Below are 57,671 nucleotides of genomic sequence, written 5' to 3'. Positions count from 1 at the left end.
TTGAACAGATGCGATTTCTGGCCGTCAAAGGCGAGCCCGATTCTGTCGCCGACGGCGACGCGGCTGTTGCCGGCATCCGAGCCGACGATCTGCTGGCCATCGCCCAGCCGCGCGTAGATCAGGGTGCGTTCGCCGAGCCGCTCGAGCACATCGACCACGCCGCCGGCATTGCCCTGTCCGGCGGCAACGATGCGCACGTCTTCAGAACGGATGCCGAAAGTGTACTTGCCATCGGTCAGTTGGCTGGAGGCGATCTTGGTCTGCACCGAGACGCCGTCCGCAAACCTGGCCGTGGCGTTCTCGCCGGATCTGTCAAGCGTCGCATCGACGAAGTTCATCGCCGGCGCGCCGACGAAACCCGCGACGAATTTGGTCGCCGGGCGTTCGTAGATCTCCATCGGGGTACCGATCTGGTCGATCTTGCGATTGTTCATGACGACGATGCGGTCGGCCAGCGTCATTGCCTCGACCTGGTCATGGGTGACGAAGATCATCGTCGATTGCAGCCGCTGGTGAAGCTGGGCAAGCTCGATGCGGGTGCGGGTGCGCAACGCCGCATCGAGATTGGAAAGCGGCTCGTCGAACAGAAAGGCCTTCGGCTCCTTGACGATCGCACGGCCGATGGCGACGCGCTGGCGCTGACCACCGGAGAGCTGGCCCGGCTTGCGATCGAGCAGATGCGGCATTTCGAGGATGCGGGCGGCTTCGTTGATGCGCGCCTCGATGACCTTGCCTGGAACGCCGATATTCGCAAGCCCGAAGGCCATGTTGTCGCGCACCGTCATGTGCGGATAAAGCGCATAGGACTGGAACACCATGGCAATGCCGCGCTTGCCCGGTGGCAGATGATCGATGCGCTCGTTGTTGATGGCAATCTCGCCGCTATCGACAGCTTCGAGCCCGGCAATCATTCGAAGAAGCGTCGATTTTCCGCAGCCGGACGGGCCCAGGAACACGATGAATTCGCGTGCCCTTATGGAGAGCGACAGATGATCCAGCACCGTCATGGCACCGAACTGCTTGCTCACGTTCCTGATCTCGATATCGGCCGTCACGTCGACGCTCCTCCTCAGCGTTTGCGCTTTCTCGATGATCCGCCTGAACTCAGAGCCTCAGGCGTATGACCTGGTAGGAATAGGGCGGCAGTGACAGGCTCAGCTTGCCGCTGGCGAGCGAGGCGCCCTCGCCCTTCCTGGGGCCGACATTGCCAGGGTTTTCGGCCGAATTGACGGCTTTCAGATCGGCGTGTGCCATCACCTGGTGATCGACGATCTCCGCCGCGCCGAAGCCGGTGAGGTCGACCACTGTTTCGATTGCCTCGCTCGAATGGCGGTTGACCGCGAAGAAGGTGACGTGGCCGGTTTGCCTGTCGTGCACGCCGGCAACATCGACATAAGCGACATCGCCCGCAACGCTGGATTTGTAGGTCGGGCTTTCCACCTTGAGATCCAGCGCATTGCCGCGACCATAGTTAGAAGCAAACAGATAGGGATAAAAAATCGTCTGCCGCCATGCCGGGCCATTCGGAACGGTCATGATCGGCGCGATGACATTGACCAGTTGTGCCAGGCAGGCGATCTTGACGACATCGGAACGGCGGATGAAGGTGTTGAGGATCAGGCCGACCTGCAGCACATCCTCGAAATTATAGATGTCTTCGAGCAACGGCGGGGCGAACGGCCAGCCGTTGCTGCCGCCGAGTATCTTCCTGTCCTGCTCCTTGGAATGGTACCAGACGTTCCATTCGTCGAACGAGATGTAGACCTGCTTGTTGGAGCGCTTCTTGGCCTTGATATACTCGATGACGCCGGCGACCGAGACAATGTAGTCGTCGAGCTTTTCGCTCATGGCGAGATAGTTCGGAGCGTCGTTGGCTTCGTTGTCGAAATACATGTGCAGCGAGATGTAGTCGACCTCGTTGTAGGTATGGTCGAGAACCGTCGCTTCCCATTCAGGGTAGGTCGGCATCTTGGCATTCGAAGAGCCGCAGACCACCAGCTCAAGTGAGTTGGAGAAGGCACGCATGGCCTTGGCCGTCTCATGCGCCAGCCGGCCATACTCGTCCGCGGTCTTGTGGCCGATCTGCCAGGGGCCATCCATTTCATTGCCGAGGCACCAGAGCTTGACGTCGAACGGCTCCTTGCGGCCGTTGGCGATGCGCTTGTCGCTCCATTTGCTGCCGCCGGGATGGTTGGCGTACTCCAGCAGGTTGCGGGCTTCATCGAGGCCGCGCGAGCCGAGATTGACGGCAAGCATCATCTCGGTGTTGGCGGAGGTGCACCAATCGGCAAATTCATGCAGGCCGACTTCGTTGCTTTCCGACGTGTGCCACGCGAGGTCGAGGCGCACTGGACGCTGTTCCTTGGGGCCAATGCCGTCTTCCCAATTGTAGGCCGAGACGAAATTGCCGCCGGGGTAGCGGACGATCGGAACATTGAGTTCCCTGACGAGATCGATGACGTCCTGACGCATGCCGTTGGCATCCGCTGTCGGATGGCCGGGCTCATAGATGCCAGTGTAAACTGCCCGCCCCAGATGCTCGATGAAGGATCCGTAGAGCCTCGGATCGATTTCCGAGACAACATAGTGCGGATGAGCCGTAACGGCTGCCTTCATGCATTCCTCCCATCGATATCACAAACGATGATTTAAATCATCTTGCCCGATATCAAAGAGGAATTGGCAGCCCTTCGTCAAGCCAAAATAGCCAAATGTAGGACAATTAGACGAACGCTTTGGAACAGCAGAAAGCCAGATAGTTGAAATTGCTGCGTTATCTTCAGAACCCGGTTTCATGATATCAACCAGTTTTGATCCTGAGCAGGATGTCCTGATCGTAATTTCCAAAGCCCTTGCCGAAAATATTGATCCCGCCGGGGCGCTTGGCGTCGTCCTTGACGCCGATACGGACGCGGATTGAATGATGGCTCTTCAGATCGAGTGCGGCGAGCCCGGTTTCGGACATCCTGAGGCCGTCGACATAGGTGCCGTCATTGGCAATTCGCCAGTTCTTCAGCTTACCGTATTGCGAGCCCTTGAGCTTCCACCAGGAGGGCGTGAAGACGCCGCGCTTGTCGCCGAAATCCCCCGGCGACGTCCAGGTGCCGACATCGACGCCATTGATCGTCAGCGTGATGTCCGAGGGCCAATCGGCGCTGGTGCCCGGCACTTCCGAAGACAGTTCTATCGCAACTTCGAGTCCGGTGATTTCGGCATTGGCGAGCTTGGCATTGTTGGGGAACTGGTATTCGACAAAACCGCGCGTGAACCATAGCAGACCGGCTTTCATGCGGTCCGGATCGAGGAAAGTGTTCGGCACATCGAGTAGACCGATGATGCCGTCCGGCGAACAAAGGCCGCAGGGCGCGGTAACCTCGAAGCCGGTATAAAGCCCGATCGGCATCGACACTTCGATCGCGTCGTTCTTGACCGCACGATATTCGCTCTTGAACACGACGAGCACTTCTTCCGCCGTCGGATAACAGATTTTCTGACTGCCTTTCTTCGCTTTCAGGTTCTCGGTGCGGATCAGCCCCGCATCCTCCAGCACCTGGATGTTGGTCGAGACGGTCGACTGCGGAAGCGACAGCACGGCGGCGATTTCGTTGACATTCATCGGCCCCTTCTCATGCAGCAGTTTCAGCATCGAGATCCGCGCCGAGGAGGCAAGCCCCTTGAGCACGGCAATGCCTTCCTCAGGTTCAATCACCAGAAAATTGCGACTCATGAAATTGCCCGGCCCATGTAAAATCCATATCCGAAATTACCCTGTATATCGGGATACCTGATTTAATCAATGTGCAGGCGGAACGCCGGGCAATTTGTTGAATCCGGCAGGGCGAGGGTCGCGCGGGGCCCTGCACAGAATTTGTGCAGGAGCCATATGCAGAGTGGACACCTGAACGCCGATCGCCCAATCTAGTCCGGAGCCGAGCCCGGTGATGGCGGCTTGCACATAAAGCGGTTGGACGGGTCGTGACCAAAGGGTGGAAATTATACGATCAGCGACTGGCCTGGGTCCTCGTCGCGCCTGTGCTTTTACTGCTTACCCTGCTTCTGCTGCTGCCGATCGCGATGATGACGGTCTACACGTTTTTCACCTTCGTCACCGCGGGGGTGGAGTCGGCGGTGCTGACCTTCGACAACTGGAAGGAATTCCTCACCGACAGCTACTATCACGGTTTTCTTTGGAAGACCGTTCGCGTCGGCGCCATCACCGCTGTGATCTGCGCGATCCTTGGCTATTTTCCCGCCTATTTCATCTGGGCCACGACCTTCAGGCACAAATGGCTGTTGTTGCTGCTGCTCATCGTGCCGTTCTGGATCAGCTTCACCATCCGGACATTCTCGTGGATCCATATTCTCGGCGAACAGGGGCTGATCAACGTCGTGCTCATCAGGCTGGGGATTATCAACGAGCCGTTGCCGATGCTCTACACCGAGGGCGCCGTCATCATGGGGCTGCTGCATTTTCTGCTGCCCTATATGATCCTGAACGTCTATGTCAGCCTGGAAAGCATCGACCGCACGCTGATCGCCGCCGCCCGCTCGATGGGCTGTACCAGCGCGCAGGCGTTTCGCGAAGTGACCCTGCCGCTATCGATGCCCGGGCTGGGCGCCGGGCTGCTGCTCTGCTTCGTGCTGGCGGCCGGCTCCTATGTGACGCCGCAGCTGCTCGGTGGCAGCCGCGATGCGCTGTTCGGCAACTTGATCTACGACACCATCATGGGGCAGCTCAATTGGCCGATGGGCGCCACGCTTTCCATCGTCCTGTTCGTCCTGCTCGGCGCGGCCGCGGCCGCCTATAGCCGCTATATGGGCCTATCGCAGATCATGAAGGGCCTCAGTGCATGAGAGCGGACCATCCCGATCGCGAAGGCAGATGGGTGTGGCGGCTGACCGGCGCGATCACGGTGTGCGTCTACGTCTTCATGTTTGCGCCGATCCTCGCCACGGTCGTGCTTTCCTTCAATGCCTCGATGTTCGGCGGCTTTCCCCTCACCGGCTTCAGCCTGCGATGGTACGAAAAGCTGCTCACCAACGAGCCGGTTCTCGACGCCTTCCGGACATCGATGTGGATTGCCCTGGTGACGGCAACGGTGACGACGCTGCTCGGCATCATGGCGGCATTGGCGCTGGTGCGCTTCGAGTTCCGTGGCAAGCAGGCGATCAACACGCTTGTCATTCTTCCCGCGCTGGTCCCCGAAACGATACTCGGCGTCGGCCTGCTGGTCATGATCAAAGCCGTCGACCAGCCGCGCAGCATGACGCTGCTGGTGCTCGGCCACATTATGCTCACGCTCCCCTACGTGGTGCTGATCGTCCAGGCGCGCATGGTCGGCATAAAACGTTCCTATGAGGAGGCGGCGCTTTCGCTCGGGGCGCCGCGCGTGTCGACATTCCGCGAAATCACGCTGCCGCTGCTCATTCCCGCAGTGCTTGCCAGTGTTCTGCTCGCTTTCACCATTTCGTTCGACAACACCTCGGCCAGCCTGTTCTGGCGGCCGGCCGGCGTCGAGACCATGCCGACGCAAATCCTTTCGATGCTGAAGATCTCGATCAGCCCTGAGGTGAACGCGCTCGGAACCGTCATGATCCTTTTGACGGTCGGCATTCCCTTGGCAGGCGGGCTCATCCTGCAAAGCCTCACCTGGTTCAAGGCAGGCAAGTGAAAATGAAAATGGGAGAATGGAAATGAAACTGACAACCACCAAACGACTGGAACGGCTCAACGAACGCTATGCCAATGGCGACATCAGCCGGCGATCATTCCTGACGCTGACGGCCGCCGCTGCTGCCGCCACCGGGCTTTCCATGCCCTGGATGGGACGGGCGCTGGCCGCGGTTTCGGAAGTGCGCTTCGACGGATGGGGCGGCGTGGTGCAGGAGGCGATCGATAAGTACGCGTTCCAGCCTTATACCGCCAAGTCCAAGGTCAAGGTCGTCCAGGGCACCTTTGGCGACGAGAACGAGATCATCACCAAGATCAAGACGTCGAAACCAGGCGACTTCCAGATCGTCCATTCTTCCGGCGTCAACTACTACATCAAATACGTCAATGGCGGTTTCAATTCGGAGATCAACGAGGCAAACATTCCGAACATGGCGAATGTCCTGACCGCCATGATCGAGCCGTTCCGCAAGATCACGCCGAAGCTGTCGGCAGTGCCATATGATTACGGCACCACCGGCATCGCCTACAACAACAAGGTCATCTCGCCGGAGGAAGCCAAGGAAAAGGGCGCCAACCTGCTTACCGACAAGAAATATGCCGGCAAGATCGGCGGCTACGCCGATATGACGACGCGCGTCTGGTATGCGGCGCTGCAGACGAAACAGGACCCCAACAACATCCAGGACATGGACGTCGTCTGGGCCAAGGTTCGCGAGACCCGCGATCTGGCCAAGAAATTCTGGAGTTCCGGCGCGGAACTGATGGACCTCCTGTCGCGCAACGAGATCGTCGTCACCGACGCCTGGTCAGGACGTGTCGCCGCCCTGCAGCAGCAGGGCCAGCCGATCGGCTATCTCGACCCTGCCGGCTCATACGCGTGGATGGAGGACATGCTGGTGCTCAAGGGTTCGCCGATGGCCGAATGCGAGGAACTGATCAACTTCATGCTGGATCCTGCCACCTCGATCGCCGTCGCCGAGGGCCAGAACTATCCGCCATCGCTTGACCCCACCAAGGTGAAGCTGACCGACAAGATCGCGGCGCTTCCGGCCTTCGACCCGACTGGATCGATGAAATCGCTGACCTTCGCCGATCCGCTCTACTGGGCGAAGAACGAAGACGCCTGGACCAAGCAATGGGACAGGGTGTCGAAAGGTGCATGACGACAACAGCCACGACCAGCAGCCCCGGCCGGCTTCGGCCGGGGCTGATGGCGACCCGCTCGCCCAGAGCGAGCGGCAGCCGATAGGAAAGCCTGCGGTCGAGTTTCGCGACATCGATATTTTCTACGGCAAGTTCGCCGCTGTGCGCGATTTTTCACTGGCAATCCGCAAAGGTAGTTTCGTCACCTTGCTGGGGCCGTCCGGGTGCGGCAAAACGACGATCCTGCGCTCGATCGCGGGCCTGGTCGACCTCTCCAGTGGCCAGATCTCGATCGGCGGAAAGCGGGTCGACGACATCCCGATCTATAAGCGCAACATTGGTCTGGTGTTCCAGAACTACGCGCTCTTTCCGCACAAGAACGTCTTCGACAACGTCGCATTCGGCCTGAAATACCGGAACGTGCCGAAACCGGAAATCGTGCGCCGGGTCAAGAAGGCGCTGGATATGGTGCGGCTGCCCGGCAGTGAGACAAAGCTGCCGTCGCAGCTCTCGGGCGGCCAGCAGCAACGCATCGCACTGGCCCGCGCCATCGTCTTCGAGCCGGAAGTGCTGCTGCTGGACGAGCCCTTGTCGGCGCTCGACGCCAATATGCGCGAGGACATGCGCGTCGAGATCAAGAAAATCCAGAGGGAGACGGGCATCACCGCTATCTTCGTGACGCACGACCAGGAAGAAGCCTTGTCGATGTCCGACCACATCGTCGTGATGAACGCCGGCCTGATCGAGCAGATCGGCTCCCCCGCGCAGGTCTATGACCAGCCGGCCACCGCATTCGTCGCCAATTTCCTGGGCAAGGCCAACATGCTGCCCGGCAGCGTGACAGTGATGGACGGCAAGATGGCGACGATCGCGCTGGCCACCGGCCATGTCGTAAAGGCGGCCGCGCCGAAGGCGCTCGCGACCGGCAGCGCGGTCACCGTCGTCGTTCGCCCGCAGAAGCTTACCGTCGGTACCGCCGGTGCTGCCAACAGGCTGGCGGGACGGATCGTCTCGACCTCCTATCTCGGCGGCAATGCGGTCTACGAGATCGACATCGGCGCCGGCACGCTGGTGCGCGCCAACACGTTGATCGACGGACAGCCGCTGCGCGAAGGCGAAACGGTCGATGTCTGCTTCGACCCGCTGGGTTGCGTACTTCTCGACGCGCAAGGTGTACGCATCGCCTAGCGAGGCGGCGCTGACCCGTTCAGTCTTTCGCGTCACCCTTTGGCCCGAGAAATCGCGCATAGATCTCACCGACAATACCGCGCCGGAAAACCAGCACGCAGACCATGAAGGTCAGGCCCGTGGCGATGGTCACTGGAAAATTCGAGGTGGCGAGCGTGTTCTCCAGGCCGACGACCAGACTGGCGCCGATGATCGGCCCGACCATGGTGCCGATGCCGCCGAGGAGCGTCATCAGGATCACCTCGCCGGACATCTGCCAGGTGACGTCGGTGAGTGTGGCAAACTGGAAAACGATCGCCTTGAGCGCGCCGGCCAGCCCGGCCAATGTTGCCGACATGACGAAAGCCGCCAGCTTGTAGTTGGCGACGGAATAGCCAAGCGAAATGGCCCGGCTCTCGTTTTCCCGGATGGAACGCAGGATCATGCCGAAAGGCGAGTTGATGATGCGCCAGATGGCGAACACGCCGATCAGGAAGACCGCCAGCACGAAATAATAGATGTTCATCGAGACGTTCAGGTCGAGCATTCCAAGCAGCCTGCCGCGCGGCACGCCCTGGATGCCGTCCTCACCTCCGGTGAACGGCGCCTGCACGCAGAAGAAGAAGAACATCTGCGACAGCGCCAGCGTGATCATGGCGAAATAGATGCCTTGCCGGCGGATGGCAAAGAAGCCCATCACAAGGCCGAGCAGCGCGGCACCCAGGACACCGAGCAGGATGCCCGCTTCCGGTGGCCAGCCCCAGACCTTGACCGCGTATGCGGTGAAATAGGCCGCCCCGCCGAAGAATGTCGCATGGCCGAAGGACAACAGCCCGGTGTAGCCGAGCAGAAGGTTGAACGCGCAGGCAAACAGCGCAAAGCACAGCATCTTCATCAGGAAGATCGGATAGACGAAGAAAGGCGCCACCAGCAGCGCCAGGATGCCGAGCCCGACCAGCGCCCATTCAAGCCGTGCCGAATTCTTGGCACGCGTCTCGCGAAGTGTCAGTTCGGCCATCTCAGGCATCCCTTCCGAACAGGCCGGCTGGCCGGACCAGAAGCACGATTGCCATGATGACGAAGACCACCAGATTGGAGGCTTCGGGATAGAAGACCTTGGTCAGGCCTTCGGCGAGGCCAAGCATGTAACCGGTGACGATCGCCCCGAGGATCGATCCCATGCCGCCGACCACGACGACGGCGAAGACGACGATGATGAGGTCAGATCCCATCAGCGGGCTCACCTGATAGATCGGCGCGGCGAGAACCCCTGCAAGTCCGGCAAGAGCGGCGCCGAGGCCGTAGGTGAGGGTCAGCAGCAACGGCACGTTGACGCCGAAAGCCTGCACCAGGCCGGGGTTCTCCGTCGCCGCGCGCAGATAGGAGCCCAGCCTGGTCTTCTCGATCAGCGCCCAGGTGCCGAAACAGACGATCATCGAGGCGACCACCACCCAGCCGCGATAATTGGGCAGGAACATGAAGCCGAGATTGGTTCCCCCGGAGAGCAGCGGCGGCACGGAATAAGGACTTCCCGATACGCCATAGTAGTAACGGAACACCCCTTCGAGCACGAGCGCGAGGCCAAAGGTGAAAAGCAGCCCGTAAAGCGGGTCGATGCCGTAAAGCCTCGACAGCGCCAGGCGCTCGACCACGACGCCGAAGCCGCCGACGATCAGCGGCGACAGGATCAGAGCCGGCCAGTAGCCGATGCCGAACCGGGTGAGAAGCAGGTACCCGACGAAGGCGCCGAGCATATAGAGCGCGCCGTGGGCAAAATTGATGACGCGCAACAGGCCGAATATGACAGCCAGGCCCAGGCTCAACATTGCGTAGAACGAGCCGTTGATGAGGCCGACCAGCAATTGGCCGAGGAATGCCTGAACGGGTATCCCGAAGATCATCGTCATGGCGCCATCATACACCCAGCACTTCATGCAGCAGCGTCATGCGATCCGGCAGTTCGCCGACCGGAAAGCCCGCCACGACCTTGCCGTGCTCCATCAGGTAGAAACGGTCGGTGACGCGGCTGGCAAAGCGGAAATTCTGCTCGACCAGCAGGATCGTCATGCCGCGCTTTTTCATCGTCGCCAGCAGATCGCCGATGCGCTGCACAATGACCGGAGCCAGGCCCTCGGTCGGCTCATCGAGAAGCAGCATTTTCACGCCGGTTCTGAGCATGCGCGCGATCGCCAGCATCTGCTGCTCGCCGCCCGACAGCCTGGTGCCCGGGCTGTTGCGGCGCTCCTTCAGATTGGGGAAAAGATCGAATATTTCCTGCACGCTCATGCCGCCCTCGGCGACGATCGGCGGCAGAACCAGATTCTCGTCCACGGTCAGCGTCGCAAAGATGCCGCGTTCCTCCGGCACCAGGCCGATGCCTTGATGCGCGGTCCGGTGCAATGGCAGGCGCATCAGATCCTTGCCGTCGAAAAAAATCTGGCCGGTCCGCTGGCGGATCAGCCCGATAATGGCGCGCAATGTCGTAGTCTTGCCGACGCCGTTGCGGCCCAGCAACGTCACAGTTTCACCTGGAAAGACCTCAAGATCGACGCCGTGCAGCGCATGGCTCTCGCCATACCAGGCGTTGAGGCCGCGGACTGCGAGAAGCGGCGCGGCGTCACTCATCGGCGGTGCCCATATAGGCGATCCTCACCCGCTCGTCGCGGCTGACCGTGGAGTAGTCGCCGGCGGCAAGGATTTCGCCGCGCTGCATGACGGTTATCCAGTCGCAAAGATCGGCTACAACAGTCAGATTGTGCTCGACCATCAGCACCGCACGCTCCCTGGCGACCGAGCGGATGATGTCGGAAACCGTGCGCACATCCTCGTGCCCCATGCCGGCCATCGGCTCGTCGAGCAGCAGCACTTTCGGGTCGAGCGCCAGCGTCGTGGCGATCTCGAGCACGCGTTTCCTGCCATAGGAGAGATCGGCGGCGGGCCTGTTCTTGGCATCGTCGAGGCCGACCGACCGCAAAAGCTCCTCGGCGCGCGGCGTCAATCGATCGAGCGCAGACAGCGAGCGCCAGAACTGAACGCTGAGCCCGCCCGGCCGCTGCAGCGCAACACGCACATTGTCGAGCACGCTGAGATGTGGAAACACCGCCGAGATCTGGAACGAGCGCACCAGGCCCATCCGCGCGACCTTGGCCGGCGAGGTGCGGGTGATGTCGTGGCCGAGCAGTTCGATCCTGCCGCTGGTCGGCGGCAGGAACTTGGTGAGCAGGTTGAAGACGGTGGTCTTGCCGGCGCCGTTGGGTCCGATCAGCGCGTGGATGTTGCCGTGGTAGAGGTCGAGATCGACATTCCTGACCGCAACAAAGCCGGCGAAGTCACGCCGCAGGCCGCGGGCGGAAAGCACCACCCGCGGCCGATCCGGTTCAGGCGGCGCCATCGGTCCGCCAATCACTCGCCTGCCATGGGACAGCCGCTCTCCTTGGGGCTCAGAAACGCCTCGTTACCGGGGATCGTAGCGAGCGGTTTGTAATAGTCCCACTCCTTGGTGCTCTCGCTCGGCGACTTGACCTGATAAAGATACATGTCATGAACCATGTTGCCGTCGGCCCGCACTTTGCCGTTTGCCGTAAAGACATCGTTCACCGGCATCGCATGCAATTCCTTTGCGACCGCCTCGGTTCCATCGGTGCCGGCTTTGTCGATCGCCTTCAAATACTGGGTCACCGCTGAATAGGTGGCGGCCTGGATCATATTCGGCATGCGGTTGGTGCGCTTGAAGAAGCGCTGGGCGAACTCGCGACTCTTGTCGTCGCGATCCCAGTAGAAACCTTCGGTCAGCACCACGCCTTGCGCCGCCTCGAGACCGAGCCCATGCACCTCGGCCAGCGTGAACAGAAGTGCTGCAAGCCGCTGACCACCCTGCACGATACCGAATTCGGCCGCTTGCTTGATCGAGTTGGAGGTGTCGAGGCCGGCATTCGCCAGGCCGATAACCTTGGCGCCCGACGATTGCGCCTGCAGCAGGAAGGATGAATAGTCGGTCGAGCCGAGCGGGTAACGCACCTCGCCAACCACCTTGCCGCCATGGCTCTCGACGAACTTTGCGGTCTGCTCCTTCAGCGAATAGCCGAATGCATAATCGACTGTGACGAAGAACCAGCTGTCGCCGCCTTGCTGGACGAGAGCGCCACCAGTCCCCACTGCCTGCGAATGCGTGTCGTAGGCCCAGTGGAAGCCATAGGGCGAGCACTGTTTACCGGTTAGCTCGGTGGTCGCGGCGCCGGTGACGATGTCAATTTTTTTCTTTTCCTTGGAAATTCCCTGGACGGCGAGCGCCACCGAGGAGGTGGTCAGTTCCATGATGGAATCGACCTGTTCGGTGTCATACCACTGCCGCGCAATGTTGGAGGCGATGTCCGGCTTGTTCTGGTGGTCGGCGCTGACGATCTCGATCGGCGAGCCTTGTACCTTGCCGCCGAAATCCTCGACCGCCATCTTGGCGGCCTCGACCGACCACTTGCCGCCGAAATCGGCATAGACGCCCGACTGGTCGTTGAGAATGCCGATCTTGATCTTGCCGTCGGAAATCTCGGCGGCTGCGGCAGGCATCGCGGTCGCTGCAAGAAGCGCGGCCGAGACCAGGTACGATATCTTCATTGGTGACTTCCTCCCTTATGGTCGACAACCGAGCAACATGTCGGCGGCAGCCTGCTGCAGCACGAAGAGTGGCCTCCCACATTCCGTCCTCGCCGGCGCAAAATCACGCAGCGCTGTACGGCCGCCGTCCTTCAAATCGTAGCATCGCTCGGCAACGCGAGAACAGTTACTTTAGTATTAGGCATCCGCGATGCCCGGCCGCCGAAGCGCAACATAGCGCCGGATCGTGCGGCGTCCAGATCGGCCTCTATTCTCGCCGAAGCAATGATTACGGCTGACGGTCCGGATATCGTTGAACGAGAATTCCCTCGTCAACCGCCGGCTGGATGATGGCAAGCAACCAGGCGGCCCTCGCCAATGCTTTGGAGAAGCGGGCGCTCGCTGCGGCAGATCGGGGTGGCAGCTGGGCAACGGGTGTGGAACCGGCACCCCGAGGGTGGGTTCATCGGGCTGGGCAGATCACCCTTGAGCACCAGCCGGCCGCGCCGCGCCCGGTCGATGCTGGGTATCGGCACGGCGGAACGCAGCGCCGCGGTGTAATGATGTCTGGGCGCCGCAAAGACCTCGTCGGTCGGCCCGCTCTCCACGATTGACCCCAGATACATCACCGCCACACGGCTCGAGATTTGACGCACCACGGAAAGATCGTGGGCGATGAACACATAGGTCAAGTTGAACTCCTCGCGCAGGTCGGCGAGCAGATTGACGATCTGCGCCTGGATCGACACGTCGAGCGCCGAGACCGGCTCGTCGGCCACGATCAGCCGTGGCCGCAGCGCCAGCGCGCGGGCGATGCCGATACGCTGGCGCTGGCCGCCGGAGAATTCGTGCGGGTAGCGCGATGCGTGCTGGGGCGACAAGTCGACCCGGCGCAGGAGCTCGGCCACGCGGTCCGCCATTTCCGATGCCGAGAGGCGTTCATGGATGCGGAACGGATCGGCCAGCAGATCGCCGACCCGCCGGCGCGGATTGAGCGAAGCGCTGGGATCCTGAAAGACCATCTGCATCTGCCGCCGCAACGGACGAAGCTGGCGCTGGGAGGCGTCGCTGATGTCGCGGCCCTCGAATTCCAGCGACCCCGAGCTGATTTCGGTCAGACGCACCAGACACCGGCCAAGCGTGGATTTGCCGCAACCGGACTCGCCGACGATGCCGAGGGTCTCCCCGGGCCAGATGTCTAGCGACACCGTATCAACCGCATGCACGGTCCGGCGCTGCGCCGGGAAGATCGAGCGGCCGACGCTATAGCGCTTCGACAGGTCGCCGGCACGAAGCAGCGGACGTTCGCGTGGCATGGCATTCATCGTTGCATCTCCACCACGCCGCCAGGCCTCTGGGCAGCGAATTGTCTGCGCGTAGGCTCCGGCAACAGGCACGCGGCGCGATGGCTCTCGCCTTGCATGATCGGCAGTTGAACCAGACAGGCGTCGTGGCGAAAGGCGCAGCGGGGGCTGAAGGCGCAGCCTTTCGGCAGGTTGGAGAGCGACGGCGGAATTCCCGGAATGGCAGCGAGCCGGGCTGGACGTGGTCCCTCCATCGGCGGGATCGAGCCGAACAAGCCCCATGTGTAGGGATGCAGCGGCGCCCGGAACACGCTGCTCTTGCCGCCCTCCTCGACAAAGCGTCCGCCATACATAACCAGTACCCGGTCCGCGACTTCGGCGACGACGCCAAGATCATGCGTGACCAGGATCACAGCGGAACCGAACTGGTCGCGCAATCGTCCGATCAGTTCGAGGATCTGCGCCTGCACGGTAACATCGAGGGCTGTAGTCGGTTCATCCGCGACGAGCAGCGCCGGGTTGCACGAGAGCGCCATGGCAATCACCGCGCGCTGGCGCATACCGCCGGAAAGCTGGTGCGGGTAGCTGTCGATGACCCGATCCGGATTTGCGATGCCGACGGCATCCAGCAATTGCACGGCCCTCGCCCGTGCCGCTTTCGCCGACACCTTTTCATGCGCGCGGACCTGCTCGCCGATCTGGTTGCCGATCGTATGCACCGGGGTGAGCGCAGACATCGGATCCTGGAAGATCATCGCGATTTGGCGGCCGCGGATGGCATCGAGCGCACGCCGCTTGAGCCCGATCAGCTCCTGTCCCATGAAACGGATGGAACCGGAGACGATAGCGTTGGGGCTGTCGATCAACCCCATAATGGCGAGCAAGGTCTGGCTTTTGCCCGAACCGGATTCGCCGACCACACCGACGATCTCGCGCTGCTCGACGGAGAACGAAACACCTCCCACCGCCCGCACCAGGCCTTCGTCGCTGCGGAAGGAGACAGTGAGGTCCTTGACCACCAGAAGGGGAGCATCAGCCGACATTGCGCGCCCTCGGGTCGATTATGACGAAGACGACGTCGACGACGAAGTTTGCCATCACCACGAAGAAGGCGGCGTAAATCACCGTGGCCAGGATCATCGGCAGATCGAGGGTCTGCAGCGCCTCATACGTCAGTTTTCCGACACCCTGCAATCCGAAGACCACTTCGGTCAACAGCGCGCCGCCGCCGACCAAGGCACCGAAATCGAGGCCGAACATGGTGACGAATGCGACCAAAGAGGTCCTGAGGCCATGATGCAGCAGCACCCGGCGTTCGCCGATCCCCTTGGCCCGGGCGGTGCGGATGAAATCCTCCTGCATCATTTCGATCAGGCTTGCCCGCAGCACCCGGCCGTAGAGGCCGACATAAAGGGTTGCCAGCGTGAACCACGGAATGACGAGCGCCTTGAACCAGCCCCAGGGATTCTCGGTCAGGGGGATGTAGCCGAGCGGAGGAACCCAGGAAAACAGCCAGTTGTCGTGCCAGCGGCTTTGCGTCAGCAGGTTGGCGACCTCGCCCAGCCAGAAGACCGGGATCGACACACCTACCAGGCTCAGGATCATCAGCGCGCGATCAATGAATGTACCGCGCGTTGCGCCTGCGATCACACCGACGATCAATCCGCCGAGCACCCACAGCACTGCCGCGCCGCCGACCAGCGACAGCGTCACGGGAATGGCGCTTATCACGGTCGGAATGACGCGCTGCCCGCGATTGACGAAGGAGGTGAGATCGCGGCTGACGAAAAGCCGGTTCATCATCAGCCCATATTGCACCGGCAATGGCCGGTCGAGACCGAAATCGTGGCGCACCTGGATCAGCGTCTCTTGCGAAGCATTGCGGCCAGCAATGCGCGCCGATGGATCAGCGCCAGGCGTCGCAAAGAAGATCAGGAAAGCGACGACGCTGATACCGAACATAACCAGCACCATCTGGCCAAGCCGGAAGCCGAGCGCGGCAACCACTAGACGCCCCTCGGCGAGGATTTCGGATCGAGCGCGTCGCGCACGCCGTCGCCCAGAATGTTTAGAGCCAGCACCGTGATCACAATGGCTAGCCCCGGCGCCAGTGCCACGACCGGCCGCGAATAGAGCAGGCCCTGGCCGTCCTGGATGATCGTGCCCCAGCTGGCATCCGGCGGCTGCACGCCGATCGACAGGAACGACAGCGAGGATTCCGTCATCATGTTGAGCGCCAGGATCAACGGCACGAAAACGATGATGCGGGTCACCACATTGGGCATGATGTCGCGCAAAAGGATGCGCCAGGGCGATGCGCCAAGGCCGATCGCAGCGGTGACGAATTCGGCATGCATTAAGGTCAGGACATGGCCGCGGATCGGCCGCGCCACATAGGGCACATAGACGATGCCGATGATGAAGACCGGTAGCCACAGGCTGCCGGAGCGGATTTCGAACGGACCGATCTGGATACTCTGCGCAATCAGCACGATCGACAATGAAATTGCCAACAGGAAAATCGGAAAAGCCCAGAGCACGTCGAGAATGCGCGACAGGCCGATGTCGACGATGCCGCCGAAGAAGCCGGAAACGACCCCAAGGAATGTCGCGAGGACAAGGCACAGCACGGCTGCAGCACCCGAGATCAACAGCGAATCCCGTCCGCCGTAAAGCAGCCGCGCCGCGACGTCACGGCCCTGGTTGTCGGCACCCAGCATATAGGGTCCGATGCGCGAGGTCGGCCCGACCGGCGTCATGCCGAGGCCAAGGCCTTCGGTGGAGGGCTGCAGCACCGGCTGGGTCACCCCATCGACGACGATCTCGCCATTGAGATTGGTCACAAATGGATCGGTGCCGGAGACGTATCGCGCATAAAGCGGCGCCGCGAGCGAGGCGATCACGATGACGACGAGCACGGCGAAGGCAGATATTGCCGAACGATCGCCTTTCAGCTTGCGCCAAGCGGTGCGCCACGGGCCATCGGTGGCCCGGCGAACCGGGATGGCAGGCTGATCCGCAATGACATTGACCATGAACAGGATTGCCTGGGAAAAATCGCGGCCTGGAAGATGCGCTGATCCGCCGGAAAAGGAAATGCGACGGAGAGCCAGCGGCACTCCGTTGCATTGGCTCCGGTCGGCTATTCCACCCAGGACTGGCTGACAATCCAGTAGAATTGCGGGCTGAAGGTGAAGTTCTTCAGCCTGGAAGAGATCATATCGACGCGCTTTGGCGTGAACAGGACAGCGACCGGAGCCTTGTCCGTCACAGCCTTGTCGATGGCGGTCCAGAGTGTCGCGCCCTTGGCCGGATCGGCGATGGTGGCTGCCTCTGCCTCATCCATCGATGCGTCGATCGACTTGTCGCAGAACCCCGAAATATTGACCGAGGCGTCGGAGCCCGGCGTAAACGAGGCACAGCTGAACAAGACCTGCAGGAAATTCGATGGCGCCGGGTAGTCCTGGAACCATTGCGAGATCGAAATCTGCACCTTGTTATTGGTGTTCTGGATGTAGGTGAACTGTATGTTCTGCGAGATCGGCTTGACCGACGTCTTGTAGCCAAGCTGGTTGAGCACATCCTGCAGGTAGACGCCGATCGCTTTGGAGACCGTGGTGTCCTCGGTGATGATCGTCACCTCCTGACCTGCGGTTCCCGATTCAGCGACCAATTGCTTGGCCTTGTCCATATCCGGTGCTGACCACTTCTCGCCTGGATTGGCGGTGAACGGGCAATAGGCCGCAAATGACGGGAAGCCCGGTGGCAGGATCTGGCAGGCCGGCTGCGCCAGATTGCTGCCGCCGAACAGCTTGACGATCGCGGCGCGGTCGATCGCGAAGTTCACTGCCTGGCGAACGCGGATGTCGTTGAACGGCGCCAGATTGGTGTTCATCGGCGCGTACCACATCGCTGTCAGCGGATGAACCGTGACCTGCTTGGCATATTTGGTGCCGAGTTCAGCGAGACGGTCGGACGGCGGCGGGTCGAACATCCAGTCCGCCTGGCCGTTCTCGACAGCGGTCACCGCCGCCTCGTCGGTTAGGCCGAATTCGTAGTCGATCTCGTCCGGATATCCGGCCGGCTGCGCTTCCTTGCTCCATTCCTTGAAATGAGGGTTGCGCACAATCTTCATCAGCTTGTTGGGATCGTAGCTGGCGATCATGTAGGGTCCGGTGCCCGGGATCGGATCGGTGCCGGCGTCCTTCGGCGGCGCGCTCGCCGGCAGGATCGACGCATGCGGAACAGCCAGCTTCTGCAGGAACTCGGCATCCGGCTGGACCAGATTGAAGGTAATGTTTCCGGCGGCGTCGTCGACTGACAGGCCACCTTCGAGGGTACACGTCGCAGGCGTCTTCAAGCACGCATCCGCGCCGACGATGCCTTTGTAGAAGGTCCCGGCCGTCGGCCCGCTGATCTTGAAGATGCGTTGGAACGAAGCCACCACGTCCTTCGTGGTGACATCCGAGCCATCCGCGAATTTGATGCCCTTGCGCAGCTTGAAGACGTAGGTCTTGCCGCCGTTCTCGACCTGCGGGAGGCTTTCCGCCAGGTCCGCGACGACTTCGAAACCGGTCTTGTCCCCGGCCTTCTTGTAGGTCACCAGGCCATCGTAGAGGACATAATTGATCTGGAAATACTGCAGCGTGTAGTTGATGTGCGGATCGGCGGTGCCTGCCGCGGCATTGGCCAGCAGTCGGAGTGTGCCGCCTGGCTTGCCCTCGGTGGCCAGGGCACTGTTTGCCGGCGACATCATGGACACGCCGAGCAGAGCCAGGCAGGGCATCAACGCTGCAAATGCTTTTTGGGGTCGCATATTTGTTCCCTCATGGAGGCGTCTCGGCTTTTGCCGCGCTGAGCCCGGTCGATCGACCATTGCGCGGCTGAAACAGTCTGGGTTTGCGAACGGTGTCCGCTACTTGGCCCAATCGCAAAAGACTACGGCGAGCGAAGCCGGACGGGATAGCTATTAAGATAGATAGGGTCGGACAGGCTTATCCCCGCCTATTTGTTGAGCAGCCGGCCGACATGGCTATTTGACAAGCAATCATCAGCGGGTAAGCTTGCCCGATGCAAAGCCTTCCAGGCGATCTAGAGAGCCGGTTCCAAACCGGAATGAGCATCGACGCTGCCATGGCGGTGGCAACGGAGGTGCTGGAGCCTATCGGTTTCACCGCATTCATCTACGACTATACGCCCGTGCCGGTCAGTCACAAGGGCGAGCTTATCACGCCCTCGTTGATGGCTCTGCGCAACGTGCCGCGCGACATGCAGGATCTCTGGTGCAAGGGCGGATATTATCAGCTTGACCCGGTGCAGGAGGCCGCGCTCACCGTATCGAGACCGTTTCTCTGGTCGCACAGCGGCGTTCAGAGCACCGTCATGCAGCGCGTGCTCCAGTCCAAGCACGATCCTGTGGTCAGCTATTTGCTTGACACCAGGATGACCTGCGGCGTCACCGTACCCATTCGCCTTGCCGGCGGCGATCTCGCCACCTTCACTGCGATCCGTGCCGATCCGGAGGCCGGGTTCGAGCTCGAAGCCAGACCCTTGATCGCCGAGATCGGAGATCTGGGTCATCTGCTGCATGACTCCGCCTACGCCGGTTTCGACGCCGGAATCCGCACCTGCCAACATGTCCATCTGACGTCGCGCGAACGTCAGTGCCTGCGCCTGGCCGCTGCCGGACTGACGGCCAAGCAGGTTGCGCGTGAGATTGGCCGCGCGGTGCCTACCGCAACGCTGCACCTCAACGCGGCGACGCGAAAGCTTGGCGCGCGCAACCGCTTCCATGCCATCGCGCTCGCCGCCCATTACCGGCTGCTCGAACCGGAGCATTGAGGCTCGCGACCTGCGGGCGATCGGCCTTGCCTCGGGCGAACCCATAACCGGCGAACCTATAAATAGTGCTAGCTGTAAATGCGCTGGGCCGCTTAGTACCGTCGGCCGCAAACAAGGCTTGGGAGGGGTGCACCAAAGTGGCTCCTGCCGCGCCATGATGCGGAGCTTGGACTGTGACGGCACATGCGATCACCGAAGGATTTAGCGACTACAAGGGCTATCGCACCTGGTACCGTGTGACCGGGGACATCGGGTCGGGCAAGGTGCCCCTGGTCGTCGCTCATGGTGGACCGGGCTGCACCCACGACTATGTGGACTCATTCAAGGAGCTTGCCGGAACCGGGCGAGCCGTCATCCACTACGATCAGATCGGCAACGGCAAATCGACCCATCTGCCGGACAAGGGCGGCGACTTCTGGACCGTCGATTTCTTCCTGGGCGAACTCGATGCGTTGCTCGCCCATCTCAGCATTGCCGGCCATTATGCCCTGCTCGGCCAGTCCTGGGGCGGCATACTCTCGGCCGAGCACGCCGTGCGCCGCCCTGAGGGGCTGAAGGCATTGATCCTGGCCAATTCGCTGGCCTCGATGGCGCTGTGGGTGGAAGGAGCCCGGCAATTGCGCGCCGAGTTGCCAGCCGATGTGCAAAGTGCGCTCGACCGGCACGAAGCGGCGGGAACCACCGATCAGCCCGAATATGTTGCGGCGACGAAGGCTTTCTACGACCGTCATGTCTGTCGCGTCGTTCCGATGCCGCCAGAGGTCGCCCGGACATTTGCGGCAATCGAGGAAGATCCGACCGTCTATCACACCATGAACGGTCCGAATGAGTTCCACGTCATCGGCACGATGCGGAACTGGACCATCGTTGACCGCCTGCATCGGATCGAGGCGCCGACCCTGGTTTTCCGCGGCTTCTACGACGAAGCGACCGAGGCCTGCGTCCAGCCCTTTCTGGATCTTATCCCGTGCGTTGAAGGCCTGGTCTTCCCGAATTCCAGCCACATGCCGCATGTGGAGGAAAAGCACGACTGCCTCAGCGCCGTCGGGCGCTTCCTGGCCAAATACGATTGACGTTCCAGCACCAGGCCATCTGTTCCAACGGATCGTCGACACGACGCAGTCGTCGTGAGGCAGGTTCAGAAAACCTCGAACCGTCCCATTTCTCCGCCGACGCACATTGCTATGCCTCGGTGATGGCGACGCCACGCTATGTGGATGTCTCGCAAAGGCCTGCAGGGTCGTCCGATGAGGCCAAATCACGGGCAGAATGCCAGATCACGGACAGCATAAAGGAGCCCATTCGAGCGCCTTTTCCATTGCCCGCGGAGGCGAAGGCCTAACGTTGCGGCGCAGATTGGCATGTCGCCGGCATGGCCGCAATCAGCCTGCCATCCCCTGAACTGGCATCCCGTCGCTGAAAAACCTGACGGATACGGAGGACCAAGTTGCCGGTGGGTACGGAAAGTATCGGACCCAAAGTTTCGCCAAGCAGTTGCAACCGAATTCATTAGCCGGCGTTAAAGTGCGGGTGATCTAGCGGGGCATGGGGAGGCTTTCATGCAGACGTATCTCGTCGAGCGTATGGACGGCGACGATGTTATCTCGGTGCGCGTTGTCAACGCGCCGAGTCCGTTCAGAGCCGCAGCTATGATGACGGGCGGGCGTATTACCTTCCGAACGTGGGAAAAGGATTGGATCCGCGTGACCGACGAAAATCGGGGACAGATCTATGCCTATTGTTTCGTCCCCGGCAGCTATTCCGACACCGAAACATCGGCGGTATCGTCCGGAAGAACCACCGAATAGGCAATATGCCTGAATAGCGGCAATTCCATCTTCGACCCCACCTTGGTCTTCGAGCCCGCCTTGGCATGTGTCCGTGTCATGCGCACCACAACAGCCAGCGAGCCCGGCATGATTGGCTCTGCCGGCGGCTTGCGAAACAGGCGAAGTGACTAACCAAGCGTCATTGAGCGAAGATCGGGGCATCATCAGAATGATCGATGAAAAGATTGGGGCGGGGGGCGATAAGTGACCCTAATCTTAGCGTAGGCAACTCATGTCTTCGGCATATTTGGGATCAGAAGTCGCGGATCAGGATCTAGCGGTGGATTGTCAGACAACGACCTCGGATAATTGGTCAAGTGTCCCACAATACGCACTGGATCAGGGTGGTCCCGTACTGCGCCCATTTCAAAGATTGGGCGTCGATTTTACCAACATTGCGGCCTTCGATCACCTGAGAAATGTCGTCCGCCAGTACCCCGACAAGCTTGCAATCAGCGACGGCGCCAATCGTCTGACCTATTCCCAGCTCCTCCGGTCAGTCGAGACGCTGTCCCACCAGATCGCGGCGGCCGTCCCAGACGGACAGGCGATAGGGATTCTTCAGGCCAACTCGGCCTGGTATCCCATTGCCATGCTGGCAAGCATGACGGCTGGGCGGCCTTCGGTGCCACTCAACGCGCGAGATCCTAGCTCGCGTATCCTTGAAATCGTGGCCGGGGCGCGGCTCTCGGCTGTCCTGGGCGAGGGCAATGTCCGACCCGATGGTTTGCCTCACCTGGTCAATTGGATCGATGTGTCGACCAGTGCGGCCTCGCAGGCTGGGCAAGTGCCTCGTTCTTATTCCGTCTCGGTCGATGCGCCCGCCATCGTGCTTTATACGTCAGGGAGTACGGGCCGGCCCAAAGGCATCGTTAACAGCCAGCGCAGCTTGCTGTGCCGGGTCCAGCAATATGTCGATGCGTGCCACATCAACTCGGATGACGTTTTCCTGCCATTGACCGGACCGGCCACAATCGCCGGGTGCCGGGAGATTCTTGCTGCTCTTCTCACCGGCGCCACCTTGCATCTGGTCGAAGTCGAAGCGGTCGGCTTGCGCGCCGTTCAACGCCTGGTGCGATCCGAAGACGTGACAATCACCTATCTGGTGCCGGCACTGCTTCGCGCGCTTATGGCAGACGGACCTGCAGAAGCGTTCCATTCACTCAGAGTCGCCCGGATCGGTGGCGAGAAGGTGCCCTGGACCGACATCGCCCTGCTGCGCAAGGCCGTCTCCGATACGTGCCTTATCCAGATCGGTTATTCGTCAACCGAGACCACCGGCTCGCAATGGTTCCTGCCGCGAGACTGGCCAGAGCATGGAGATTCGGTTCCAGTTGGCTGGCTGCTGCCTGGAATCGCCTTCGCAATTGTCGACGAAGCGGGCCGCCGCGTTCAACCGGGCCGCAGCGGAGAGCTTCTGACCAGGAGCCCGTATGTCCTGCTTGGCCATTGGGAGGAGGGGGCGGTTGTGCCGGCAACATCAGACCCGCACGATCCAGGCCTTCGGATTTTCGCGACAGGTGACCTCGTTCGACTTGATGATCAAGGCCTACTGCACATCGTCGGTCGCAAGGGGCGCCAGGTAAAAATCAACGGTCGACGCGTCGAGCCAGCCGAACTCGAACGGGTGCTGCGTTGTGCACCCTCTGTCGCGGATGCCGTGGCAATCGTCACGGCCGCGAATGAGCTTGTCGCCTTTGCTATTCCTCGGCGCTCGGCCGAAGCGACCTTTTCGGACGAGCTTCGCCAGCTTGTCAGGACCAATCTGCCGCCGCCGCTGCGTCCCTTGCGGTTGCACACGATCGCCGAGATTCCGCGTCTGCCGAGCGGCAAAGTCGACATCACGACACTTGCAGAGATGGATCTTTCAGCCAGAGAGACAGCGGCGACCGCGCGTCCGCTCGAGCCGCAAGGCAAGCTGACCGCGCAGCAGGTCGTCCAGCGGGCATGGACCAGCATTCTCAATACGCGCGTAGCGGCAGGACGCTGGGATGACGCCGGAGGAGATTCGCTAAAGCTGCTGCACTGCGTCATGGAAATCGAAAGCGCCATCGGGCAGGAACTCGGCCTTGAGGCCTTCACCGTCGGGATGAGCCTGGAGCAAATGATCAAGGCGGTCGTGTCCGCCCAGGCAGGCGATCAAAGCGCGCGCGCCCAGAAGCACGACCCTCCCATTCTTTTTCTGTTCCCCGGGTCCGTCGGCTATGGCCCGAGCCTTGCTGCCTTTGCAGCAGCGATGGGCAAGGTGACCCGTGTTGCCCCGATCAGGTATCCGGCCCTGGCTATGATACTGCGCGGACAAGACAGCCTCGCCGATATGGCCGACGCCGCCGTCGACCAGATCCGCCGCGCCCAACCCTCGGGCCATGTACGACTTCTCGGCCATTCGCTCGGCGGCGCTGTTGCCTTCGAAGTTGCGGCGCGGCTGCTGGCAGCGGGGCGAACCGTAAAGTTCCTCGGCATCCTCGACACCAGCCTCGTCGGGGAGCGAAGCGCCCGCTGGGAGACGTTTACGCGCACAGTCAATCGAATCCGAACCAACCGCGTGTCCGCTTACCGGATGGCTTGCCGCGCCCTCGCGAAAGTTGCCGTGGCAATGAAGCGCGAGGCACAACTGGTCCAGTTTCTCGACCGCTTCGCTCAAGGACAGTTCAACGCGACGAGCTTTAGAACCAAACTAGAACTGCAAGAGGTTTTGCGCGCGCAAGCCTTCTTCCAGTGGGTGGCCGAGCCAAAGCCGGCTCTGCCGATCACAGGCACCCTGTTCCGCTGTGCTCGACCCGGAATGCCTCTGGCAATCGGCTGGGATAACGTCTTCGCCCATCTGGACGTGATTCCGATCGTCGGCAGCCACATCGATCTGGTTGTAGAGCCTCACCTTACCACCAATCGTCCCCTTATCGAGAAAGCGGTGGCGAAAACCTATTCGCCAATCGAGTCTCGCAAACTGGAGTACAAGCCATCGACCTGATCTCATCATTCGGCAAAGACGCCCTGGTGCTCGACGCTGGCGCGGAAGTCGATCGCATCGTCCAGATCTTGCGCCAGCAGGTCCTTGGCACGCTGCGACGTCGAGGCGTGGTTGTCGGCCTCTCAGGCGGCATCGACAGCTCCGTCGTTGCGGCGTTGTGTGTTCGCGCCTTTGGGAAAGGCAAGGTCCTCGGGATATTCATGCCGGAGCGCCATTCCTCCGGCGACTCACTGAGGCTCGGCCGCATTGTCGCCGCACACCTTGGTATCGAAACGATCCTGGAGGATATAACGCCGGCCCTGGAAGCGACCGGCGCCTATAGACGGCAGACCGAAGCAATCCAGACCGTCGTTCCCGAATATGGGGACGGCTGGAAATGCAAGCTGGTGCTCGCCTCGGTTCTCGAGAGCAACGGTCTCAACATCACGCGCCTCACGGTTCAGGACCCCGAGGGCAGGACCGACACAGTGCGCCTGCCGTCGGCAGCCTATCTGCAGATCGTCGCTGCAACCAACTACAAGCAGCGCCTGCGCAAGATGACCGAATACTACCATGCCGACCGCCTCAACTACGCGGTAGCGGGCACGCCGAACCGCCTGGAGTACGACCAGGGCTTCTTCGTCAAGCAGGGCGACGGAATTGCCGACCTGATGCCAATCGTCCACCTCTACAAGACCCAGGTCTACCAATTGGCCGAATATCTTGGGGTGGACGAAGAGGTCCGGCGCAGACCGCCCACCACGGACACCTTCTCGATGGCGCAGAGTCAGGAGGAGTTCTACTTCGCGCTTCCTTATTATCTGATGGATCTGTGCCTCTACGGCTTGAACCATGGGATCGCCGACGAAGACGTCGCTGAGGCAACCAGCCTCACGGTGATGCAGGTCCAGAAGGTTTTCAAGGATATCGACAGCAAGCGGCGCGCCGCACGTTATCTTCACGCGCGGCCGTTGGTGTCCTCTTCAATGGGCGAGGGCTAGGCGATGTGCGGCATCGCCGGAATTGTGTCGCTGAGCGCCGCAGCGGCGCCCCCTTCCCGGGATGCGCTGATACGCATGGCGGGGGCGCTGGCGCATCGCGGCCCGGACGAACGCGGCCTTTACCGGGACAGACGTGCGGGATTGGCGCATGCCCGCCTGTCCGTCATCGATCTCGCAAGCGGCCAGCAGCCACTCGCCGGCGCGGGCGACACAATGTGGATCGTCTTCAACGGCGAAATCTTCAATTACGTCGAGCTGCGACAAGATCTGGTTGCGCTCGGTTATTGCTTCCGCACACGCAGCGACACCGAGGTCATCGTCCATGCCTATCATGCGTGGGGCGAGGCCGCCTTCGAGCGAATGAATGGGCAGTGGGCAGTCGCCATCTGGGACTCCGTGGCAGCTCGTCTCGTCTTGTCTCGGGATCGGTTCGGCATTTGCCCGCTGCACTTTTGCGAGCATGGCGGGCGGCTTTACTTCGCCAGCGAGGTGAAGGCCATTTTCGCGGCCGATGCGGATATACCCCGCGCCTTCGATCCAGCCGGCATCGATCAGACTTTCACACTCTGGACTGTCGCGCCGCCACAAGGCGTGTTTGGAGGAGTAAGCGAACTCACGCCGGGGCATATCCGCATTTATGACAGCGGCGTCGTCCGGGAGCGGGCTTTTTGGAAGCCTGACTATCCAGAGGTTGACGGACCCGGCGATGATGAATTCACCGGCTCGCTTGATGACGCGGTGGAGGAAGTGCGCAGCGCCCTGGACGCCGCGACGGCGCTCAGGATAGTACGCGCCGACGTGCCGGTCGGCTGCTATTTGTCCGGCGGGCTCGACAGCTCGCTGGTCGCCACGCTGGGGAGACGCTTCGCGGGCGAGCGCTTCCAGACTTTCTCGCTGCGTTTTGCCGACGCCGAGTATGATGAGACGCATTTCCAGCGCCTGGTTGCCGGCGTGGCCGGCAGTGACCATCATGAGGTGGTTGTTTCGCGCAGCGATATCGCTGGCATCTTCCCTGAGGTGATCTACCACACCGAGCGGCCAATCCTCAGGACCGCGCCGGCGCCGCTGTTCCTGCTCTCGAGACTGGTGCGCCAGCATGGCATCAAGGTCGTGCTGACCGGCGAAGGGGCCGACGAAATGTTCGCCGGCTACGATTTGTTCCGCGAAGGCAAGGTCCGCCGCTTCTGGGGACGCCAGCCCGCCTCGACGCGACGCTCGCGGCTGCTGGAGCGCCTCTATCCCTATCTCAGCCGCTCGCCGGTACAGCAGCAGGCGATGGCACGCCAGTTCTTCGGGCGCGACATCCACGCCTGTGACGCGCCTGGTTTTGCGCATGGCACGCGCTGGCGAACCACAAGCGCCATCAAGCGGCTGTTTTCGGCAGACATGCGCGCCCAAACGGAGCGCCATAACGCCGTGTCCGAGCTGCTTGCCCGCCTGCCGCCGGAGTTTTCGCGATGGGGCTCTCTTGCGCAGGACCAGTATATCGAGATTCAGACGCTGATGTCGGGATACCTGCTTTCCTCACAAGGGGACAGAATGCTGATGGCTCATTCCGTCGAGGGGCGCTTCCCGTTCCTCGATCATGAACTCGTGAGACTCGCGAATTCGCTTCCGGCCGCCTACAAGCTGCGCGTGCTCGATGAAAAGCATGTGCTGAAGCGCGTAGCGCAACCGATCGTGCCGTCGGAAATCGTCACCCGCAAGAAGCAGCCTTACCGGGCTCCCAACGCGCTTTGCTTTGTCGCAGATGGCGCTCCGGCCTACATTCGCGAAGCACTTTCGGAGGCGGCGCTGCGCGAAGCGAACGTCTTCGATCCCAAGTCGGTTACCCGGCTCTTGAGCAAGTGCCAGGCCAGCGCCGGCGGCGGCGACCTGTCCAACTCCGACAATATGGCGCTGGTCGGAGTGCTGTCGACGCAGCTTCTCCATCGGCAATTTATCGCGAGCCGTCCAAGTGGGGCCCGCACGCTCAAGCTCAGCATCGATATCGACCGCGAACACCGCGAAGAGGTGCTCGCATGATGCATGGCGCCGTACCGCTCCTGCACGACTATCTCACCCACTCTGCCAGCCGGCTCGGCGAGAAGGTGGCCCTGGTGTGCGGCAATCAACGCGTCACTTATGGCGATCTCGATATGCGTTCGAACGCCATAGCGCACCATTTGACCGATGCCGGAATTGCGCGTGGCGATCGCGTGGTGGTCTTCGCCGACAACACTGTCGAGGCCGTCATTGCGTTCTGGGCGGTGCTAAAGGCCAACGCCGTGGTGTGCATCGTCAATCCGCTCACCAAAAGCGACAAGCTTGATTATCTGCTCAACGATTGCCGCCCGACGGCACTGATCACCGACAAACACCTGCACTCGATTTTCAGGGAGCCGGCGCGGAATTGCCCATCGTTGCGCCGCATGATCGTCTCCGGGCCGATCGAACACAGCGACCTGCAAGAATTGCCGCATGCTGTGCGCTGGGACGCTGCGGTCGCGGCAGCCGGCAGCACGCCGCCCTGGCGCCGCTGCATCGACATCGATCTCGCTGCGATCATTTATACGTCCGGCTCGACGGGCGAGCCCAAGGGCGTGATGCTGACGCATCGAAACATGATCGCCGCGTGCGCCTCGATTTCCTCATACCTGGCGCTTGCCGAAGACGAGGTGATCCTCAATGTCCTGCCGCTCGCCTTCGACTACGGTCTTTACCAGATGATCATGGCATTCGGCGCGGGCGCCCGGCTGGTGCTTGAGCGCTCATTCGCCTTCCCGGCGCAGATCCTTGGGCTGATCAAGCAAGAAAGGGTGACGGGTTTTCCCGGCGTACCGACCATCTTCGCCGCACTCGGGGAGCTCAGGTCTCTCAGGGATCAGGATTTTTCGAGTATTCGCTACGTCACGAACACTGCGGCCGCCCTGCCGCTCAAGCACATTCTCCTGCTGCAAGAGCTGTTTTCTGGCGCCCGCATCTATTCGATGTACGGCCTTACCGAATGCAAGCGCTGCACCTACCTGCCGCCGGAGGATCTGGAGCGAAAGCCGTCGAGCGTCGGGATCGCCATCCCCAATACGGAAATGTGGATTGTCGACGAGCATGACAGGCGGGTCGGCCCCGGCATCGTTGGTCAGCTCGTCATCCGCGGAGCGACGGTGATGAAGGGCTATTGGGGCAAACCGGAGGCGACAGCCAGGAAGCTCAAGCCCGGCCCGCTGCCGGGTGAGCAGGTCCTATACACCGGCGACTACTGCCGGATGGACGCCGAGGGCTACCTCTACTTCGTCGGTCGCGGCGACGAGATCATAAAATCGCGCGGAGAGAAGATAGCGCCGAAGGAGGTAGAAAACGTGTTGATGAACATTGCGGGCGTACGGGAAGCCGCGGTCATCGGCGTTCCGGACGAACTGCTCGGGCAAGCAGTGAAGGCATTTGTCGTGATGGAGCAGGGAAGCATGATCGGTGAAAAGCAGTTGCAGAAAGAGTGCCAGAGACGGCTGGAAAACTTCATGGTTCCGAAGTCCATCGTCATCGTACCCAGTCTGCCGATGACCGACACGGGTAAGCTCAAAAAAACGGCCCTGTCATGAGTCGGTACCAGGGCGAAGTTGATCAGCATTCATCTTTTGTACCGGAGGCGAAATAAATGTTATCTACCAAGGATAGAACCGATACCTGCAGCGAACAAATTCGCGCTTTCCTGGCCTCGAATTTCTATATAGCCGATCCCGAGAGCCTGGAGAGCGACACCTCGCTCCTCGACCAGGGCATCGTGGACTCGACGGGTGTGCTCGAGGTTATCGGCTTCATCGAGGAGACCTTCGGCATCACGGTCGAAGACAGCGAGCTGCTGCCGGAGAATCTCGATTCCATCGAGGGAATTGCGCAATACGTCATGCGCAAGAGAAACTGACGCAAGAGAAACTGATTTCCGAAATCTCGCGCAACTCTGTTTCAGCTTCCCGGCCGTTTCTAGCCGCGACAGCGCGTCTACCTGCCGCGGCTGCGATGCTTACGCCTGCGCCCTCGTATGTCCCACAACCACCCTGACCTCACCGGCCTGGTTGGTGACTGCCCGGATACTCTCATAGGCCTTGGAACGCTCGAGCAAACTCATGACCTGCCGGTCCTGGCCAAGCCCCACTTCGAAAAGCAGGATGCCTCCGCGCCGCAAATAGCGCGGCGCCTCCTTGAGCACCCGCATGTGGATGCTCAGGCCGTAGGGGCCGGCTGCGAATGCTTCACGCGGCTCGAGCTCGACCAGATGCGAACGGTCGCCCTCGAGCCGTTTTTCCGAAATGTAGGGCGGGTTGCAAACGATCACGTCGATAGTGCCGTCGAGCTCCAAGCCTGAGAAGGCGCTGAACAAGTCGCCCTGAAGCACCGTTACCCGGTCCTCGATTTTAAGATGGGTGACGTTGCGGCGCGCGACCTCCACGCATCCGTCGGTAAGATCGCTTGCCCACACGCGCGCGGTGGGAGCGTGGTGCGCGATGGCGCACGCCAGATTGCCCGCCCCACAGCACATGTCGACAACGCGAGGCACCGGCAGGTTCAGTTGGCTCAGGACATCGAGAGCGGCCTTGCCGAGCAGTTCCGTTTCCGGCCGAGGAACAAGCGCACCGGGCGAGACCAGCAACTGCAATCCCATGAAGGTGCTGCGCCCCCTGCCGTAGGCATCGGCAACATTGATCTCTTCGCTCACGACACTCGCCTCCCCGATTTAGCCGGCGTTGGTGGCCGACGTACCGATGAAGTGTATCTCAAAACCGTTTAACTCTCGATCGACAAAATCAAAACCCATCCGTCGCCAGACGCTTTGAAGCCTTGATGCTACAAAGATGATCATAAGCTTCTGCCGGGTGTCATGATTAGGAATATCTCCTTACCTGACCCGGTTATCCCCAGCCTGGCGAGCCAGTTGCCGAATTCTCAGCCTGGCGTCACGATTTTGCTACATTTTAATCAAAGAAGGCACGTATGTAAGCAATTCGTAATGTTCAGCAGCGGGGCGGGGCTGCTGCTTCCCGGAAGGTTAAAGTTTGTCCCTCATCGAAAGAATCGACGAGATTGCGCGGCAATTTCGCGTCAACGAGCGCACATCATGAAGTCGACCAAAGGGCGCTCGCTCGATCTCCGCTCCGCAATGTTCGGCTGTGTGCACGGCCTCGTCGGCGTAGGCGTTTTCTCGGCATTGATAAATATCCTCGCCTTGACCGGCTCCGTCTACATGCTCCAGGTCTATGACCGCGTGCTGCCTTCGCAGAGCGTGCCGACTCTTATCGGATTTACAGTCGGGATGCTGGGACTTTACGCGGCCTATGGGCTCCTCGATTTCGTGAGGCTTCGCCTGTTGGTCCGCATCGGCAGCCGCCTGCATAGAAATCTGCAGCAAAAAGCGTTCGCAGCCTCGCTTTCCCTGCCCCTCGTCGCCGGGCCGGATGCGAACCGGGTACACCCGCTTCGTGATCTGGACCAGCTACGTGGCTTTCTTTCCGGGCTCGGGCCGACAGTCTTGTTCGACGCTCCCTGGATACCATTTTATATGGTGGTCATCTATCTGCTGCACCCCGCGCTTGGCGTGCTGGCAACGCTCGGCGCATGTGCCGTTGTGTTTTTGACGGTGGTTGCCGAGATCATCGGCCGCAAACCAGCGGCTCGTGCATCTGAGACACTCGTAGCGCAGCGGCTTCTGGCCGACTCCGGCCGCCGCAACGCAGAGGTTGTTCAGGCGATGGGCCTTTCCGCCCCGCTTAGCCGGCGCTGGAACGAGGTCAGTCATCTTTATCTGAAGAACCAGGAACGGCTCTCCGACGTCGTCGGCGCAGCAAGCTCACTGTCGAAGACGCTCCGAATGGCCCTGCAATCATGTGTGCTGGGGCTTGGTGCCTACCTTGTGATCGGCGGCGAGGCCTCGCCCGGCGTGATCATTGCATCGTCCATATTGCTGGGCCGCTCGCTGGCACCGGTCGATGTGGCGATCGCAAACTGGAGAGGGTTTCTGGCAACCCGCAAAAGCTATTCCGAGCTGGCGGCAGCCCTGGATGCTTTTGATAGCCAGCAAGAGCCAATGGAACTGCCCGGCCCGAAGGCTGAGCTTGCGGTCGAGGAATTGACCGTCGCGCCACCAAGCCTGCAGAAGCCCACCATCTTCAATGTAAGCTTCCGCTTGGCGAGAGGCGCAGGGTTGGCGGTCGTCGGCCCGAGCGGCTCCGGCAAGACCACGCTCGTGCGCGCTTTGGTCGGCGCATGGAAGCCGCTTCGTGGCACGGTAAGATTGGACGGCGCCTCGCTCGATCAGTGGAACTCAGAACTGCTCGGCATTCATATTGGCTACCTGCCGCAGGACGTTGAGCTGTTCGACGGGACGATCGCCGACAACATTTCGAGGTTCGGCGGTAAAAGCGACGCAAAAGGCGTGCTGGCAGCTGCCAAGGCTGCGGGCGTGGACAAGATGATCATGCGTCTTCCGCAGGGTTTTCAAACACGCATCGGAGAAGGCGGCGCGGCCCTTTCGGCTGGGCAGAGGCAGCTCGTCGGGCTTGCCAGGGCACTTTACGGCGATCCATTCCTCGTCGTTCTTGACGAACCAAATTCCAATCTGGATGCAGACGGTGATGCTGCTTTGGCCGGCGCAATCCTGGCAGTGCGTCGGCGCGGCGGTATCGTGATCGTCGTTGCGCATCGCCCCTCCGCTCTCGTCAACATCGATCAGGTACTCGTCCTGTCGAACGGGATGCTCCATTCGTTCGGCTCGCGCGAAGACGTTCTGGCAAATGTGGTCCGGCCCTTCCCGCGCCCGGACAAGCCAAACATTGTCGTTCCGCTGCAGCACGGTGCAAGCGGGCATGCGTGAGGTATTGCTTAGTGTCTAACGTGACCATGTCGTCATATGCTGCGGTTGGCGGCGAAGGCCCGCCGACCGGGCAGAAGCCGCAACCGGATGGGATTCGAGCCAATCTACCCTGGGGTACTCTGGTCCGGAGCCTAGCAGCACATTGTCGTTCCGCCGCACAAGGGTGCAGCCGGGCATATGCGAGGTATCGCTCTGCTGTTGCCGTGTCATACGTCGCAGCCGGTGGCGAAGGCCGTTCGTTGGAGACGAAGCCAGAGCCGGATGGCATCCGGGCCAATCTGCTCTTGGGCCTGGCAACCAGCTTGCTGTTGATCTTTGGCGGAGGGCTCTGGTTGGGATTGACCAAGATTGCCGGCGCGGTGATTGCGCCCGCAACCGTGGTGGTCGAAAGCAACATTAAAAAAGTCCAGCATCAAACCGGCGGCACCATCGGCGGAATCTTCGCTCAGGACGGCGATCATGTGAAGGCCGGCGATGTGTTGGTCAGGCTGGACAACACATTGACCCGAGCAAACCTGCAGATAGTCACCGAGGACCTCAATCGCGCCACCATTCGTCTGGCCCGACTGGAGGCCGAGCGCCAGGGTCTGCCGGAAATGCAGACCCCGCCCGACCTTCGCGCTCAAATGGGCGACCCGCAAGTGGCGGCACTTGTCAGTGGCGAGCGTGCCTTGTTTGAAAGCCGTGCTGCGGCGCTGGCTGGCCAGAAGGCACAATTACAAAGCCGCGCGAAGCAGCTGGAACGTCAGATCGATGGCCTCAAATCGCAGCAGTCTGCAACGGACGAGTCTCTGGATCTGCTGACCAAGAACCTTGCGGATGTCGAATCTCTCTACGCAAAGAAGTTGGTGTCCAAGGAGAGGTTGAGCAATGTCAGCCTGGACAAGACCCGGGCTCGCGGCGAATCGGGACGCCTTGTCGCAGCGATAGCAGAGGTCCAAGCTCACATCAGTGAAACGGACCTGCAGGTGCTTCAGCTCGACGAACAAATGCGGAGCGACGTGACCAACGAACTTCGCGAAACGGAAGCCAAGCAGACCGAGCTCAGTGAGCGCAAGGTGGTGGCCGAAGACGAACTCAGCAGGACAGACATTCGTGCCCCGCAATCGGGCACAGTACAAGAATCCTCGGTCCATACCGTAGGAGGCGTGATTGGCGCGGGAGAGGTGCTCATGATGATTGTGCCCGATTCCGACAACCTTGTCGTCGACGCTTCCATTCCTCCGTCGCGTATCGACGAGATTCATCCCGGACAGCAGGTGTCGATCCGCTTTCCAGCGTTCGACGCCGGCACCACACCTGCTTGCGAAGGCTCGGTCAAGCGCGTCTCAGCGGATCTGATCAAGGATCAGCAACGCCAGCTTTCCTTTTTTTCGGCGCGTATCGACGTCGAGAATGAAGCGACGTGCCTGACAGGAGAGAAAATCCTCAAACCGGGCATGCCCGCCGAAGTCCACATAAGAACCGACGAGCGCAGTGTCTGGTCCTACTTGATGAAGCCCCTCACCGACCAGTTTTCCAGAGCTTTCAGGCAGTAAAGCGGTTGCCACACTCAACCGACAGTGCGGCGGCCGATTGGATCGGGGCGCAGCCGATCTATCGGGTCGCCGCATTTTCGAGAGCGCTGCTGAATCTGACCTCGATCGTGTCTCCCGGCATGACCTCGGTGTCTTCTTGGGCAAGCTGTTTTCGCCATTCTTCGCCGACCTTGCGAATGATCGTGACCTCGGCCTGGATCGTTTCGCCGGCAACCGGCAACGGCAGAGCGGCCGCTCCCGTGGGCTGCAACTTCTGGCTGGCGGCGCGAAGTCTTGCGCCAACGTCGGCAAGACGCACGTTGGTATCCTTCAACTCAGTCAGCAGACCCATTCTTCTTTGGTTGACATTGCGTTCGTGCTGTCTGGTAAAATCGTCCTGCTGACGTCGTGCTCTCATAAGCTCAACCGACGTTTCGAGTGCCCGGCTGGAAGAAAGAACCAAAGCGCGCCGGACATCGGCAAGCCGGGTATTGGTTAGATTTCCGGACTCAAACGCTTTCCTTACGCGCGCCAGCTCGTCTTCGTCCGCCTTCACTCCATCCGCTTCGGCCTGCTCGCGCTTGAGCAGGGTCTCGGTTTGTGCAGCAGCATCCTTGCCACTTTTTTCGAGAAAGCCCTGCTCTTGCCGGAAGTTGTCCAACGAGAGCTTCAGCCCTTCCGCTTCAGCCTGCGCGATCGCCGACGCAAAACTTGCCGGCAAGGGAGATCCTTGTGGTGGCTGCATGTCGAAAGTCGGTTTGTCCTGAAGTTCGGCGCGGATGCGGGCGCTATGAAAATAATCTCTCGTATATTCCCCCCAAAGCGACTCGTAATCGCGCCGCAGATCCACCGGATCCGGGCCAACCTGGTTTGCCCGGGACCGCAAAAGGCTGAAACCGCCTGACACGGCAATCGCCTGCCGCACGGTCATCAGCGGGCGGTAGGCCTGCTGTCCGGGAGTGAGCACGTCGCCGGTCACATAGATCGGCCTGTACTCCGCAACCACGGCGGTCACGTCTGTCGGCTTGATGACGATCATTTGCTCCCGCCCATCAGGCAGACGCTGGTGGAATATCTTGGTCGGCAAGATCGTCTGCATGCGCGTTTGCAGTTCAGCCGGAGTTAAGCCCCCCACCGAAACCATCCCGACTTCGGGAAGCGCGATCGTGCCGTCCATCTGGACCACCGCACGTTGCGTTCGCTCCGGGATGGAGGCAATTCCAATCTCGACGGTGTCGCCGGCAGAAAGTCGATAGGCGACCCGCGGTTCCGCTGCAGCAGCCGTATTCATGGCAGCCAGCATACCGAACACGACAAGAAGCATTCGATCAACGAGGACCATTGGCGGCAATCTCCTTCTGGTTCGACCGCGGCTCTTCCGGCCAATCGAGACGGGTGACGAATTCGTAGACCGGCCCGCCAGGCACGCCCCAGTTGCTCGACCAGATTACCTGTGAGCCGTCGGGGGATGGCGAGGCATGGGTCTCGCTCCAGTAATCGGACGGGACGTTGTGAGTTTGCGTGACGCGTCGAACCTCCCCGCTGCCGTCGAGGCGAAGCGCGATCACCTCTCGCGCATATGGCGCCCAGTCGGGATTGGCAGATATCTCTTCCGGCTTGCCGCCATAGCTTACGAACACCCAACCGCGCCTGTCCAATGCCCGCAGGGATGCATGCTCGGCTTCGCCAAACTTCATAAGTGAGGTGACCTTTCCGTCGGCCAGCCTCCTTTTGATGACGTGATATTTGTCAGGGTCGGACTTGCTGATGCCCACGAAAACTTCGCTGCCATCTTTATCCACCGTCATATCGCCATGGCCGGGGCGATGATGGTCAGTCCACCTCTGCCGCAACGTCCCGTCGACGGAGAAAATAGCCCGCTGCTCTGTGTCCTCGTTCACATTCTGAAAGCACAGGATGTTCGCACCGAGCGGGGAGATCGAGCAGGCGCTGACGGTTCCGGCAAGCTGAGCAAGATCGATGTCCGGAAATTTCCGGCGCTGCTTGAGATCATAGGCAAATACAACCATCGCGCCATCCCCACGGATTGCGCGCACTGCTATGCGATCGCCGTCACGGCTGGGATTGCCTTTGGACGGCCCGAACTGAAGATCACGATAATTCGGTGAAACGAACAGGACGTCTTCGCGATTGGTCCGCGGCGCCCAGGTCGAAATTTTCCGGTCCTGAACGCAGATCATCAGATCGGCATTTTGCGGATGCCATTCGCATTCAGCCGATCGAGCACGACGGAAGAGCGGGACATAGGTCTGCCCGTCGAAAAAGCACATGCCATTGCAGCCGTTGGTGATGACGAGGAGAGTCTGGTCCGAATTCCAGGCCTGGGCGCTGGAATAACGGTGGCTGCAGAATTTTTTCTCGCATACGACTCCATTCCCAAGGGCCCCAGGCTTGGTAATGCGCATGAAAATTGTCCCGAAGGCTGGGTCGGTCGCGGGTTGGAGATAATCGGGCAAGTCCATCGTCACTGGCGCAACAAATTGTCTCGACGCGCTGCTTTGCCGACTGCCTGCCACGGTCAAATCCAACGACAAGGCAGCCGCAATCAACAGAGCCAATCCTCCCGGGCGAAAGCTCATGTCATGTAGCCCATCTCGTGTCGCACCCGGCCTTCGCTGAGGCGCCCTTGCCACCATCCGATGGTCCGCTCCAGGCCTTCGCGCAGGCTGGTCTGGGCACGCCATCCAGTCTTGCTTTCGAGGAGCGAAGAATCGGCCAGCAAGGCACGCACCTCGGAATTCTGCGGCCGCAGGCGGCGCTCGTCCCGGTGGATTGGTTTCTTGCAGCCACTCAACTCGATCACCAGATCCAATATGTCCGAGATCGTCACGGCGCGCTGGCTTCCGGCATTGTAGGCATGGCCAAATTCGAGCTCGGCGGAACCTGCGGTCAAAAACGCCGCCGCGGTGTCTTCCACGAAAGTAAGATCGCGGATCGGGCTTGTGTCTCCCACCATGATCGCCGGGCATTTCTTGTCGAGAGCCTGGCGTATAATGGTCGGTACTATGGCCCGCTCACTCTGGCGCGGGCCGTACGTATTGAAGGGCCGCATGATAACCACAGGGATGTCGAACGATCTGGCGTAGGACTCCGCCATCATGTCCGCGCCGATCTTGGATGCCGAATATGGTGACTGTCCCTGCAACGGGTGCGATTCGCTGATAGGCATTGTCAGCGCGGTGCCATAAACCTCGCTTGTCGAGGTGTGCACCACACGCTCCGTATCCCATTGGCGCGCCGCTTCGAGGACGTTGACCGTGCCCAGGATGTTCGTCTCTACATAGGACTGGGCCGCGGCGTACGAATATGGGATAGCTATCAGTGCGGCGAGATGAAACACGACCGCCTGGCCACGCACGATCCGGTTAAGGAAGGCGCTGTCACGAACATCGCCGCGGATGAGGTTCAACTGGCTTCGAATGGTGTCCGGCAAATCGTCCAGCCAGCCGTGGCTGTCGAAGGAATTGTAGAGAGCCAGCGCAGTGACGTCCGCGCCGCTACGGACGAGTGCTTCGGTGAGATGCGACCCGATGAATCCGTCGGCACCGGTAACCAGAACTTTCCTGCCCTTGTATGCCATGACCCAAGCGTTCCCCCTATGACGTGAGGCACTGACTTTGCAAATCCACGAGAGCGCGGGTTTTCCACCTGCTCTCAAGTTCCGATCGGCGACGGCGAAACCACGCCAAGCACCGCCAGCAAGCCGCGCACCATCCACACAACATCGGAGCCGATCGTGCGCTGCGGATAATAGGAAAGGTCGAGCCTGGCTTTGGCAGGAAACAGAACCTGGCGATAGAACAGTAGCGGGTCCATCGATCGCGGATAGAAACGGGCTTCATGCCGGAAGAGAACCTGGGCTGGACCCAGCAAGCCTGGCTTGTATTGTAAAATGTCTTCGAAGCCCCCGCGAAAACAATCGGCGAAGGCAAGGCTCTCCGGGCGTGGCCCGATGATTGCCATCTCGCCTCTGAAGACGTTCCAAAGCTGTGGCAGTTCGTCGAACTTGGTGACCGCGAGGAACCGTCCTATCGGCGTCATGCGGCTGTCATCGGCCATGGTCAGAGCCAAGCCACCGGGATCACATTGCACGCTGAACTTGCGAAACTTGTACATGCGGAATGGGCGAGCACCGGCCCCGACGCGGGTCTGTGTGAAGAAGATGGGCCGACCGCCTTCCAGCAGCAGCGCCACGGCAATCAGCAGCATCAGCGGGCCAAAGACGATCGCCGCGGCTGCAGCAATGACGAGATCGATTGCTCGTCTCGCAGACCCATGGGCGGCGCTCGAGCCGTTAGGCCTGTGAATGGCTAGGTCCAGGGCATTCATGCGGCCGTTCCTGTCTGAGCGCAGTTATTGACCGCCGCGGCAAGAGCGACCACCACCGTTTCGACCAAAGGTGCGGTGATCTGCGGATGCAGCGGTACAGTCAGTTCGCGCTGGGCGAAATCTTCAGTGCGCGGTAAGTGAGTACCGGGAATGAGCTCACGATAGAGCGTCATCTGGTGCACCGGCGGGTAGTGGATAGTGGTTTGTATCCCTTGCCCGCGCAGTGCGTCGATGACGTCTTGCCTGTCGGCGTAACGTGGCAAAAGGATAGGCATGATGTGGTAGGCCGACGTCCGCGGCTCGTGGAACGGGATGGTCACGGCTGGGCAATGCTTCGCTATGAGACGACGATACAGCATGACCAGGATACGCCTGATCTCATTCCACTCTTGCAGATTTTGCAGCTGGACCAGTCCGATCGCAGCCCGCAATTCATCCATGCGATAGTTGAATCCGAGCATGGTGACATCATACTGAGGGGTGCGGCTGTTCAGCCTTTGACGTGTCCCGGTGGTCATCCCATGTCCACGCGCCTGGCGGATTGTCTCGAGCAGACCGGCATCCCTGGCGATCACAGCCCCGCCTTCCGCCGTGGTCATGTTCTTGTTGCCGTAGAAGCTGAAGGCGGCCGCGGCACCAAATGTCCCCACCTCCTTCAAGCCCGGCGCATGCGCGGCGTCCTCGACGATGTGTAGCCCCCGGGCACGGGCGAACCTCTGCCATTGTTCCCGATCGGCGAGGTAGCCGGCGAAATGAACGAGAATGATTGCCTTGGTGCGGGCCGTGCATTTCGCTTCGGCTTCCACGATCGACATCAGCGGCACGTCGGCTGACTCGATGTCGACGAAAACCGGCGTCGCACCGACATAGAGGACCGCATTTGCGGTCGCCACGAACGTCAAGGATGGCACCAGCACCTCGTCGCCCGGTCCGATGCCAAGTGCGTGCAAAATGAGATGAAGCGCTGCGGTGCAAGAACTGACCGCGACGCAATCCTCCGCATCATGAACGTCGGCAAAAGCTTGTTCGAAGGCTCGTACCTGCTCCCCCATGGTCAGCCAGCCGCTGTCGATGACCCTGGTCAAAGCAGTCTTCTCCGGCACACCCAAGATCGGGGCACTGACCAAGAGCATCACAACCTCCTAGACTGATAACTGTGGGAACCGGGCTCGTGACTTCATCATCATCATGCAGCCGTCGCAGTGACCTCGATCGAGGCCGACTGGTCTTCCCAGGAAATGGTCTGTGCGTTCTGAAAATCGTCGACGCGCCCGATATCGAGCCAGAGACCCTCATGCTTGTACACGTGCACGGTTGTGCCGTTCTGCATCATCTGCAGCATCAGGTCGTCGAACCCAAAGGGTATGCCGGATGGGATAAACTGCAGAACATCCGGGTTCATGCAGTAAATTCCCATGCTGACCAGATGCGAAAGCGTCGGCTTCTCGCGAAAGACCTGCACGGTATTGTCGACTTCGTCGATGACGCCGAAATCCATCTTGATCAGGCGACAGGCTGTTGCGATTGTCACTGGATCGGTGTGCTTACGGTGCGCTGCTACAAATCGACTGAGGCTTAGATCCGTGAGGACATCGCCATTGAGAACGATGAATGGCTCCGTCAGTTCATCCCTGATCAAAGACAGTGGCCCGATGGTGCCAAGCGGCTCCATCTCCTGCGTATATCGAATTTTCAGGTTCCACTGCGAGCCATCTCCACACACGGTGCGGATCAAGTGGCCGAGATACCCGGTTGTAATATAAACTTCCTGAATGCCGTTGCGTCGCAACCATTTCAGAAGCATCTCGAGAACCGGCCGTGCGCCGATCGGCATGAGCGGCTTCGGCAAGACCGAAGTGAAGGGGCGGAGGCGTGTTCCCATTCCTCCACATTGAATAACCGCTTTCATCCTGGTCCTCCCTTGTTCATTCGGCCTGAACGCCATCGTCACGGGCCGGCTATCCTGCCCTGGTCAGCACCCGGGAAACGCGTTCTTGTCCCCTCAGAAGAACCGGTGAGATTTCCCGTAGAAGACCGGTGAGATTACTCCACTGTCCCCTGATCCGGACATTGCATCTGGATGGTATGTGGCCGTCAGGGTGGATGTCGTCGTGCATTCGAATGGTAACAATTCAGCCGTTTTGCTGTTCTATATCTTTAGGCCTATAGCACTGCTGAACGACCGGCCGGTCTGTCAGCTGTCCAAAAGGTCAGAACGTATGTTCGACGACGTTCGGCGGGTTTCGCTCACAAGGGGCAAAAAAAGAGGAGCGTTTCCCGTCATTTAAGATTATATTAGAAATCTGGCGTTTGCGGTGTTGGGGGTGCCGCAGCGTCGGCTGGATGAATCGACGAGTGGATGGCCACGATTTTCAGGCCATTACCGTTCAATCCATTCAGATAGGCGTTGGGGTAGTTCAATGTATCGAATCGTCATCGCCGACGATCACGGCTTGTATCGTCGCGGCTTGCGATTGGCACTGACCGCAGGCATTCCAGGTGTGGAGATCTTTGAAGCGTCCTGTTTCGACGCGGTGCTCAGTTTGCTGGCGGAGCAGTCGTTCGTGGATCTTGCGATCCTGGATCTGAATATGCCGGGCCTGTTCAATCAAGAAGTGCTCGGCGGGATCCTGTCTGCCTATCCGGACACGCGATTTGCGATCGTTTCCGGAAACGATTCACGCTCGGAAATACTCACAGCTCTGTCGATCGGGCTTCACGGCTACATCGTAAAATCGCAGACGGACGAAGAGGTTGTTTTGGCCGTCAATGAAATCCTCTCCGGCCGCATCTATGTTCCTGCACTTCTGTCACGCCCGGGAGCGACGCAAACAACCCACGCGCATACCCATTCCGACGACAAAGGCCCACAGAGGCGTACCGCTGGCGTCAACCTTGGCAGGCTGACTTCGAGGCAAAAGGAAGTCCTCAAGCTGATGGCGGAAGGCTATTCAAACAAGGAAATTGCGCGCGATCTGGAAATCGCGGAGGCGACCACGAAAATCCACGCTGCTGCGGTTCTGCGTGAATTGGGGGTACGCAATCGGACCGAGGCTGCCGTTATGCTGAAGACTTGGCTTTCGAGACATGCCAGCTAGAGCGCCGCGCGTCCTTTTGGACGTGCAAACGGCGTCGCAAGACTCCTCATGCATTTTACTGCATATCCCAAAGCCGCGGCGCAGCTTTGGGCCGACGACATTCTTGGAAGGAACCCTGCGCATCTCAAAGGCCGCTCAGCGCGACCCGCCTTTAGATATCTGCTTTCCGATTGGAGCACTGCACTACAATCCGATTTCCTTGCGTGACAGCCGCAGCGAATACCGTAACCCTTGGTCCGATATTTCCAGCCTGGGAGAGTGACCGACAAGCGGCGCTCCATCCACTCCGATTATCATGGAACCGAAGCCATGACGGACTACGCTCGAGGTCCGCCGCCGCCCCGATTCCACCCACTCGAACCCGATCTCGCTGCCTGTGTCTTCAGGTGCGAACGTCCAGCTTACGTCGATCCGGCCTTTTGGATCGCCAAGCGCTCCATACTTCATGGAATTGGTGGCAAGCTCGTGAACGATCATCGCAAAACTCTCGGCGGCGCCTCCCGACATCGTCACGGAAGGACCGCCGACCGATATGGCGCGTGTTCCCATATATGGTTGCAATTCTTGAGCAACGAGATCGTTTAGCGTCCCCGATACGCTGCCGTTGCGTGAAAGAAGCAGATGGGTTGCCTCAAGCGCGCGTATCCGGTCGATCAGCATTTCCTTGTATTTGGCAACATTGTTTCCAGGAGCATCGACCATTTTCACGAGCGCAGTGATCACCGCGAAAACGTTGCCGAACCTGTGGCGTTGTTCGAGCATAATGCGCTCCCGCTTCTTTGCCGCGGCGCGCAGCAGCGTGGTTTGTCGTCTCTCGCTCAGGTCGGCGGCCACTCCAAGCCGCTGTCCACCATCATCATGTCTTTCCTCCCTTCCGCGCAGCGCAACCCAGCGGATATGTCCGTCCGGTCGGCGGACGCGTATCTCGACATCGTAATTCGTGACCGATGGTGCGGCCTTTCTCGATGCCGCCAGCTTCGGCCAGTCCGCCGGATGAACGACAGCTGACAGCTCCTCCAAACTGCGGCTATTGGCCTGGGCCAGGCCGAGAATGTCCCAGAACGTGTCCGAGCCCGTGACTATCCCGTCTTTAAGGTCTATGCGCCACGTGGCCAAGCGTCCAGCAGACAGAGCGAGGTCCAGCCATTCCTTCTGGGCCCGAAGCGCTTCGTGAACAGCGCGTCGTTCCGAAATATCGTCGACCACCACGAAGATGCTCTCCGAGAGGCCACCCTCGGGCACGGACGAAGAAAGCGTTAGCCTGGCCCAGAATGCCGTACCGTCCTTTCGTGACAGACGCACCTCCGAAACGAACGAAGAAATGTCATTGCCCAGCCTCGCCAGCAATTGCGCCAAGGTATCCCGGTCGTTCGGATGGGCGAGCGTATCAAGCTGTAATTGGGCAAGCTCCTCCTCCCTGTACCCGGTCATCTCACAAAGGCGTCTGTTGGACTGCAGCAACTCACCTTTCTTGTTGGTGTTCGCGAATCCCATGGCAGCACGTTCGAAGGCCCAACGATAGCGGCTTTCGGTCGCCTCGACGGCAGCGAGCCTGGCCTCCGCGACTTCCAGCAACTCACGCAAGTCCTGCCGCAGACGATGGAAGGTCATGGCAATCACGCCACCCGAAACCAGAAGCAGGATTGCGCGTGCCCAGTCTCCACTTGAAATCTGATCGTGTCCTCGTGCCCACAGCCCGACAGCAACCATCAGAATGGTCGCAGCGAGCGCAGGTACGCGGTCTTCGAGATAAGCGATAATAATAATAGCCGGAATAAATTCCAGAAAACTTGCGCCTTGCCCAATATAGGCTGACGATTTTATTTCAAATATCAGTGTGGCAGCTAACACCGATGCAGACGCAATATGAGTTAGCAATCTGCCCGACGGGTTCGAATTCGACCTGCGCGACTGCGAGCTCATGGACACAGACTACAACCTTCTGACTAGCCCGTCGAGACTAGAGCAAAAAACGTACAGCTTAGTACCACTGCCGGATTGCCATACCGCTATCATAGCGCGCATTTTATCGGACGCAGCGGGGCCTAAGAGCTGCCTTAGAACTGTCGGATCATATTAAGTTTTCAAGGTGATGATGAACGTATTATCCGTCAGCGCATAGAAGACTATAATCCAGCTACACATAGAAGACTACATGAATCCCGAATACTTATTTCGGGCGTGTGAAACTTTGGGTTAGGGGTAGAAAATGAATCTGATCGATAGACAGGTCGATGCTTCTTCGAACAATCGGTATATTGTTACGAGGACCAAGTATGATTTTGAAGCGCGGAATACGCGGCCCTCTTCTGGTCACCTTCCCGATCGCGCATCGGATCCATTGGGCGCAAGGTTCGGCGAACCAAAAGGCCGCAGTCTGGAATCCATAACCGGCGTGCTTGATCGCATTGGCTGTGGCTATCTCGTGTTGAATCGCGAAAGAAAAGTAGTCGAGTGGAACGCAGCCGCCCAAACCACGCTTGAGCGCCAGGGCGAAGCGGCCGACACGGCGAGCGGACTTACGGCCGCCCTAAGGCGGCTGATCGCGAATGTTCCGGGCCAATTCCTGCCGGGCTCATTGTCTTGGGTGGTGATCCGCAGCAGGGGCGACCGACCGGTGATACTGAACGAGAACGGCGTTATAGCTCCCGACGGAACGAGCATTGTGGCGCTGCTGGATCGCGACAACAGGTCGGGGCCAAATCCTCGGACGCTGCAAAGAATGTTTGGCTTGACGAGCGCAGAAACGCACCTCGCCTTGCGCTTGGCCCAGGGCGACGCACCTTTGGAGATCGCTCGCAGCTGGCGTCTCAGCCGCACCACGATCCGTTCCCAGCTTGCCTCGCTGTTCGCCAAGACCGAAACAAAACGCCAGGCGGAACTGGTGGCCCTTCTTGGGCGTATTTCGGTCCTGCCGTAAGGGCCGCGCAGTTGTTGGGGTCTAGTTGGCGGCATCCACATGCGACGGGGCTTGGTCGACCGGTGCTGGAGGCCGTTCCAACCAGCTTGGCAGGTCACGTTGCGCAGCGCATGGCCGGCGCCTGCTCACCTGTGCCGAACGCCGACGCCCCGGCACATAACATCCCGGCACAATTGGCCGGGATCTCGGAATAGGCAATTCGACACTGTCGAGTGACGTCGAAGGGGCAAAAAATTGGATCATGATTTAAACGGTGGTTCCGTTCTTTCTGCGGAAAATATGGAAACCGCCCGATCCCGGTCAGACCGCGCCGTGAAGGAACTCGCCCCGATAGGACCGATCGTCGTCACCGGTGCTGCAGGCTTCATTGGTTTTCACGTCGCCTTGCGGCTTTTGCGTCTGGGTGTCGAAGTCATCGGCGTCGACAATTTCACCCCCTACTACGATCCACGACTCAAGGAAGCGCGGTTTGCACGTCTCTGTGCCGAGCCGGGCTTCACTTCGATGCGAATTGATCTGGCGGATGCCGCCCGCGTTCAGTTGCTGTTTTCAGAATTTCGCCCCTCACACTTTGTCCATCTCGCGGCTCAGGCCGGCGTGCGTCATTCACTTGCTGACCCGCATTGCTATGTGCAATCGAACATAGTGGCGTTTCTCAACGTCCTTGAGGGCTGCCGGCATTTCGGCGTTAGTCATCTCGTCTACGCTTCGTCGAGCTCCGTCTACGGCTCAAATCGAACCACACCGTTTTCTGAGCATCACGGCGCAGACCATCCTGTCAGTCTGTACGCCGCAACCAAGCGTTCAAACGAATTCATGGCGCATTCATACAGTCATTTATTCTGCTTGCCCGTGACCGGACTGCGCTTCTTCACCGTTTATGGCCCCTGGGGCAGGCCCGACATGGCAGTCTACATGTTCACGCGTTTGATTATCGAGGGGAAACCAATCGAAGTAGCCAATGCCGGCCGCGTGTGGCGAGACTTCACCTATATCGACGACGTCGCTGAGGGGGTGGTTCGAGCACTCGCTGCACCGCCGCGACCCGACCCGGGTTGGGATTTTCTTACCGCAGATCCCGCCACAAGTTCTGCACCGTACCGCGTCTATAATATTGGCAACGACCGGCCGGAGGAGATTAACCGGCTGATTTCGCTCATCGAGACCGCCCTTGGCTGCCGGGCGATTCGCGTGGAAGTGCCTCTACCACCGGGCGACGTTCTGGAGACTCGCGCCGACGTGAGTGATCTTCGTAACGCTGTCGGCTTCGCCCCGGCGACAACGCTCGAGGACGGAGTGCAACGCTTTGTCGAATGGTACCGGGACTTTCATGGAACGAACATCGCAGCCAGCACACAGCAACAAACGTTAATGCATGTGTAAGCCCACCGTGTAATCCGCGCCTTGTCGGAGCGACGAATCCACGCGTCGGCCATCCTTGTCGCGGCTGCTGGTCTGGTCAAAAGATCCAGTTGGTACCGCATAACGTGACGACGACATTCCCGAGCATCGATGCCCGCGCGATCCCCGCAGAAATCAGTTCATCGCGGGCAAGTCCAACGAGCGGTCTCAATTTCAGAGCTGCAGTTGTGCCCCGCCCGGAGCACAAAGAATTCGCTACATCGCCGCTCCGCCGAACGATGTCATTCAGATGGATGATGGTGACGTTCAGGCCCCATCGTAAGCTCCGGTCAACCGCATTTTGCCTCCTCGGAATCGCGAGCTCATGTCCCAAAGCTACTTTCTGAGATCCAGGACGGTTCCTACGGTCGAGAAAATAATCACCCGTGTTCCTCCAAGCCCGATCGGCAGTATTCTGCGCGCGGCAGGAGGCGTTTCGGCCATGGCGATTGCCGGTCAGTTGACTCTCGTCGCCGCTATTCCCGTTTTGGCCCGGCTCTATTCCCCGGCAGATTTCGGGATCTTCACGATTTATCTTTCGATCGTAAACATCCTCGGCGCGATCGCAGCACTGCGTTTCGAGGCCTCTCTCTATGGTGTCAAGGACAATGCGCGGGCGTATGTGACTGTTAAGCTCATTCTCCTGGCTGTGTCGGTGACGAGTGTCCTCGCCTTTGCGGCAGGACTGCTGTGGGCGAGCATCGCTCCAGCGCGGGTCGGCCACCTCGCCTGGCTCGTTCCACTTGGGATGGCGGGCGCAGGTCTCGTCGAAGCCATGAACTGCTGGAGCCTGCGCGCAGGCCTGCTACGAGACTTCGCCCTCGGCCGGCTGATCTTGCCGGCGACCATGGCCCTGCTGCAATTGATTTTTGGGCTCGCCCATTTCGGAGGTGAGTCGATGGTACATGCCCATATCCTGAGCCAATTCATTTTTATCGGACTCCTCGGCTCTCGGATTCTGAGCTGGAAGGACTTACACGGCGTCGCCCGAGCGCCGTGGCGTACCGTCTTTGCCGTCGCCAGGCGAGAATACAAGTTTCCGTTATTTGACATTCCCTCAGCTCTCGCGAGTTTCGCCATTATCAATCTTCCCGCAATACTTGTTGGTTCGCTGTTTGGCGCCGCTTTTGCGGGTTACCTGGGAGTGGCAGCGCGGCTGGTGACTGCGCCGGTCACGCTGATCGCCACCCCGCTCAGCAATGTTTTTGTCTCCGAGGCGAACAAAAACAGTGATCGCAGACATCTGCTCGGCACCGCACGCGGCCTCTTGATGCTTTCAGCCTGCCTCACTGCATTGCCAATATTGGCGCTTGGCCTGGCTGCGCCATATATTGTCGTCCCCCTGCTGGGCCCGCCCTGGGTTCCCGCCGCAGACATTATGACCGCGCTGGCGTTCATGGGGGCTGCGCAGGCGTTGGCGACGCCGCTTCAAGATGTCCCAGCTCTCCTGCGCCGGCAGGAGCTACGGCTTCTCGTCGACGGCGCGCGGACGGCGCTGGTGTTTGGTCCGCTTCTTGCCGGTGCTGAGGCAGGTTGGGAACCACTCAAGGTCATTTATCTGATGGCGGCCGGCGGCGGCGTCGGGTTTGCACTGAAAACGGCGGCCTCTCTGTATATTTTGAGCCATGCCATTAAACCAGCGGGAGCTGCCATACCAAAACAAGGTCATCATCTCGAGGGAAAAGCACCATGAAACAATCGCAGCTTGATCAGCTCCAAACGACCGCTGTGGTTGACCAACATCATCGCGCTGATGCTTCGCGACTGCGCCCTTTCATTTCAGTTGCAATCCCAACCTTTCGCCGACCGGACACGATCCGCCGGGCAATGGATAGCATTCTGAGTCAGAATTTTTCCAGTTGGGAGTTGGTCGTCAGCGACGACGAGGGCCGGGACGGACCGACCTGGGCAATCGTGGCCGAGTATGCGCGGACCGAGCCTCGCATCCGAATTGTCGAAAACTGCCGGGGCCGCGGTCAGGTAGAGAATACCAACAATGCCATGCTCGCTTGCGCCGGAAAATGGATCAAGCTGCTCCATGACGATGACTGGCTCGCCCCGGGCGCACTCAAGACCTTTGCCGAGGTTTCCACCAAGCATCCCTCAGCTGCATTCATGACCTGTGCAGCCAATATAATTGAGGACGATCGGATGAAATTCCGATTGCCACCGCAGGGGCGGCAACGAATTTCCGTCTACTCAAGCCAGCAATGCCTGACGGACCTCTATCTGGTCCGCACGACGCGGAGCCTTGGGATCATCCCATCGACGCTTTTGATCAACCGCGACGTCATTCACGCGGGTTGCCTGATGCGCGCCCATAATTCAATCCCAGCTGGAGTCGACCAGCTGTTCTTTGTCGATCTGGCCTGCCACGGAGACATGGTCGCGATAAACGATGGCTTGATCTTCTACGACGCGACGAACCACCCGAGCATCACTACAACCAAGAGTTTCGATGAGGTCGATCAGGTAACGCTTGCCGTCAAAGAGCTTAACTGGAACCTCATCGAGGATCGTAAACATCTTCCCTGCCCTGAGACTCTGTTACGGGCGCTGCGGGTTGCTCGTCTTCCCAGCAGATTCCACCAGCAACCCTGGCGGGCGACGATCCGAGATGCGATGCAAATTCTTCGCCCGTCAGTTATGAAAATAGCGAGCCAGCACATTCTTACTTACGTGTTCGCGATCCGCCCGAGACTGGGTCGATTGCGTAGCCTGAGACGATTTAGCTTCTGAGCATGGCGGCATCGTCGAGCGCGACGGCGGGCGGGCTGGGGCGCATCATATACCGTCGAAGGCGGCTTTCCTTCGGTCTGGCCTTTAGGGGTAAGCGAGATGACCATTTGTCCGGCGTGTGCCAGTGTATCAACCGCGAAATTGTTCGAAGTGACAGCAGATGAGGCCTCTCGACATTTCATCAATCCGCGTCAGGACCCCGACCGCTCTCGAAAATTAACAAGCCACCTGTCGGATCTCTGGGGCAGCAACACATGCGATATCCGCAAATGCGCAGATTGCGGATTCGGTTTTGCAGATCCCTTCGTCGCTGGCGGCGTTGAATTTTATAACTTAGCCTGGGCGTACCCTTCCTATCCGACCATGAAATGGGAATATTCAAGGACTATCGAAGAGCTCGCGGGCCTGAAGACTGGCGGAAAAACTGCCCTCGAAGTGGGGTCTGGGTTCGGATATTTTCTCGATCGCATCAAGAATAAATTCTTCCATGTTTCCGACATCTCTGCGGTCGACTACAACGAAACGGCGAGGTCTGTACTGGCGTCGAAAGGCTTTAAGACCTATTCAGGCGATTTTCGGATGGACAGCTTCGATTCTATGAAAGAGTCCTTCGACTTTATTTTCATGTTTCAAGTCTTCGAGCATATGGACCAAGTGGACGACGTTTTTGCTCGATTGAAATATCTTCTGAAGGCGCAAGGATCTGCCTTTATCGCCGTGCCAAATGAAAACAGAACTTACTACATGGAGTCCCATGGCTCGCTCATAGACATGCCACCAAACCACATCGGCCGATGGACGAAAGAAGCCTTCGATGCCATATGTCAGCGGCACGGCTTGCAATTGAGCAAGTGCGAGCGGGAGCCGTTCAATCTCGCCAAATTCCTGAAACAAGACATCGTCCACAGCTTTTTCCGAAAGGGAGAGAAACCAGGTAGCGTGAGTGAGTTCGTGCGCGCCCTGCCGCGAAGCAAAGCGCAACGGATTGCGCAAGGTTTGACTGCCCTTGCGATTTCACCATCGCGGTTGCCGGCATGGGCATACGCGGTCAGGAATGCATCGACGATGGGGGGGAGCGCACTCTGGGCAAAGATCGACAAAGTCTCGTCACCTGCGCTACGGATTCATCGCCAAGCCAAGCAGCGATGAGCGGGTCCGCGTGAAGGGTGATTTCGACACCACTAGGCGCGCGGTGAACGCCAAGCAGACGAAGGACGGCGTCAGGCGCGTTGCCTCAGATGGGGTCCGGAATTCATGAATGCCCGTCCGGCGGCTCCTGGCCGTAGGTTCCGTTGTGACACTTCGGACCCACGCTCCGGATGGATCTCTCCGCGACAACCCCAGCTACTGCCGGATGGCCCGCGCCCAGCAGCCGATCGGCGCAGCGCCTAGCGCGGTGATTTTCAACCAAGCGGGAAGTGCGCAACAACAAGAGCCGCGCTCGTCATGTCCTCTCCAGCAAGAGGTCAGCGCTGTCCCCGAACCGGTAACCAGCGTGCTTCCTGAGATTAACCTTCGTGAGAACGCTTGCGACGGGGACCGAAGCTGGTGCATCGCCCGCAAGCAGGTCCAGAACGCCTCGCGCGATGCTGCGTCGCGTTTTCGCCCAGCGAACGGCGAAAAGAACCACGTCACCCCAGCCTGTCAGGAGCCTGGCCTCTGGTCCCTCAAGCCCCAGCGGTCCATTTATGATGACGACCCGATAGATCGAGTGCAGTTCATCTTTGAAAGGGGAGCCGTCGACACTGGACAGCAAGGGCAGCAGATCCTCCGACGGTGCGAGCGCCATGAAGTCGATCCCGATCGCCGACATTCCTGCTATCGCATCGTGCAGTGCACAACGGTCACTCACATAGTCTCCGAAAAAATTGTGCGGCTTACGTGCGCTGAATTCCTTCACAAACTCGCCCGTAAGGCGGTGGTCCGTGCGGTCCAGATCAATGAAGAGTACTCGCCCTCCAAGTCTGGTGGCCGCCAAGGCCATGCTCCATGCGAGCTCGGTCTTGCCATCATCCTCACCGCAGGATGTTATCAAGATTATGTTCGAGTAATCCCTTGCCTGTTGGGGCGCCGCGGCGACAAGCAGGGACGTCACGGCGCGGCTGTATCTGCACCCCTGCTGGCCTGAAACCAGCTGCTGCAGTCGCTTCGCGTGCGTTGTGGGAGCCTGGGGTATTAGCCCGAGGCACGGAACCTTGAGCGCTGCTTCAGCTTCGGCCTCTCCGCGCAAAGTGCGATCGAAGCGTTGGCGGACAAGTATGAAAATCCCTCCAATCAGGCCAAACACGACCATGCCAGGCGGAATAAGAAAAATTGGCGAAAGAGTCGTTGGATTGGTAGGGGGCCACGCCGCTGAGAGAAGCCTGACTCCGGGGGATGGACTTGCAATACGCCGCATCAAGTCCTGTTGCCGGGTCAAAAGGTCGTTGTAGCGCTGCGTCAGGATGCTGACCTGCGGCTCGAGAGCACGCAGTCCGGAAAGCCGGCCGGCTGTATCGGCCACAACCGCATCTAGGACATCCTTACGCTTTTGCAGCGCCGCAATCTGGGAGCGATAGATGTTTGCCTCAGCAGCGACGCGGGCGATTTCTTGTTCGATCTCACGATCGATCGCATTTGTGACATTCTCATCTGCCGTGCCGTTGGCCTGGCCTGCCAAGAGATCGGCCAGCAAGGGTGATCCGATGGCTTCGGCTACCGAGGCAACGGGCGCGCCCCCCTTTCGCAAGTCCTGAATGTGTTGGAGTCGGGATTCCGTTGCGGAGAGGTCCGCTTTCGACAAGGAAATTTGCTGAGTGAGTTCGGCTGTCTCCTTGGCAGCATTGTCCGCCGCACCTTGATCGACCGCGCCATGGCTCAACCGATATCTCTCCAGACGATCGGTCGCTTCTGCCAGACTGCTTTGTATAGTCGGCAGCCCGGAGACTATCGAGTCGAGTTCCAGCCTGTCCGACGCTTGGCTTTTCCTTGCCAGATCGCCAATATACACTTCGACGAACGTGTTGGCGATCAGAGCGGCTCGCGCCGGATCGTGATCGGTGAAGCCGACACTGATAACTCTCGATCGCAGCTCCTGGCCGATCCTCATACCTTCACGCAGCACCTTGAGTTCAGCCGCATCTGGCGCCGCCGGCGTGCTTCGCGGCCAAATTTTGGCCAGCAAATCGGCTGGAACCGAGCGCAAATTCAGCGGCTCGACGCCAACAGGCTTCGGAGGATGGTTTCCGGTTCGAGCACCAGCCTGTTTAGCACCATTGGCAGCATCCGTTTTGCGCAGCGCTGCCACTACGCTTCGCAGGTGGCTTTGCGATGAGAGCATGGTGATATGGTCGTCAATGCTGGAATCCAGCTGATCCTGAGCAGAGATCAAGCCGCCGGCAGGGGCTGCTCTACTAGGTGCGTCGACGATTACCTGCGTGGTGGCCTCGTATAGGGCAGGCCGTGCAAGCCCTCCAAGCGCGGCCAAGACACCGCCTGCGACGACCATGGCCAGGAGGAACCACTTTTTTCTTGAGAGGGTAACGAGGAGCTGATGGAGCGGGGTTTGCGTGTCCATCTGCTCACGTAACGGCCGTTTCATGCGCGGAGTGATTTCGCGCGCAGGCAAGTGCATTTCGGTAACGTGCGGAAGGTGGATGCGGCTAACTATGGACCCTTCCATCTTAATCTCCTGTAAGTTCGGGCACGCGAGAACCCGTTGCTGGCGGCGATGGCCGCCTTGCCTCGTTGTGCCAGGCCTGGAACATCAAAGCCGGCCACAATTCGCGAGAATGGTCGTGCCTGCCATCGACGTGACCGCGCCAGCACGCATCCACCTTCGCAAGGTCGAAAATTCCGTCTCCGGAGATGCGCATATCGGCGACAAGATCGTTTGCCCAACTGAGCAGCGGGCCCCTCAGCCAGACTGCTATAGGAACATCGAAACCTTGCTTTGGCCGCTCGATCAGTCGCTGCGGAACGTACCGGCGCAACAGCTGACGAAGGATCCACTTACCTTTGCCATTACGAACCTTGGTATTCGTCGGCAGGCGCCAGGCGAATTCGACAACCCGATGATCGAGTAGCGGGCACCGCCCCTCGAGGCTGTTGGCCATGCTGGCGCGGTCCAGCTTCACCAATATATCGCCGGGCAGGTAGCCGTCCATATCGTCATACAAAAGACGGGACAGCAGCCCATCAAGCCGGTGCTCGACGTGGATTGATGAGGGGGGCTGGTGCAGGCTGAGGTTCTCGGTCGACGATCTCGTCAGTCGCCGAAACAACTCGTCCTCATCGGCTGCAGCGAGTAGCTGAGCGAGGCGATCCAGCCGGTCGCCCCGCAGCGCATGCCGTGCACCCTCCGAAAGCGGCAGCTTCCCGACGAGATCGTGACGGGCTGCACGGGCCAGTAACCCAGTGCCTGCCGCGAGCGCCCGACGCAGTGCCGACGGCAGAGTATGCTGTCGTCGCAGGCGGGCAGCCATGAAGTGGCGGGCGTAGCCGGCGAAGCATTCGTCGCCACCGTCACCCGACAGAGCCACCGTAACGTGCCGGCGGGCGAGCCGCGCCACCAGCAGAGTTGGTATCTGCGATTCGTCAGCGAAAGGCTCGTCCCAGATCTGCGGCAATTCTGGAATGACTTCGCGCGCTACGGCAGCCGAAAGGTGGAGTTCGGTATGGTCGGTGCCCAGATGCCGCGCGACTTCCGCCGCGTGGGGAGCCTCATCGAACCCGCCCTCTCCGAAAGCGATCGTGAACGTGCGCACCGGCTTGTCCGATTGAGCCTGCATCAGGGCTACAACCGTCGAGCTGTCTATTCCGCCCGACAGGAAGGCCCCGAGCGGAACGTCAGCGATCATGCGCTCCCGAACGGCAAGTCGAAGCAGGCCATCCAGTTCAGTGGTAAGTTCTTCGTCACTGCCGACGACCTGCTCCGCCCGCCCTTTGGCGGCGGTTTCGGCTAGCGACCACCAGTATCGAATACGATGCGCTAGCGAGGCGGCACTTCGCGACGCGGCGAAGTCAGCGGCCGTCACCGACAGGACCGAACCCGGCGGTAATTTGAACACGCCTCGCCAGATGCAGCTGTCATCCGGTACCCATCCGTTCGAAAGCATCGCCGCGGCCGCATTGATATCGAGCTCCTGACAAAAACCTGGAAAACGGGTGATCGCCTTCAACTCAGAGGCAAAAACAAGCGCATCACGTGTTGAGGCGACATAAAGCGGCTTTTTGCCCATTCGGTCGCGGGCGAGATGGAGCGTCCTCGTCTTCAGATCCCATAGTCCTAGCGCGAACATTCCGGCGAAGCGTGTGAGTGCTTTTTCGAGGCCCCAATTCTCAATGGCGGCAAGCATGACCTCGGTATCGCTGGTGCCCCTGAAATGACTACCTGTACTTTCCAGCTCGCAGCGCAGATCGCGGAAATTGTATATTTCGCCGTTAAACGTAATGACGTATCTGCCGCTTTCGGAATGCATTGGCTGGCAGCCCGCCTCCGACAGATCAACAATGGCCAAACGCCTGTGACCGAAGGCAAGCCCGGCTTCGCTGTGTATCCAGAATGCCTCGCCATCCGGTCCGCGGTGACGAAGCGCGGCCGTCATTTGCTCTATTGCCTTGAGCGGCTTCGTGTCGGCTGAATCGGGGGCAAGAAGAATTCCGGCAATACCACACATGCCATTAACCCGGATTGTTGGAGATTGCAGAAACTGCTTTCGGAGCACCGGCGACAAGGCAGATGGTCAGCGCAAACCACACGATCGGGTGACGGATGATCAGGTGCGGCATTCCGAAAATAGCGATTGACACCACGAGCGCTAACAGCGCGTCGAGCTTCGCACGCCATACCGACACGATGGCGGCGCTGACGATCCAGACCAGCGCCAGAACCGCAATAAGTCCACCTTGAGTGTACAGGTCGAGGATCGTGTTGTGAGCCTCGAAGGGTCGTTCCAGAAATTGCGATTCGAACACTGATGGGCGCTCGAGATGCGGACCTGGACCAAGGCCCAACGACCCGGATTCCGCGCCCTTCTCTATTGCTTCGTCCCAGAGATGCACGCGGAGTGCGGCGGTTTCGGCAGTGGCCTCGCCGCCCTTGTCCTTGGTCAGGCCCTTGGCGAAGTTTTCGAGGACGCTCGCCTCCGTCACGGCGTAGGGGGTTATCGCGATCGCCAACGGAAGGATACCGACGAGCAACAGGAGGACGGCTTGCCGTGAAAAGCTGCCCCTGTTGCCACCGGTCTTGAGCCATGTCCTGATCCGCAGCCCGAGGAACGTCAGGCAGGTCAGGATACTGGTATACAAATAGGTATCGCTCTTTGTCAGCCTCCCGACATAGAAGGTTAGGAACAAGCTGGCGATCCCAAGAAACCTGCCCCATCGATTGCTGGTGGTGGTCGCAAGATGCAAGGCTAGCGGGCCAAAGATTGCGCAGTAGAGCGCGAGCTGATTTGGATTGTGCGACCAGCCGCGAAAGCGGTCCCAGTACCAGGGATCGACGCCAGCTCGGGGGATCCAGCCCCAGCCCTGTCCCAGCTGAATGGCAAGGGCCATATTCGCGATACCCACGACCCACCAGCCAGTACGACGGAGATGGCGGTCGGCGTCGGGTTCTGCAGCGGCAAGGCAGGTGACGCTGACCAACAGCAGGTAGGCCATCGTATCGTGCATCAGGCCCGTCAGGTATAGAACTGTGGTCAGATAGCCGACAACGGTGCCGACCCCCAGAGCCAGCGCCATGATCGTCCAGTAACTTGCAAGGAGTGTCAGCGCCGGCCTGGTCTCCAGGCGACCGCCGGCAAGGACGCGCGCGATCGACAGCATGATCCAAAGCACGAGGAACAGTTCGCCAATCCCCAAGGGCGACCCGGGAATGTCGAGTTGCTCCGCATAGGTCGTTGCGAGCCCGCAGGCCAGGATCGCGTCCCGGATCATCGGCGCACATCCAATCTACCGCTGACAGCATCGTCTCTAATTAAGACCGGATACGCCGGTCGGGCGAGGCCACCGTGGGATTTGGCGCCAAGGATATTTTCGTACAGATCGCAATACTGAGCGACCACCCGCGGCAGCGCGAACTGCTCACGGACGAGTTCGACAGAACGACCGCCCATGATTTTTCCGTGACTGCGGTCGGACAGGATGTCGACTATTCGAGATGCAAGGCCATCGGCGTCGTAGGGTTGGACTAGGTAGCCGTTCCATCCATCCTCGACCACCTCATTGCAGCCGGGCATCTTTGAGGCGACCATGGGCAATCCCGCCAGCCCTGCCTCGAGCAGGACGCGCGGGATTCCTTCTCGATATTGTGTGGGGAAGGCGAACACGTCGGCCATGCCAAGAAGGGCTGGAACATCGCGTCGTGGGCCTAGCGCGATGATATGAGGAGCGTGTCTATCGATTTCCGACTTGTCGAATGCAAATGGACCTTCGGACTCCCAAGGGCCGACAAGCACGAAACGCGCATTAGGCCTTTTAGAAAGGACGCGGGGGACTGCTTGGAGCAGCGTCGGGATGCCCTTCTGGCGGGTTAGCCGGCCCACAAAAATTACGATCTCTGCTGACTGGAGCCCGAGTTCCTGGCGCATTTTCGCCGCCGGCGGAGCAAGATGCCTCGCCATAGCGAACGCATCGACATCGATGCCAGAACTGCGGATCACTCTTCCGCTGCCAGGTTCAATCAATCGAAAGCGCTTGAAGAAAGCCTCATCGTCCCGATTCTGAAATACCGTCGCTGCCGTCCAGAAGGAGGCAAGCCATTGTAGTCCGCAAAAAATTGGACGTAAGGCCAGAGCACGCGGTTCCAACGATGAGAATGTCCAGCCCAGGCCGTTGATCGTGCGCACGACCGGGACCGTTCCGCGCACCGAAATGGGTGTCAGCAGGTTAGGCTTGGTATCGAAGCTTTGGACGATGTCAGGCCGAAGTTCCGCAAGCAATTTCCGAATCGCTCTTACAGCGGTCCACTCGCCAGTGCCGCTGGCAAATCGGTCGAAACCGTAGCGGCGATGCGGAATGCCATGCCGCAAAAACGCAGCCTCATCGCCGGTTGAAACTGCCGTGACCCGGAAGCCGCTTTCGCGCAGCGACATTAGGAACGGAATTCTCAGGGCGTGATCTTCGCCTCCCACACAAACGAGATGCGGATTCATCCCGAAGCTCCCGTCCGTGCGCCGTGTTCCGGTCGCGTGAAGTAACTGCCTTTCGCATCTGCTTTCATGGTTTTGCTTCGTTACTTCTGTGCGCGTGAAAGGATACGGTAGGAGGAGGCTTGCATACTGTCCTCGTCTGTTTGAATGAGGCAAACTGCATGGGGATCACGGCCTTACGGGTATCGCGAACCGCCTCGACGGCATCTGGTGGTGCATAGGAACGGGTACGGTGATGAATTGCGCCTCGAACTCTAGGGGTTCGGCCAAGCCGGACTTGCAACTGATAAGGCAACCGAAGAAAGCGCTTCCGACAGTCGTGCGTTGTACGGCTGCTCTACGCTGGGCGCGTCGGATTCCTAAGCTCCCGGTCCGGGTTCGCGCCTCAGCTTGTCCCGCTTGTGCTACCAGGCATGATAGTCGACCCCTCAGCCACAACTCCTGGCGCAACCTGCCTCCTTGCGACCAGCGGATAAGCCGATTCGGACCGTTCCGACGCCGGCGACCTGATCTGCCGACCGATTTCACGCGACGAACGCGCGGACACCTACGAATTATCCACAACTAATTGGTTGCGGGATTGAGACTGTGGAGGGGTCTGGCTCTTAGGTGAACGTCTGTCTGATCTCTCAATGCGCGGGTGAACAGTTAGATAGAAACATAATTTACAAGTTTATTTCAGCGATCTGCAAGATACGCTCTAGATATTTAACTATCTGTCTTTCAATCTAACCAGATGGGCTGGATAAAACACGGCCCTTTTGATGGGATCATATTCTTGTTACTTATTTATTATGTCCATGGAAGTTACTCCTTCCGTGCAGCATTCCTATTGGCGATCAACCATTCTATCAGAGCCTGCAGGTATGTGATTTGGCGCTAATATACACCCTCTAGTAGGCAGACATCCGCGGGGCGCTATCGAATCAAAATGAGGGATTATGGATGGCAACTCTGCACTATGCATCGGGTGGATCCGCCACCGAAATCGCAACCGCCGGCTTCAATCTGGCTGACGTTCAGTATGTTTCGCTGGTCGACGCATTGCCGGACGGCATGAAAGGCCTGGTGTACCTCAACGAGCATGAGGGCGTAACCGCATCCTTCATCGAGAAAATGACCCCCTTCCTCGGCAATCCGAATGTGTTTGGGTTCTATCTGGTTGACGAGC

The 57,671-nt window shown here is 59.8% G+C and carries 46 protein-coding genes and 1 pseudogene (1 of these 47 running past the window's edge); 21 read left to right on the top strand and 26 right to left on the bottom strand.

The features are described 5' to 3' along the window. The 4 genes in view from NKH33_RS19485 to NKH33_RS19470 are tightly spaced (at most 49 nt apart) and all read right to left on the bottom strand, a layout consistent with a single transcriptional unit that may run on beyond the window. On the bottom strand, positions 1-1,055 hold the 5' portion of the coding sequence (locus NKH33_RS19485; protein ID WP_352921068.1) for an ABC transporter ATP-binding protein. It extends 37 nt beyond the left edge of the window; only the first 1,055 of its 1,092 coding nucleotides appear in the window; it begins with the start codon at positions 1,053-1,055; its stop codon lies off the left edge, out of view. Between the two features lie 49 nt (positions 1,056-1,104). Further along, positions 1,105-2,616, bottom strand: a complete 1,512-nt coding sequence (arfA, locus tag NKH33_RS19480) for an arabinosylfuranosidase ArfA (protein ID WP_352921066.1) — start codon at positions 2,614-2,616, stop codon at positions 1,105-1,107. 18 nt (positions 2,617-2,634) lie between these two features. Further along, entirely contained in the window at positions 2,635-2,796 is a 162-nt protein-coding gene (locus NKH33_RS19475; RefSeq protein WP_352541706.1) for a hypothetical protein, read from the bottom strand. A gap of 4 nt (positions 2,797-2,800) precedes the next feature. Continuing rightward, the gene (locus tag NKH33_RS19470; RefSeq protein WP_352683182.1) at positions 2,801-3,727 is read right to left on the bottom strand and encodes an ArsR/SmtB family transcription factor; all 927 of its coding nucleotides are present in this window, start codon (positions 3,725-3,727) and stop codon (positions 2,801-2,803) included. Positions 3,728-3,975: 248 nt separating this feature from the next. Between NKH33_RS19470 and NKH33_RS19465 the strand changes: the two genes are divergently transcribed. The 4 genes from NKH33_RS19465 to NKH33_RS19450 are packed head-to-tail and all read left to right on the top strand — an operon-like array spanning position 3,976 to position 8,005. Next, a complete protein-coding gene (locus NKH33_RS19465) occupies positions 3,976-4,854 on the top strand; it encodes an ABC transporter permease (RefSeq protein WP_352851013.1) in 879 nt (292 codons plus the stop codon). Beyond that, positions 4,851-5,672 (top strand): ABC transporter permease, encoded by an 822-nt coding sequence (locus tag NKH33_RS19460; RefSeq protein WP_352821405.1) that lies wholly within the window; start codon positions 4,851-4,853, stop codon positions 5,670-5,672. The genes NKH33_RS19465 and NKH33_RS19460 overlap by 4 nt, the downstream gene beginning before the upstream one ends. A gap of 22 nt (positions 5,673-5,694) precedes the next feature. Then, the gene (locus tag NKH33_RS19455; RefSeq protein WP_352683178.1) at positions 5,695-6,837 is read left to right on the top strand and encodes an extracellular solute-binding protein; all 1,143 of its coding nucleotides are present in this window, start codon (positions 5,695-5,697) and stop codon (positions 6,835-6,837) included. Then, on the top strand, positions 6,830-8,005 hold the full coding sequence (locus tag NKH33_RS19450) for an ABC transporter ATP-binding protein (protein WP_352683176.1): 1,176 nt from the start codon (positions 6,830-6,832) through the stop codon (positions 8,003-8,005). The genes NKH33_RS19455 and NKH33_RS19450 overlap by 8 nt, the downstream gene beginning before the upstream one ends. Before the next feature lie 19 nt (positions 8,006-8,024). Here the strand turns inward: NKH33_RS19450 and NKH33_RS19445 are convergent, their stop codons facing one another. From NKH33_RS19445 to NKH33_RS19400, 10 genes are all read right to left on the bottom strand, one after another. Next, positions 8,025-9,002, bottom strand: a complete 978-nt coding sequence (locus tag NKH33_RS19445; RefSeq protein ID WP_352683173.1) for a branched-chain amino acid ABC transporter permease — start codon at positions 9,000-9,002, stop codon at positions 8,025-8,027. Position 9,003: 1 nt separating this feature from the next. Continuing rightward, complete coding sequence (locus NKH33_RS19440) at positions 9,004-9,891, bottom strand: branched-chain amino acid ABC transporter permease (RefSeq protein ID WP_352921062.1); 888 nt, start codon at positions 9,889-9,891, stop codon at positions 9,004-9,006. A gap of 7 nt (positions 9,892-9,898) precedes the next feature. Further along, positions 9,899-10,609, bottom strand: coding sequence for an ABC transporter ATP-binding protein (locus NKH33_RS19435; protein ID WP_352472486.1), 711 nt, complete (start codon positions 10,607-10,609; stop codon positions 9,899-9,901). Beyond that, on the bottom strand, positions 10,602-11,375 hold the full coding sequence (locus NKH33_RS19430; protein WP_352472485.1) for an ABC transporter ATP-binding protein: 774 nt from the start codon (positions 11,373-11,375) through the stop codon (positions 10,602-10,604). The genes NKH33_RS19435 and NKH33_RS19430 overlap by 8 nt, the downstream gene beginning before the upstream one ends. An 11-nt stretch (positions 11,376-11,386) precedes the next feature. Then, positions 11,387-12,595, bottom strand: coding sequence for an ABC transporter substrate-binding protein (locus NKH33_RS19425; protein WP_352921060.1), 1,209 nt, complete (start codon positions 12,593-12,595; stop codon positions 11,387-11,389). Between the two features lie 311 nt (positions 12,596-12,906). After that, on the bottom strand, positions 12,907-13,899 hold the full coding sequence (locus NKH33_RS19420) for an ABC transporter ATP-binding protein (protein ID WP_352472483.1): 993 nt from the start codon (positions 13,897-13,899) through the stop codon (positions 12,907-12,909). After that, the gene (locus NKH33_RS19415) at positions 13,896-14,921 is read right to left on the bottom strand and encodes an ABC transporter ATP-binding protein (protein ID WP_352472482.1); all 1,026 of its coding nucleotides are present in this window, start codon (positions 14,919-14,921) and stop codon (positions 13,896-13,898) included. The genes NKH33_RS19420 and NKH33_RS19415 overlap by 4 nt, the downstream gene beginning before the upstream one ends. Beyond that, a complete protein-coding gene (locus NKH33_RS19410) occupies positions 14,911-15,885 on the bottom strand; it encodes an ABC transporter permease (protein ID WP_352541714.1) in 975 nt (324 codons plus the stop codon). Before NKH33_RS19410 ends, NKH33_RS19415 begins: the two co-directional genes overlap by 11 nt. Further along, positions 15,885-16,913, bottom strand: coding sequence for an ABC transporter permease (locus NKH33_RS19405; RefSeq protein ID WP_352921058.1), 1,029 nt, complete (start codon positions 16,911-16,913; stop codon positions 15,885-15,887). Before NKH33_RS19405 ends, NKH33_RS19410 begins: the two co-directional genes overlap by 1 nt. A 107-nt stretch (positions 16,914-17,020) precedes the next feature. Next, positions 17,021-18,694 carry an ABC transporter substrate-binding protein gene (locus tag NKH33_RS19400; protein WP_352921056.1) on the bottom strand — a complete coding sequence of 558 codons (1,674 nt, stop codon included), beginning with the start codon at positions 18,692-18,694 and terminating at the stop codon, positions 17,021-17,023. A gap of 299 nt (positions 18,695-18,993) precedes the next feature. Here NKH33_RS19400 and NKH33_RS19395 point away from each other — a divergent pair, with 299 nt between their 5' ends. The 8 genes from NKH33_RS19395 to NKH33_RS19360 all read left to right on the top strand — a co-directional run bounded on the left by NKH33_RS19395 (position 18,994) and on the right by NKH33_RS19360 (position 29,400). Next, positions 18,994-19,719 carry a LuxR family transcriptional regulator gene (locus NKH33_RS19395; protein WP_245274646.1) on the top strand — a complete coding sequence of 242 codons (726 nt, stop codon included), beginning with the start codon at positions 18,994-18,996 and terminating at the stop codon, positions 19,717-19,719. Between the two features lie 173 nt (positions 19,720-19,892). Further along, a complete protein-coding gene (locus NKH33_RS19390) occupies positions 19,893-20,792 on the top strand; it encodes a proline iminopeptidase-family hydrolase (RefSeq protein ID WP_352472479.1) in 900 nt (299 codons plus the stop codon). Positions 20,793-21,278: 486 nt separating this feature from the next. After that, complete coding sequence (locus tag NKH33_RS19385; protein WP_352472478.1) at positions 21,279-21,527, top strand: hypothetical protein; 249 nt, start codon at positions 21,279-21,281, stop codon at positions 21,525-21,527. A gap of 253 nt (positions 21,528-21,780) precedes the next feature. Then, positions 21,781-24,519, top strand: coding sequence for an AMP-binding protein (locus NKH33_RS19380; protein WP_502896435.1), 2,739 nt, complete (start codon positions 21,781-21,783; stop codon positions 24,517-24,519). Then, the gene (gene nadE, locus NKH33_RS19375) at positions 24,516-25,499 is read left to right on the top strand and encodes an NAD(+) synthase (RefSeq protein ID WP_352472523.1); all 984 of its coding nucleotides are present in this window, start codon (positions 24,516-24,518) and stop codon (positions 25,497-25,499) included. The genes NKH33_RS19380 and nadE overlap by 4 nt, the downstream gene beginning before the upstream one ends. A 3-nt stretch (positions 25,500-25,502) precedes the next feature. Beyond that, positions 25,503-27,524 (top strand): asparagine synthase (glutamine-hydrolyzing), encoded by a 2,022-nt coding sequence (gene asnB / locus NKH33_RS19370; protein WP_352835877.1) that lies wholly within the window; start codon positions 25,503-25,505, stop codon positions 27,522-27,524. Then, entirely contained in the window at positions 27,521-29,077 is a 1,557-nt protein-coding gene (locus tag NKH33_RS19365; RefSeq protein ID WP_352835880.1) for a class I adenylate-forming enzyme family protein, read from the top strand. Before asnB (NKH33_RS19370) ends, NKH33_RS19365 begins: the two co-directional genes overlap by 4 nt. A gap of 56 nt (positions 29,078-29,133) precedes the next feature. Continuing rightward, the gene (locus NKH33_RS19360; protein ID WP_023675628.1) at positions 29,134-29,400 is read left to right on the top strand and encodes an acyl carrier protein; all 267 of its coding nucleotides are present in this window, start codon (positions 29,134-29,136) and stop codon (positions 29,398-29,400) included. Between the two features lie 99 nt (positions 29,401-29,499). Here the strand turns inward: NKH33_RS19360 and NKH33_RS19355 are convergent, their stop codons facing one another. Then, positions 29,500-30,192, bottom strand: a complete 693-nt coding sequence (locus NKH33_RS19355) for a N5-glutamine methyltransferase family protein (RefSeq protein WP_352472474.1) — start codon at positions 30,190-30,192, stop codon at positions 29,500-29,502. A 399-nt stretch (positions 30,193-30,591) separates the two neighbouring features. Here NKH33_RS19355 and NKH33_RS19350 point away from each other — a divergent pair, with 399 nt between their 5' ends. Together NKH33_RS19350 and NKH33_RS19345 are read left to right on the top strand one after the other, a co-directional pair. After that, on the top strand, positions 30,592-32,343 hold the full coding sequence (locus tag NKH33_RS19350) for a type I secretion system permease/ATPase (RefSeq protein ID WP_352472473.1): 1,752 nt from the start codon (positions 30,592-30,594) through the stop codon (positions 32,341-32,343). 239 nt (positions 32,344-32,582) lie between these two features. Then, the gene (locus NKH33_RS19345; RefSeq protein WP_352472472.1) at positions 32,583-33,881 is read left to right on the top strand and encodes an HlyD family type I secretion periplasmic adaptor subunit; all 1,299 of its coding nucleotides are present in this window, start codon (positions 32,583-32,585) and stop codon (positions 33,879-33,881) included. Positions 33,882-33,939: 58 nt separating this feature from the next. On the opposite strand, the gene NKH33_RS19340 is transcribed toward NKH33_RS19345, so the two are convergent. The 6 genes from NKH33_RS19340 to NKH33_RS19315 form a co-directional block, all read right to left on the bottom strand. Continuing rightward, a complete protein-coding gene (locus NKH33_RS19340; protein ID WP_352541721.1) occupies positions 33,940-35,202 on the bottom strand; it encodes a polysaccharide biosynthesis/export family protein in 1,263 nt (420 codons plus the stop codon). Continuing rightward, positions 35,189-36,460, bottom strand: a complete 1,272-nt coding sequence (locus NKH33_RS19335; RefSeq protein WP_352472470.1) for a hypothetical protein — start codon at positions 36,458-36,460, stop codon at positions 35,189-35,191. The genes NKH33_RS19340 and NKH33_RS19335 overlap by 14 nt, the downstream gene beginning before the upstream one ends. Next, on the bottom strand, positions 36,457-37,461 hold the full coding sequence (locus NKH33_RS19330) for an SDR family NAD(P)-dependent oxidoreductase (RefSeq protein ID WP_352472469.1): 1,005 nt from the start codon (positions 37,459-37,461) through the stop codon (positions 36,457-36,459). The genes NKH33_RS19335 and NKH33_RS19330 overlap by 4 nt, the downstream gene beginning before the upstream one ends. Before the next feature lie 74 nt (positions 37,462-37,535). Next, positions 37,536-38,210 carry a sugar transferase gene (locus NKH33_RS19325; RefSeq protein WP_352817195.1) on the bottom strand — a complete coding sequence of 225 codons (675 nt, stop codon included), beginning with the start codon at positions 38,208-38,210 and terminating at the stop codon, positions 37,536-37,538. Next, on the bottom strand, positions 38,207-39,343 hold the full coding sequence (locus NKH33_RS19320) for a DegT/DnrJ/EryC1/StrS family aminotransferase (RefSeq protein ID WP_352472522.1): 1,137 nt from the start codon (positions 39,341-39,343) through the stop codon (positions 38,207-38,209). Before NKH33_RS19320 ends, NKH33_RS19325 begins: the two co-directional genes overlap by 4 nt. Positions 39,344-39,396: 53 nt before the next feature. Continuing rightward, positions 39,397-40,119: a nucleotidyltransferase family protein gene (locus NKH33_RS19315; protein ID WP_023675619.1), complete on the bottom strand. Its 723-nt coding sequence runs from the start codon at positions 40,117-40,119 to the stop codon at positions 39,397-39,399. A 511-nt stretch (positions 40,120-40,630) separates the two neighbouring features. Here NKH33_RS19315 and NKH33_RS19310 point away from each other — a divergent pair. Continuing rightward, positions 40,631-41,308: a LuxR C-terminal-related transcriptional regulator gene (locus NKH33_RS19310; RefSeq protein ID WP_023675618.1), complete on the top strand. Its 678-nt coding sequence runs from the start codon at positions 40,631-40,633 to the stop codon at positions 41,306-41,308. A 183-nt stretch (positions 41,309-41,491) separates the two neighbouring features. On the opposite strand, the gene NKH33_RS19305 is transcribed toward NKH33_RS19310, so the two are convergent. Next, positions 41,492-43,231 carry a PAS domain S-box protein gene (locus NKH33_RS19305; RefSeq protein WP_352472467.1) on the bottom strand — a complete coding sequence of 580 codons (1,740 nt, stop codon included), beginning with the start codon at positions 43,229-43,231 and terminating at the stop codon, positions 41,492-41,494. 286 nt (positions 43,232-43,517) lie between these two features. Here NKH33_RS19305 and NKH33_RS19300 point away from each other — a divergent pair, with 286 nt between their 5' ends. The 5 genes from NKH33_RS19300 (at position 43,518) to NKH33_RS19280 (ending at position 49,517) form a co-directional block, all read left to right on the top strand. Next, the gene (locus tag NKH33_RS19300) at positions 43,518-44,228 is read left to right on the top strand and encodes a helix-turn-helix transcriptional regulator (protein ID WP_352472466.1); all 711 of its coding nucleotides are present in this window, start codon (positions 43,518-43,520) and stop codon (positions 44,226-44,228) included. 279 nt (positions 44,229-44,507) lie between these two features. Beyond that, the gene (locus tag NKH33_RS19295; protein ID WP_352683283.1) at positions 44,508-45,611 is read left to right on the top strand and encodes an NAD-dependent epimerase; all 1,104 of its coding nucleotides are present in this window, start codon (positions 44,508-44,510) and stop codon (positions 45,609-45,611) included. A 460-nt stretch (positions 45,612-46,071) separates the two neighbouring features. Further along, positions 46,072-47,322: an oligosaccharide flippase family protein gene (locus NKH33_RS19290; RefSeq protein ID WP_352472465.1), complete on the top strand. Its 1,251-nt coding sequence runs from the start codon at positions 46,072-46,074 to the stop codon at positions 47,320-47,322. Further along, positions 47,319-48,368 (top strand): glycosyltransferase family 2 protein, encoded by a 1,050-nt coding sequence (locus NKH33_RS19285; RefSeq protein ID WP_352472464.1) that lies wholly within the window; start codon positions 47,319-47,321, stop codon positions 48,366-48,368. Before NKH33_RS19290 ends, NKH33_RS19285 begins: the two co-directional genes overlap by 4 nt. 99 nt (positions 48,369-48,467) lie before the next feature. Next, a complete protein-coding gene (locus tag NKH33_RS19280) occupies positions 48,468-49,517 on the top strand; it encodes a class I SAM-dependent methyltransferase (RefSeq protein WP_352472463.1) in 1,050 nt (349 codons plus the stop codon). Positions 49,518-49,812: 295 nt separating this feature from the next. Here NKH33_RS19280 and NKH33_RS19275 read toward each other — a convergent pair whose 3' ends face one another. The 4 genes from NKH33_RS19275 to NKH33_RS19260 are packed head-to-tail and all read right to left on the bottom strand — an operon-like array spanning position 49,813 to position 56,503. Next, entirely contained in the window at positions 49,813-52,029 is a 2,217-nt protein-coding gene (locus NKH33_RS19275; protein ID WP_352472462.1) for a GumC family protein, read from the bottom strand. A 1-nt stretch (position 52,030) separates the two neighbouring features. Beyond that, positions 52,031-54,025: an asparagine synthase (glutamine-hydrolyzing) gene (asnB, locus tag NKH33_RS19270; RefSeq protein WP_352472461.1), complete on the bottom strand. Its 1,995-nt coding sequence runs from the start codon at positions 54,023-54,025 to the stop codon at positions 52,031-52,033. A gap of 4 nt (positions 54,026-54,029) precedes the next feature. Beyond that, complete coding sequence (locus NKH33_RS19265; protein WP_352472460.1) at positions 54,030-55,286, bottom strand: O-antigen ligase family protein; 1,257 nt, start codon at positions 55,284-55,286, stop codon at positions 54,030-54,032. Further along, a complete protein-coding gene (locus tag NKH33_RS19260; RefSeq protein ID WP_352472459.1) occupies positions 55,283-56,503 on the bottom strand; it encodes a glycosyltransferase in 1,221 nt (406 codons plus the stop codon). The genes NKH33_RS19265 and NKH33_RS19260 overlap by 4 nt, the downstream gene beginning before the upstream one ends. Positions 56,504-57,445: 942 nt before the next feature. On the opposite strand from NKH33_RS19260, the pseudogene NKH33_RS19255 reads away from it, so the two are divergent. Next, positions 57,446-57,671 (top strand): annotated as a pseudogene (locus NKH33_RS19255) (calcium-binding protein); the annotation flags it as partial.

The organism is Mesorhizobium sp. M1182 (assembly GCF_040318335.1).
Lineage (GTDB): Bacteria > Pseudomonadota > Alphaproteobacteria > Rhizobiales > Rhizobiaceae > Mesorhizobium.
The sequence above is the reverse complement of the archived record's forward strand: the minus strand, read 5'-3'. Positions and strand labels throughout refer to the sequence as shown.

What these genes read in the sequence shown, in the direction of transcription:
- NKH33_RS19300 (WP_352472466.1), top strand. Translation starts at nt 43,518, where the DNA reads ATGAATCTGATCGATAGACAGGTCGATGCTTCTTCGAACAATCGGTAT.
- NKH33_RS19315 (WP_023675619.1), bottom strand. Translation starts at nt 40,119, where the DNA reads ATGAAAGCGGTTATTCAATGTGGAGGAATGGGAACACGCCTCCGCCCC.
- NKH33_RS19290 (WP_352472465.1), top strand. Translation starts at nt 46,072, where the DNA reads ATGGCGATTGCCGGTCAGTTGACTCTCGTCGCCGCTATTCCCGTTTTG.
- asnB (WP_352472461.1), bottom strand. Translation starts at nt 54,025, where the DNA reads ATGTGTGGTATTGCCGGAATTCTTCTTGCCCCCGATTCAGCCGACACG.
- NKH33_RS19325 (WP_352817195.1), bottom strand. Translation starts at nt 38,210, where the DNA reads ATGAATGCCCTGGACCTAGCCATTCACAGGCCTAACGGCTCGAGCGCC.
- NKH33_RS19360 (WP_023675628.1), top strand. Translation starts at nt 29,134, where the DNA reads ATGTTATCTACCAAGGATAGAACCGATACCTGCAGCGAACAAATTCGC.
- NKH33_RS19330 (WP_352472469.1), bottom strand. Translation starts at nt 37,461, where the DNA reads ATGGCATACAAGGGCAGGAAAGTTCTGGTTACCGGTGCCGACGGATTC.
- NKH33_RS19285 (WP_352472464.1), top strand. Translation starts at nt 47,319, where the DNA reads ATGAAACAATCGCAGCTTGATCAGCTCCAAACGACCGCTGTGGTTGAC.
- NKH33_RS19395 (WP_245274646.1), top strand. Translation starts at nt 18,994, where the DNA reads ATGAGCATCGACGCTGCCATGGCGGTGGCAACGGAGGTGCTGGAGCCT.
- NKH33_RS19425 (WP_352921060.1), bottom strand. Translation starts at nt 12,595, where the DNA reads ATGAAGATATCGTACCTGGTCTCGGCCGCGCTTCTTGCAGCGACCGCG.
- NKH33_RS19405 (WP_352921058.1), bottom strand. Translation starts at nt 16,913, where the DNA reads ATGGTCAATGTCATTGCGGATCAGCCTGCCATCCCGGTTCGCCGGGCC.
- arfA (WP_352921066.1), bottom strand. Translation starts at nt 2,616, where the DNA reads ATGAAGGCAGCCGTTACGGCTCATCCGCACTATGTTGTCTCGGAAATC.
- NKH33_RS19420 (WP_352472483.1), bottom strand. Translation starts at nt 13,899, where the DNA reads ATGAATGCCATGCCACGCGAACGTCCGCTGCTTCGTGCCGGCGACCTG.
- NKH33_RS19280 (WP_352472463.1), top strand. Translation starts at nt 48,468, where the DNA reads ATGACCATTTGTCCGGCGTGTGCCAGTGTATCAACCGCGAAATTGTTC.
- NKH33_RS19295 (WP_352683283.1), top strand. Translation starts at nt 44,508, where the DNA reads ATGGAAACCGCCCGATCCCGGTCAGACCGCGCCGTGAAGGAACTCGCC.
- NKH33_RS19365 (WP_352835880.1), top strand. Translation starts at nt 27,521, where the DNA reads ATGATGCATGGCGCCGTACCGCTCCTGCACGACTATCTCACCCACTCT.
- NKH33_RS19415 (WP_352472482.1), bottom strand. Translation starts at nt 14,921, where the DNA reads ATGTCGGCTGATGCTCCCCTTCTGGTGGTCAAGGACCTCACTGTCTCC.
- NKH33_RS19455 (WP_352683178.1), top strand. Translation starts at nt 5,695, where the DNA reads ATGAAACTGACAACCACCAAACGACTGGAACGGCTCAACGAACGCTAT.
- NKH33_RS19475 (WP_352541706.1), bottom strand. Translation starts at nt 2,796, where the DNA reads ATGAAACCGGGTTCTGAAGATAACGCAGCAATTTCAACTATCTGGCTT.
- NKH33_RS19445 (WP_352683173.1), bottom strand. Translation starts at nt 9,002, where the DNA reads ATGGCCGAACTGACACTTCGCGAGACGCGTGCCAAGAATTCGGCACGG.
- NKH33_RS19320 (WP_352472522.1), bottom strand. Translation starts at nt 39,343, where the DNA reads ATGCTCTTGGTCAGTGCCCCGATCTTGGGTGTGCCGGAGAAGACTGCT.
- NKH33_RS19430 (WP_352472485.1), bottom strand. Translation starts at nt 11,375, where the DNA reads ATGGCGCCGCCTGAACCGGATCGGCCGCGGGTGGTGCTTTCCGCCCGC.
- NKH33_RS19260 (WP_352472459.1), bottom strand. Translation starts at nt 56,503, where the DNA reads ATGAATCCGCATCTCGTTTGTGTGGGAGGCGAAGATCACGCCCTGAGA.
- NKH33_RS19335 (WP_352472470.1), bottom strand. Translation starts at nt 36,460, where the DNA reads ATGAGCTTTCGCCCGGGAGGATTGGCTCTGTTGATTGCGGCTGCCTTG.
- NKH33_RS19470 (WP_352683182.1), bottom strand. Translation starts at nt 3,727, where the DNA reads ATGAGTCGCAATTTTCTGGTGATTGAACCTGAGGAAGGCATTGCCGTG.
- NKH33_RS19350 (WP_352472473.1), top strand. Translation starts at nt 30,592, where the DNA reads ATGAAGTCGACCAAAGGGCGCTCGCTCGATCTCCGCTCCGCAATGTTC.
- NKH33_RS19275 (WP_352472462.1), bottom strand. Translation starts at nt 52,029, where the DNA reads ATGGAAGGGTCCATAGTTAGCCGCATCCACCTTCCGCACGTTACCGAA.
- NKH33_RS19340 (WP_352541721.1), bottom strand. Translation starts at nt 35,202, where the DNA reads ATGGTCCTCGTTGATCGAATGCTTCTTGTCGTGTTCGGTATGCTGGCT.
- NKH33_RS19310 (WP_023675618.1), top strand. Translation starts at nt 40,631, where the DNA reads ATGTATCGAATCGTCATCGCCGACGATCACGGCTTGTATCGTCGCGGC.
- NKH33_RS19385 (WP_352472478.1), top strand. Translation starts at nt 21,279, where the DNA reads ATGCAGACGTATCTCGTCGAGCGTATGGACGGCGACGATGTTATCTCG.
- NKH33_RS19265 (WP_352472460.1), bottom strand. Translation starts at nt 55,286, where the DNA reads ATGATCCGGGACGCGATCCTGGCCTGCGGGCTCGCAACGACCTATGCG.
- NKH33_RS19305 (WP_352472467.1), bottom strand. Translation starts at nt 43,231, where the DNA reads ATGAGCTCGCAGTCGCGCAGGTCGAATTCGAACCCGTCGGGCAGATTG.
- NKH33_RS19400 (WP_352921056.1), bottom strand. Translation starts at nt 18,694, where the DNA reads ATGCGACCCCAAAAAGCATTTGCAGCGTTGATGCCCTGCCTGGCTCTG.
- NKH33_RS19440 (WP_352921062.1), bottom strand. Translation starts at nt 9,891, where the DNA reads ATGACGATGATCTTCGGGATACCCGTTCAGGCATTCCTCGGCCAATTG.
- NKH33_RS19460 (WP_352821405.1), top strand. Translation starts at nt 4,851, where the DNA reads ATGAGAGCGGACCATCCCGATCGCGAAGGCAGATGGGTGTGGCGGCTG.
- asnB (WP_352835877.1), top strand. Translation starts at nt 25,503, where the DNA reads ATGTGCGGCATCGCCGGAATTGTGTCGCTGAGCGCCGCAGCGGCGCCC.
- NKH33_RS19435 (WP_352472486.1), bottom strand. Translation starts at nt 10,609, where the DNA reads ATGAGTGACGCCGCGCCGCTTCTCGCAGTCCGCGGCCTCAACGCCTGG.
- NKH33_RS19380 (WP_502896435.1), top strand. Translation starts at nt 21,781, where the DNA reads ATGTCTTCGGCATATTTGGGATCAGAAGTCGCGGATCAGGATCTAGCG.